45 protein-coding genes (1 of these 45 only partly in view) are annotated in these 57671 nt (G+C 38.8%); 21 read left to right on the top strand and 24 right to left on the bottom strand.

Annotated elements, in window-relative coordinates:
• From MWU78_RS13215 to MWU78_RS13205, 3 genes are all read right to left on the bottom strand, one after another.
• Nucleotides 1-449: the 5' portion of a Gfo/Idh/MocA family oxidoreductase gene (locus MWU78_RS13215; RefSeq protein ID WP_246998471.1), read on the bottom strand. 928 nt of this gene lie to the left of the window's left edge; 449 of the gene's 1377 nt are visible here — the first part of the coding sequence; the start codon lies at nucleotides 447-449; its stop codon lies beyond the left edge, outside the window.
• A gap of 245 nt (nucleotides 450-694) precedes the next feature.
• Nucleotides 695-2665, bottom strand: a complete 1971-nt coding sequence (locus MWU78_RS13210) for an amylo-alpha-1,6-glucosidase (RefSeq protein ID WP_246998470.1) — start codon at nucleotides 2663-2665, stop codon at nucleotides 695-697.
• 7 nt (nucleotides 2666-2672) lie between these two features.
• Nucleotides 2673-5309 carry a glucosidase gene (locus MWU78_RS13205; protein WP_246998469.1) on the bottom strand — a complete coding sequence of 879 codons (2637 nt, stop codon included), beginning with the start codon at nucleotides 5307-5309 and terminating at the stop codon, nucleotides 2673-2675.
• A gap of 198 nt (nucleotides 5310-5507) precedes the next feature.
• Here MWU78_RS13205 and MWU78_RS13200 point away from each other — a divergent pair, with 198 nt between their 5' ends.
• Nucleotides 5508-6017, top strand: a complete 510-nt coding sequence (locus MWU78_RS13200) for a hypothetical protein (protein ID WP_246998468.1) — start codon at nucleotides 5508-5510, stop codon at nucleotides 6015-6017.
• A gap of 242 nt (nucleotides 6018-6259) precedes the next feature.
• A complete protein-coding gene (locus MWU78_RS13195) occupies nucleotides 6260-7576 on the top strand; it encodes a Gfo/Idh/MocA family oxidoreductase (RefSeq protein ID WP_246998467.1) in 1317 nt (438 codons plus the stop codon).
• 248 nt (nucleotides 7577-7824) lie between these two features.
• On the opposite strand, the gene MWU78_RS13190 is transcribed toward MWU78_RS13195, so the two are convergent.
• From MWU78_RS13190 to MWU78_RS13180, 3 genes are all read right to left on the bottom strand, one after another.
• Entirely contained in the window at nucleotides 7825-9534 is a 1710-nt protein-coding gene (locus MWU78_RS13190) for a RagB/SusD family nutrient uptake outer membrane protein (RefSeq protein ID WP_246998466.1), read from the bottom strand.
• A gap of 11 nt (nucleotides 9535-9545) precedes the next feature.
• Entirely contained in the window at nucleotides 9546-12560 is a 3015-nt protein-coding gene (locus MWU78_RS13185) for a TonB-dependent receptor (RefSeq protein ID WP_246998464.1), read from the bottom strand.
• A 211-nt stretch (nucleotides 12561-12771) separates the two neighbouring features.
• Nucleotides 12772-14136 carry a Gfo/Idh/MocA family oxidoreductase gene (locus tag MWU78_RS13180; protein WP_246998462.1) on the bottom strand — a complete coding sequence of 455 codons (1365 nt, stop codon included), beginning with the start codon at nucleotides 14134-14136 and terminating at the stop codon, nucleotides 12772-12774.
• A 226-nt stretch (nucleotides 14137-14362) separates the two neighbouring features.
• On the opposite strand from MWU78_RS13180, the gene MWU78_RS13175 reads away from it, so the two are divergent.
• The 7 genes from MWU78_RS13175 to MWU78_RS13145 all read left to right on the top strand — a co-directional run bounded on the left by MWU78_RS13175 (nucleotide 14363) and on the right by MWU78_RS13145 (nucleotide 26183).
• Nucleotides 14363-18451, top strand: coding sequence for an ATP-binding protein (locus MWU78_RS13175; RefSeq protein WP_246998460.1), 4089 nt, complete (start codon nucleotides 14363-14365; stop codon nucleotides 18449-18451).
• 47 nt (nucleotides 18452-18498) lie between these two features.
• Nucleotides 18499-19896: a DUF3472 domain-containing protein gene (locus tag MWU78_RS13170; protein ID WP_246998458.1), complete on the top strand. Its 1398-nt coding sequence runs from the start codon at nucleotides 18499-18501 to the stop codon at nucleotides 19894-19896.
• A gap of 149 nt (nucleotides 19897-20045) precedes the next feature.
• Nucleotides 20046-21602, top strand: a complete 1557-nt coding sequence (locus tag MWU78_RS13165; protein WP_246998456.1) for an arylsulfatase — start codon at nucleotides 20046-20048, stop codon at nucleotides 21600-21602.
• Between the two features lie 82 nt (nucleotides 21603-21684).
• Nucleotides 21685-22644 (top strand): M20/M25/M40 family metallo-hydrolase, encoded by a 960-nt coding sequence (locus MWU78_RS13160; RefSeq protein ID WP_246998454.1) that lies wholly within the window; start codon nucleotides 21685-21687, stop codon nucleotides 22642-22644.
• A 45-nt stretch (nucleotides 22645-22689) separates the two neighbouring features.
• Nucleotides 22690-23829: a formylglycine-generating enzyme family protein gene (locus MWU78_RS13155; RefSeq protein WP_246998452.1), complete on the top strand. Its 1140-nt coding sequence runs from the start codon at nucleotides 22690-22692 to the stop codon at nucleotides 23827-23829.
• Nucleotides 23830-24000: 171 nt separating this feature from the next.
• Nucleotides 24001-25131 carry a galactokinase gene (galK, locus tag MWU78_RS13150; protein WP_246998449.1) on the top strand — a complete coding sequence of 377 codons (1131 nt, stop codon included), beginning with the start codon at nucleotides 24001-24003 and terminating at the stop codon, nucleotides 25129-25131.
• A 5-nt stretch (nucleotides 25132-25136) separates the two neighbouring features.
• Nucleotides 25137-26183, top strand: coding sequence for a UDP-glucose--hexose-1-phosphate uridylyltransferase (locus MWU78_RS13145; RefSeq protein ID WP_246998447.1), 1047 nt, complete (start codon nucleotides 25137-25139; stop codon nucleotides 26181-26183).
• Between the two features lie 58 nt (nucleotides 26184-26241).
• Here MWU78_RS13145 and MWU78_RS13140 read toward each other — a convergent pair whose 3' ends face one another.
• The 3 genes from MWU78_RS13140 to MWU78_RS13130 all read right to left on the bottom strand — a co-directional run bounded on the left by MWU78_RS13140 (nucleotide 26242) and on the right by MWU78_RS13130 (nucleotide 27897).
• Nucleotides 26242-26457: a hypothetical protein gene (locus tag MWU78_RS13140; RefSeq protein ID WP_246998445.1), complete on the bottom strand. Its 216-nt coding sequence runs from the start codon at nucleotides 26455-26457 to the stop codon at nucleotides 26242-26244.
• A gap of 192 nt (nucleotides 26458-26649) precedes the next feature.
• Entirely contained in the window at nucleotides 26650-26937 is a 288-nt protein-coding gene (locus MWU78_RS13135) for a chaperone modulator CbpM (protein WP_246998443.1), read from the bottom strand.
• Between the two features lie 66 nt (nucleotides 26938-27003).
• The gene (locus MWU78_RS13130; RefSeq protein ID WP_246998441.1) at nucleotides 27004-27897 is read right to left on the bottom strand and encodes a J domain-containing protein; all 894 of its coding nucleotides are present in this window, start codon (nucleotides 27895-27897) and stop codon (nucleotides 27004-27006) included.
• 336 nt (nucleotides 27898-28233) lie between these two features.
• Between MWU78_RS13130 and MWU78_RS13125 the strand changes: the two genes are divergently transcribed.
• Both MWU78_RS13125 and trxB read left to right on the top strand, forming a co-directional pair.
• Nucleotides 28234-29082: a universal stress protein gene (locus MWU78_RS13125; RefSeq protein ID WP_246998439.1), complete on the top strand. Its 849-nt coding sequence runs from the start codon at nucleotides 28234-28236 to the stop codon at nucleotides 29080-29082.
• Nucleotides 29083-29277: 195 nt separating this feature from the next.
• Nucleotides 29278-30240 (top strand): thioredoxin-disulfide reductase, encoded by a 963-nt coding sequence (gene trxB, locus MWU78_RS13120; RefSeq protein ID WP_246998437.1) that lies wholly within the window; start codon nucleotides 29278-29280, stop codon nucleotides 30238-30240.
• A gap of 176 nt (nucleotides 30241-30416) precedes the next feature.
• On the opposite strand, the gene MWU78_RS13115 is transcribed toward trxB, so the two are convergent.
• On the bottom strand, nucleotides 30417-30863 hold the full coding sequence (locus MWU78_RS13115) for a hypothetical protein (protein ID WP_246998435.1): 447 nt from the start codon (nucleotides 30861-30863) through the stop codon (nucleotides 30417-30419).
• A 234-nt stretch (nucleotides 30864-31097) separates the two neighbouring features.
• Here MWU78_RS13115 and MWU78_RS13110 point away from each other — a divergent pair, with 234 nt between their 5' ends.
• Nucleotides 31098-34220, top strand: coding sequence for a SusC/RagA family TonB-linked outer membrane protein (locus tag MWU78_RS13110; RefSeq protein WP_246998433.1), 3123 nt, complete (start codon nucleotides 31098-31100; stop codon nucleotides 34218-34220).
• An 11-nt stretch (nucleotides 34221-34231) separates the two neighbouring features.
• Nucleotides 34232-35713, top strand: a complete 1482-nt coding sequence (locus MWU78_RS13105; RefSeq protein WP_246998432.1) for a SusD/RagB family nutrient-binding outer membrane lipoprotein — start codon at nucleotides 34232-34234, stop codon at nucleotides 35711-35713.
• 57 nt (nucleotides 35714-35770) lie between these two features.
• On the opposite strand, the gene MWU78_RS13100 is transcribed toward MWU78_RS13105, so the two are convergent.
• From MWU78_RS13100 to MWU78_RS13075, 6 genes are all read right to left on the bottom strand, one after another.
• Nucleotides 35771-36832 carry an aminotransferase class I/II-fold pyridoxal phosphate-dependent enzyme gene (locus MWU78_RS13100; RefSeq protein ID WP_246998430.1) on the bottom strand — a complete coding sequence of 354 codons (1062 nt, stop codon included), beginning with the start codon at nucleotides 36830-36832 and terminating at the stop codon, nucleotides 35771-35773.
• Nucleotides 36832-37842 (bottom strand): dipeptide epimerase, encoded by a 1011-nt coding sequence (locus MWU78_RS13095; protein ID WP_246998428.1) that lies wholly within the window; start codon nucleotides 37840-37842, stop codon nucleotides 36832-36834. Before MWU78_RS13095 ends, MWU78_RS13100 begins: the two co-directional genes overlap by 1 nt.
• 123 nt (nucleotides 37843-37965) lie before the next feature.
• Nucleotides 37966-38691 (bottom strand): head GIN domain-containing protein, encoded by a 726-nt coding sequence (locus tag MWU78_RS13090; protein WP_246998426.1) that lies wholly within the window; start codon nucleotides 38689-38691, stop codon nucleotides 37966-37968.
• 128 nt (nucleotides 38692-38819) lie between these two features.
• Nucleotides 38820-40574 (bottom strand): PspC domain-containing protein, encoded by a 1755-nt coding sequence (locus MWU78_RS13085; RefSeq protein WP_246998425.1) that lies wholly within the window; start codon nucleotides 40572-40574, stop codon nucleotides 38820-38822.
• 3 nt (nucleotides 40575-40577) lie between these two features.
• Nucleotides 40578-40913: a PadR family transcriptional regulator gene (locus MWU78_RS13080; protein ID WP_187584608.1), complete on the bottom strand. Its 336-nt coding sequence runs from the start codon at nucleotides 40911-40913 to the stop codon at nucleotides 40578-40580.
• Nucleotides 40914-41037: 124 nt separating this feature from the next.
• The gene (locus tag MWU78_RS13075; RefSeq protein WP_246998423.1) at nucleotides 41038-41520 is read right to left on the bottom strand and encodes a DUF4870 domain-containing protein; all 483 of its coding nucleotides are present in this window, start codon (nucleotides 41518-41520) and stop codon (nucleotides 41038-41040) included.
• A gap of 265 nt (nucleotides 41521-41785) precedes the next feature.
• Between MWU78_RS13075 and MWU78_RS13070 the strand changes: the two genes are divergently transcribed.
• The 5 genes from MWU78_RS13070 (at nucleotide 41786) to MWU78_RS13050 (ending at nucleotide 45368) form a co-directional block, all read left to right on the top strand.
• Entirely contained in the window at nucleotides 41786-42241 is a 456-nt protein-coding gene (locus tag MWU78_RS13070) for a DUF4442 domain-containing protein (RefSeq protein WP_246998421.1), read from the top strand.
• Between the two features lie 169 nt (nucleotides 42242-42410).
• A complete protein-coding gene (locus MWU78_RS13065) occupies nucleotides 42411-43208 on the top strand; it encodes a TIGR00266 family protein (RefSeq protein WP_246998419.1) in 798 nt (265 codons plus the stop codon).
• Between the two features lie 46 nt (nucleotides 43209-43254).
• On the top strand, nucleotides 43255-43908 hold the full coding sequence (locus MWU78_RS13060; protein WP_246998417.1) for a DUF2461 domain-containing protein: 654 nt from the start codon (nucleotides 43255-43257) through the stop codon (nucleotides 43906-43908).
• Nucleotides 43909-44252: 344 nt separating this feature from the next.
• Nucleotides 44253-44840, top strand: coding sequence for a GDP-mannose pyrophosphatase NudK (gene nudK, locus MWU78_RS13055; protein WP_246998415.1), 588 nt, complete (start codon nucleotides 44253-44255; stop codon nucleotides 44838-44840).
• 18 nt (nucleotides 44841-44858) lie between these two features.
• A complete protein-coding gene (locus MWU78_RS13050; RefSeq protein ID WP_246998413.1) occupies nucleotides 44859-45368 on the top strand; it encodes a peptide-methionine (S)-S-oxide reductase in 510 nt (169 codons plus the stop codon).
• Here MWU78_RS13050 and MWU78_RS13045 read toward each other — a convergent pair.
• Nucleotides 45362-46600, bottom strand: a complete 1239-nt coding sequence (locus MWU78_RS13045; protein ID WP_281503843.1) for a D-alanyl-D-alanine carboxypeptidase — start codon at nucleotides 46598-46600, stop codon at nucleotides 45362-45364. The two genes, MWU78_RS13050 and MWU78_RS13045, sit on opposite strands and share 7 nt — an antisense overlap.
• Before the next feature lie 177 nt (nucleotides 46601-46777).
• Between MWU78_RS13045 and MWU78_RS13040 the strand changes: the two genes are divergently transcribed.
• Nucleotides 46778-46975: a hypothetical protein gene (locus tag MWU78_RS13040; RefSeq protein ID WP_103442351.1), complete on the top strand. Its 198-nt coding sequence runs from the start codon at nucleotides 46778-46780 to the stop codon at nucleotides 46973-46975.
• Nucleotides 46976-47118: 143 nt separating this feature from the next.
• Entirely contained in the window at nucleotides 47119-47514 is a 396-nt protein-coding gene (locus tag MWU78_RS13035) for a hypothetical protein (protein ID WP_246998409.1), read from the top strand.
• On the opposite strand, the gene MWU78_RS13030 is transcribed toward MWU78_RS13035, so the two are convergent.
• The 4 genes from MWU78_RS13030 to MWU78_RS13015 form a co-directional block, all read right to left on the bottom strand.
• Nucleotides 47515-48453, bottom strand: coding sequence for a LysR substrate-binding domain-containing protein (locus MWU78_RS13030; RefSeq protein ID WP_246998407.1), 939 nt, complete (start codon nucleotides 48451-48453; stop codon nucleotides 47515-47517). It abuts the gene before it with no gap.
• Between the two features lie 138 nt (nucleotides 48454-48591).
• Complete coding sequence (locus MWU78_RS13025; protein ID WP_246998405.1) at nucleotides 48592-50052, bottom strand: TolC family protein; 1461 nt, start codon at nucleotides 50050-50052, stop codon at nucleotides 48592-48594.
• 66 nt (nucleotides 50053-50118) lie between these two features.
• Nucleotides 50119-51489, bottom strand: a complete 1371-nt coding sequence (locus MWU78_RS13020; protein WP_246998403.1) for an ABC transporter permease — start codon at nucleotides 51487-51489, stop codon at nucleotides 50119-50121.
• Between the two features lie 4 nt (nucleotides 51490-51493).
• Nucleotides 51494-52738, bottom strand: coding sequence for an RND transporter (locus MWU78_RS13015; protein WP_246998401.1), 1245 nt, complete (start codon nucleotides 52736-52738; stop codon nucleotides 51494-51496).
• 301 nt (nucleotides 52739-53039) lie between these two features.
• Here MWU78_RS13015 and MWU78_RS13010 point away from each other — a divergent pair, with 301 nt between their 5' ends.
• Nucleotides 53040-53519, top strand: a complete 480-nt coding sequence (locus MWU78_RS13010) for a Dps family protein (protein ID WP_246998399.1) — start codon at nucleotides 53040-53042, stop codon at nucleotides 53517-53519.
• Nucleotides 53520-53662: 143 nt separating this feature from the next.
• On the opposite strand, the gene MWU78_RS13005 is transcribed toward MWU78_RS13010, so the two are convergent.
• The 3 genes from MWU78_RS13005 to MWU78_RS12995 all read right to left on the bottom strand — a co-directional run bounded on the left by MWU78_RS13005 (nucleotide 53663) and on the right by MWU78_RS12995 (nucleotide 57537).
• Complete coding sequence (locus tag MWU78_RS13005) at nucleotides 53663-54574, bottom strand: metallophosphoesterase (protein ID WP_246998397.1); 912 nt, start codon at nucleotides 54572-54574, stop codon at nucleotides 53663-53665.
• 61 nt (nucleotides 54575-54635) lie between these two features.
• On the bottom strand, nucleotides 54636-55058 hold the full coding sequence (locus MWU78_RS13000) for a DoxX family protein (protein WP_246998395.1): 423 nt from the start codon (nucleotides 55056-55058) through the stop codon (nucleotides 54636-54638).
• A gap of 301 nt (nucleotides 55059-55359) precedes the next feature.
• Complete coding sequence (locus MWU78_RS12995; protein ID WP_246998394.1) at nucleotides 55360-57537, bottom strand: amino acid permease; 2178 nt, start codon at nucleotides 57535-57537, stop codon at nucleotides 55360-55362.
• Between the last annotated feature and the right edge of the window lie 134 nt (nucleotides 57538-57671).

The following is a 57671-nucleotide window of genomic DNA, read 5'->3' as shown; positions in this document are numbered from 1 at the left end:
GCTTCGCCCTCAAGGACATCCACACTTATTGGTTTTTGCACATAAACATGGGCGCCCGATTTTAAAGCCTCTATGGCCTGTAGTGCATGCCAATGATCAGGGGTGCCAATAAGCACAATATCCAGATCCTTTTCAGCCAACATTTTTCTATAATCCCTATAGGTTCTGGGAGCTTTTCCTGAAGGTTGCCTAAGTTGTATCAGGTTTGCTGCCTCCTTAAGCAAACGCTCGTCCACATCGCAAATGGAGACAACGTTTACCTTGGTCACTTGCATAAGCCTAAAAAGGTCACTTTTTCCATACCAGCCAGTACCGATCAGTCCAACACGTAGCGGCTTATCCCGATAAAGAAGTTCCATACCATAGGATCCAAAGGAGGAAAGTGCCAAGGACGCCGCAGCGCCCTTTATAAAGTGTCTTCTATTGATGTTAAAAATCTTGGTTTCCATTGTAATTGGATTAATTTGATCGGTTGTTAATTGGTTCTCAAAAAATACAAAATATCTTTACTCATAGGTGAGATTTTACAAAATATCTCAAAATCGCCCATTTTACCCAACTAACGCCAAGCACTATGTTGGCTTTTTATTTTAGCTCAACCATATTACGAGGGGTGGCATGCCATTTAAGATTTAACTTGATTTTAAAGGCTAACAGGGTGGGGAGCAAATGAATTTATTCCTTGATTTAAGGTTTACCCCAATTTAACCGATACTTCACTTTCACTTTTATTTTCAATTTTGTCCAAGCCATAATCTACATATAGTTTAATAATGGCGGCAACGGACCAGGCCTGATGGATGCATCCTTTTCCTTCCTTGGGATCATCCCCGTTAAAGACTTCGGAAATGCAATGAATGCCATTGTAGAAATAGAAATGCTCTTTTAATGGTTCCAATTCAGACAGGACCTTTTTTTTATTCTCCAAGGTAGTTCCGTATATGTTGAAAAAGGACTGAAAATATTCATATAGTAAAAACGGCCATACGGTTCCCTGATGATAAGCATGGTCACGAGACCATTGATTTCCTTCATAATTCGGCTTATAATCCGGATTGTCCTGATCTAAAGTGCGAAGTCCAAATGGGGTATAAAGTCTATGTTTCACAGCTTCGAAAATGGACTTTTGTTGGTCAATATTAAAAACGGTGAAGGGTAGGCTAAGGCAATAAATTTGATTGGGACGGAAGGTGTTGTCCTGCGAAATCCCAGGTACGATTACATCGTATAAGGTTCCTTGCGGATTAGTGAAATATTTAGTAAAATTGGTTTCAAACCTAGTTACTAAACTCAAATAGCAGGCATCAATTTCCACTTTAAGAACACTACAGAAATTTTCGTAAATTTTAAGGGCATTGTACCAAAGGGCATTGATCTCTACCGGACAGCCAATTCTTGGGGTAATTACCTTTCCACCTACGATGGCGTCCATCCATGTAAGCTGAACATTGGGCTCCCCACCATAAATAAATCCTTCTTCGGTAATGTGAATATTGTAACGTGCCCCGGAAATATGTTGGTCCAATATATCCTTCAATATTGAAATATGACTTTTTAAAAATTGAAGATCCTTGAATTTTTGATGGTAATCATAGCTCGCTACAAAAAGCCATAAGGTTGCGTCAATAGTATTATAGTGAACAGGGTCTTTGGCGTTATCTGGAAAGCGATCCGGTATCATGCCTTGATCAACACTTTTGAAAAAGGTATTCAATATAGAATTTGATAGCGCTTGGTTACCAGTAGCTATGGTCAATCCGCGCATTGCGATCATAGTATCCCTTCCCCAATCCGTAAACCAGTGATAGCCTGCAATAATAGACATACTATTGGTAGATTTTCTTTGCACCAAAAATTGCTCTCCTGATGCCATAAGGTCTTTGAAAAACCCAGTTTGAAGCTTCTTATTGCGGGATTTTTGTTTTTCGTTGCCAAGGGCTGGAAGATTTTTTAGACCATTTTTTATGATGTCATCTTCAACTGTGAAGTACAAGGTAAGATCTTCCCCCGGTTGCAACTCATGCACAAGATATCCAATTCGGTAATAGTCGCAAAGAGACCCTAAGCCTCGGGATTTACCCTTTGGAAGAATAATATTTTTAAACCAAGAACGGTCTTCAAAAAACTGTCCCGATGTCCAGCCAGTAAAAACGGGCTGACTTCCGTATTTTGGGAATGTTTTTAAATGTCCCTCATTGAATTCTGTAAAAAAATTATAACTTGAAGCTTCGTGAAAGGTAGTATGAAAGTCATTGTAAGCGTAGAGAGGATGTAACTCCAAAACCAATGGTGCTATGCCATTGTTTGTATAGGTCACCACCGTGGTATTGGACCCAGGAATCATTTTTATATTTTTATACAAATCCCAATTATTTCCAGCAAACTGCCATGAAGGAGTAGGGTTTACATCAAAACTCTTTAAATAGTGCCCGCTCTCGGGAAAAACCACTTTTGGATATTGATTGGAGGATAGATTATGATATTGGCCATCTAAAAGGACCCGTTCTTCTATTTTGGCAACTACCACCATTCTATCGGTAGGTGGTTCAAGGGCAGCCACTAAAAGGCCGTGGTACTGCCTAGTATTGGCACCGTTGACAGCACCAGAGGCATAACCGCCCAATCCGTTCGTAACCAACCATTCCTTATTAAAAAAATCTTCCAAATTACAATTATATTTCTTCCATTAAATTTGCCACCAAAGCGGTCCATCCGGTTTGATGTGACGCCCCAACACCTCTACCACTATCTCCATGAAAATACTCATAGAACAGGATAAGGTCCTTAAAATGGGGGTCTTGGTATTTCTCTTTGTGCAAAAGGTGAATAGGCCTATTGCCGTCCGCATCCTTTTCGAAAAGTTTTATCAATCTCTTGCCAATTTCATCAGTAATATCCTTTAAATTCATTGTTTTGCCGTTTCCGGTTGGGTAGGTGAATATTAACTTGTTCCCAAAATAACTGTGATATTCCCTTAAGGAATTAATAAATAAATAGTTCATCGGCATCCAAATAGGCCCTCGCCAGTTAGAGTTTCCTCCAAAAAGCCCGGTACTGGATTCTGCAGGTTCATAATTTATCCCATAAGTGGTACCATCTATGGCGATGGTATAAGGATTTTCATGTACCTTGGATAAGGACCTGATGCCATATTCGGAAAGAAATTCCTTTTCATCCAAAATGCTTCCGATCAGTTTCTCCAAGCGATCCTTTGGTACCAAGGACAATAATACATCCTGGTCATGCGAATATTCCTCCATCACCTGATATTTAGCGTTCTCTATCCGGTGTCTACGGAACCATTCCATACTTCTTCTAAATCTTGGAAGTTTGTCCAGATATTCCTTTTTAATGTTCAATACAGCTGTAAGCGATAACAATCCGGAAATGGAACGCACTTTAATGGGCATGGATTCCCCATTAGGGAATATCAATTTGTCATAGAAAAAACCTTGGCTTTCATCCCATGATCCGTTATACTCCTGACTTATATTATTCAAAGCTTCTGCGATAAAGACAAAATGGCCAAAATACTTCATGGTCATATCCTCAAAAGATACGTCTTCCAATGCTATTTCAAGGGCCATCTCCAACATATTTAGGCAGTATAAGGCCATCCATGACGTTCCATCTACCTGCTCCAAGACCCCGCCTCCTGGTATATCCTTACTACGATCAAAGACACCAATATTATCCAGGCCTAGAAATCCTCCTTCAAAAACATTGTTTTCAAGACTATCTTCCCTGTTTACCCACCAGGTAAAATTTAGGGCCAATTTGTTAAACATTCGTTTTAAAAAGATAAGATCTCCTTTGCCGGTCCTCTTTTTTTCCATTTGAAAAACCTGTAGGGAGGCCCAGGCTTGGACAGGTGGATTAACATCGCTAAAATTCCACTCATATGCCGGAATCTGTCCGTTCGGTGCCATATACCATTCTTTGGTAAATAGCAACAGTTGGTCCTTGGCGAAACTGGAATCAACCAAAGCTAGGCTAACACAATGGAATGCGGTGTCCCAGGCTGCGAACCAAGGATATTCCCAATTGTCCGGCATAGCAAGGATATCATGGTTCCTTAATGTCTTCCATTCTTTGTTTCTTCCGTTAAAACGCTCTTTTGGGGGCGGCATTTCTTTATGGTCTCCGTTCAGCCACCTTTCAACTTCATAATTGTAATATTGCTTGGACCATAAAAGACCGGCAATAGCCTGTTTCTGTATTTCTTTGGCTTCTTTGGATACCGATTTAAAAGTAGCATCCAGAAATTCTTGGGATTCTTGGATTCTTTTAGTAAAAGCAGTTTCGTAACCCTGATCGAACGGGGCTTCCAATGAGGAGGCGGTCAACCTCAATTTAATTGTTTTTGTTTCCCCGCCCTTAAGGTTCATCTCGTACAAGGGTGCGAATTTGGTGCCCTGATTATTTTTGGAAATTATGGAATAATCATCGTTCACCACAGAATTGTGAAAGAGATCTTTTTTATAGGGGTGATCATTGGGCTGTGCATAGACCTTCTCCATATTGGTCTCGTTCTCGGTAAACAACAGTCGGGTCGACTCTTCAAAATAAAGGTTATAGTTGCCTACATAAATATGGTCTATAGAGACAAAGGTTTGGCCTTTATGGGTTTGTTTTTTAATAAGTGGTTTTTTTGGCATCCCTACAAAACTCCATAAGTTCCTGGTCCAAAGCGTGGGTAGAACATGAATGGGAGCTGGTTTGGAACTCCTATTGCTAATAGATATTCTTATGAGAATGTCTTCGTTGTCCGCCTTGGCGTATTCCGTAACCACATCAAAATATTCATTGTTGTCTAGAATACCAGTATCCAAGAGCTCGTACTCCAATTCGTTTTTTCCACGTCTCCTGTTTTCTTCTACCAATTCAATATAGGGAAATTCGTTCTGCGGATATTTGTACAGATGTTTCATGTAGGAATGGGTAGGAGTATTCTCCAAATAGTAATACAATTCCTTAACATCTTCCCCGTGATTCCCTTGAGGCCCTGTTAAGCCAAAAAGTCGCTCCTTCAGAATAGGATCCTTACCGTTCCATAGGGCTATTCCAAAGCAAAGATTACAATATCGGTCGGATATACCAGCAATCCCATCTTCTCCCCATCTATAGGCTCTGCTTCGTGCATCTTCATGGGAAAAGTAGTTCCAGGCATCTCCATCCGGACTGTAATCTTCCCTAACCGTCCCCCATTGCCGCTCACTTAAATAGGGCCCCCATTTATGCCAATCCTTTACTTTGGATCGGGAATCGTCCAATCGCTTTTGTTCCTTTGTTATTTTATTTTTAGTCATTTAGTTATTGCCGTATAAAAAGTTTAGGGCTGCCCAACAATATATGATTCTGTATGATGGCACCCTTATCTGACAATTAAAGATAATATATGTTTAACACATTTTTAACCTGACAGCGGTTTAATTAACAACTTTGATGGCATTTTTTTTGTGGCTTATTACCAATAAATAAAGGAAGTTTAATTAAAAATTTTTAAGATGAAAAAATTTGTGTTTGCACTTTTGTTGGGCTTTATGGTGGCTGGATGCCAGGCACAGAACGACCAAAGTAAGGCCAAAGATGATTTGATTGAAAAAAATACGGATAGTCTTTCCGTTCATAAACCGAAAATAAGTTGGAAGGTTGATGAAAAATATGATGAGGAGGGGAACGTTATAGGGTATGATTCGATATATTCCTACTCCTATGACAATCTTGGCAACTTGCGCAAGGAGATGAATCTGGATAGTATTATGAATTCAATGAAGTTTTTTTTCCAAGGCAATTTATCATCCTTTTTTGAAGACCATGATTTAGGTCGGTTTTTTGAAAAGGATTCCCTGATGATCGGGAACCAATTTTTTGATGATTTTTTTGAAAGGCAGCGAGCCAATAATTTTTCGGATATGCGACAATTATTCCAACAAATGGACTCCCTTCAGAATATGATGATGGAGAAACATCGGAAATTTATGCCGGATGAAACCGAAAGTAAATCAAAATTATAGGATGCCATCGTTTTGAGGGATAGAATGTAAGGCGGCTTTTTTTTGAGGTAAATCAATTTTTTAAAAGCTATTTTGGTAAAAAAAGGAATATTTAACATAATCGATGCCATTCTGTAAAACTGTACATTGTACGTTTCCAAATTAATCTCTATCTTGACCACCCGTACTTGTCCTCAAATTTTTGGAACAAGTCATATCACATTTAATTTTAAACTCTAAAAACTAAACTAATTAAGAAAGTCATGACCAATACTAAAAATAGTAGAAGAGATTTTGTTAAGAGCAGTGCCTTGGTATCAGGGGCATTGATTTTGCCTACCATGCAGATGAATGCCATGGTAAATGTAGCCAACGATAAGAAATTGAAGATTGCCCTAATTGGTTGTGGTGGTCGTGGTACAGGTGCGGCACAACAGGCCTTGCATGCAGATCCCAACGTGGAATTGGTGGCTATGGCCGATGCTTTTGAAGATCGGTTGCAGGGTAGCTTAATGAACTTGCAAAAGGAATTTGCTGGGACTAAAAAGGTCAACGTAGACAAGAAAAATCAGTTTGTTGGTTTTGATGGGGCTGAAAAAGCAATAGATATGGCAGACGTGGTTATCTTGGCCACTCCTCCGGGATTTAGACCACAGCATTTTGAATATGCGGTAAATGCAGGAAAGCATGTATTCATGGAAAAGCCAGTTGCTACAGATATCCCTGGAGTAAGGAAGGTATTGGCTGCAGCACAAGTAGCTAAGGATAAAAAATTAAATGTTGTTGTAGGTCTTCAAAGACATTATCAGGACAACTATTTGGCTGGGTTGCGACAAATAAAGGATAACAAAATCGGAAAAATAGTATCTGGCCAGGTATACTGGAACAGTGGGGGAGTATGGGTTAGAGAAAGACAACCTGGACAATCGGAATTGGAATACCAGATGCGCAATTGGTACTATTTTAACTGGTTGTGTGGCGACCATATTTTGGAACAGCATATCCATAACATTGATGTGGCCAACTGGTTTATTGGAGAATATCCTATTTCAGCTCAAGGGTTTGGTGGGAGACAAGTAAGAACAGGAAAGGACCATGGTGAAATTTTTGATCATCATTTTGTAGAATACACCTACCCAAGTGGTGCAGTAATCGCCAGTCAATGTCGTCATATGCCGGAGACCATGAGTAGAGTAGCAGAAACTTTTCAAGGTACCAAAGGGACTATTGAAACTTACGGGGATAATACCTTTATCAAGAATTACGATGGAGGGGAAATATTTACACATCGTGGTAAAGATGATCCAAACCCATACCAGGTGGAGCATATTAAACTTTTCGAATCTATCAGAAACAAGGGAGTTATTACAGATGCCGAGAATGGTGCTATGAGTACTATGAGCGCCATTGTTGGTAGAATGGCTACCTATTCCGGCCAAGTAATTAAATGGGAAGAGGCAATGACTTCCAATATTGATCTTGCACCGGATAACTTAACTTGGGATTCGCCGGCACCAGTTCAGCCCAATGCGGATGGTACCTATAATATACCAACTCCAGGGAAGACCGTAGTGATTTAAGAAGAAACTACTTTTAACAAAAAAATCCCAAGCATTCCACATGTTTGGGATTTTTTTGTTTAAGTATAATTAGTAGTATTGATAATGTACGTGTCCCGACTGTTTTGTAATTAGGGTGGGGAACACTTTGTACTTGGGGAATAATGAAAAATGGTTTGTTTTGGAAGGTTTTAATTTCCAAAGCAAACCATTTTTTTGAGGTCTATATACTATAGGCTTTCACCTATTTCTCTGATTTACACCGTCAATTATTGTGTCGGATTCTGTGTTAGTGTACCAGGATACGAATTAATGGCATCTTGTGGAATGTAGTACACTACACGGAAGTCAGTAGCAGATATATCTTCAAATTGATTGTGAGGTCCTGGATACTGGCGTGTAAGTTCTTTTCCATTGCGGAATACGTCATAACTTCGCTCTGCCTGATAAGCAAGTTCCAGTTGTCGCTCTTTATCAATTCGTTCACTTGCATTGGAAGCATCCAATGAGCTGTATCCTCCGCCTACAATGGCACGCTCTCTGATGGTGTTTAGATCAATGATTGCGGCATCATAATTTTTCAGTTTTGCATACGCCTCGGCACGGTTTAGGTAAATTTCACCTAATCGGCTGATGAGCGGGGAGTGTAAATGGGTATCCTCTCCTTCTTTTGAAGCTTTTGTTATGTAAAATTGAGGATAGACACGGTTTAGTGTAATGAAGTTATCTATTACACCGGTATAGGTTTTTCCATCATTATATAGAATGGAATAGATCTCCTGATCGGTGTCTACAGGAATAAGGGTATAGGTGTCGTCCCCGTCTTTAGCGGTTATAATGCCACCGTTGCGGGTGGTTTCTGCCTGTACATAGTTTAAAACATCGCCATCTTCCTTAATAAAACGGAATACTTCGGTATATTCACCGGTGTTGGCATCTGTGGAGTAGGTAGGTTCGATAAATGCAGCACGTGCATCTACCATATTATAACTATCCGTACGCCAGTCATTGCGACCGGTTTCGTCCAACAAATCGATATACTTGGCACTGGCATACATTTCTCCCCAGCCCATACCACCAATGTTGGCATACATGCCCCCAACACCATAATAGTGATCATAGCCTGAATATTCAGAAGCCACACGTTTTATGGCAAATATGGTCTCCGCATTGTTCTCTGGTACAAAAGTATTGTACTTCATAAATTGCTCTCTAGGCAACAAGGAGTACTTTCCTGAGTTGATAACCTTATCCGCATAGTCTACGGCAAGTTGTGCATATTCTGGATTCGGTGTTGTATAGGTACCACTCATATAAAGATAAATACGGGACAGCATGGCCTGAGCAGCTTCTTTGGAAGCGAAAATTGGACCCTTGTCCACGGAGAGCAATTCTTCTGCCTTCTTTAAGTCACTGATGGCTTGCTCGTAAGTTTCTTTGACCGTGGCACGATCAGGAAGCTCCAGATTAATGATGTCTTCTGGAGTACCGTTAACGATAGGTACACCCGGGTTTGTTTGAGGGTTTTGGTAATAAGGACGGCCGTAAGCCCGACATAGGTAGAAATACAACATACCTCTAACATAGTAGGATTCTCCTATCTTACTATCAATTTCTGCATTCTGTCCTTCATCGATCATCCCAATAATGTTGGAAGCTTGTGCAATTGCCTTATAGCCCGAATCCCAAAACTGGGTCAAACGATAGTTATTGGGTGTACGTGCATACGAGATAAATTCGTAGAAGGCATCCGTAGATGATCCACGGATCATCATATTGTCTCCTGCATACTCACCGCAACGGTGCATGGGATCGGACCAGGTCTTTAACTGGGCATACATCCCAGTGAGCAATGATTCTAGGGAAGCATCCGGGTCATTGACAATAGTCTCCGAGTCCATGCTCCCATATGGGTAGCGGTCAATATCACAAGCAGAAAGTGCTGTAATGGCTAATAGGGTTATAAATATTTTTTTCATGTTTTTTCTATTTAGAATTTCAAGTTAAGTCCAAGCATAAATTTACGGGTAGCTGGGTACACACCAGGTCCTGTTGATCCTAGAATGGCTCCGTTATCTTCATTAATAGGAATTTCAGGGTCTACACCGGAATAATCAGTGATAACGAACAGGTTTTCCCCGGTTAAGGAAATACGTAAATTATCGATATTGTACTGGCTTAGGTCAAGATTGTAACCCAACGTAAGCGAACGCATCTTTAAAAAATCACTTTTTTCTAGAAAACGCGTAGAAGTAGAATTTCCCTTATCTTGGTTGTTGTACCTTGCAATTGGGTGTGTGGCAATATCTCCTGGTTGCTCCCAACGGTTCCACTCTGGTCTTAATTTCATTTGGTTACGGTCCGTATAAGTTCCGTCCGCATCGTACTCTTGTCGGGAATAGTTGTAGATTTTACCTCCGATGGAGTATCCGAATACTGCTCCAAGGTCAAATTGCTTGTAGGATATCGCCGTTGAAAAACCTCCAAAGACATCAGGAGACACCTTTCCGGTCTTTTCAAATGTAGCTTCCGAGTAGTTTGAAGTGGTGGTTCTGGACAATTCGTTTCCGTCGTCGTCCCTTTCCACTATGTACCACAAAGGTAATCCATTATCAGGATTTACGCCGGCCCATTCCTTAAGGTAATAGGTGTCTACCGGACGGCCAGGCTCCAACATACGTTGAGCTGATCCTGCAATTCCAAGACCATCGCTTATGATGATCGGTCTTACCACATAATCTCCGCTGGCATCCTTTGTCTTGTAAAGCTTTGTCAACTTGTTAACATTATGCCCTAAGTTCACATCTAGGCTCCAGGTAAGGGTCTCATTGCGGATAATGTCGCCACCAATGGCAAGCTCAATTCCTGTGTTCTCCATTTCACCTATGTTCTGCCAGATACTAGTAACACCTGTTAAACCGGTAACCGGAACCTGGTACAATATATTATCCGTATTTTTTTCGTAATAATCAAAGGTAATCCTAGCGCGGTTATTAAGAAGTCTGGCATCTAGCCCTACACCACTAGTATATGTTTTTTCCCAAGTAAGATCTTTGTTTCCTATTTGACTAATCAAGGCACCTGGATTTTCATTGTACCCTGCACTTGTAGAAACTGCATAAAGATCGTATTGCGGATAAAGAGCGCTAGGACGGTTTCCTACGGAACCATATGCTAGACGAAGTTTAAGTGCATCTACCCATTCGGCTTTAAACCAATCTTCCCGGTCTATATTCCATCCTCCACTTACGGAGAAGAAATTACCATACTTGGCATTATCACCAAAATTGGATGCACCATCTCTACGGAAGGAGACCTGGGCCATATATTTATTATCGAACGAATAATTTACATTAGAAAGAACAGACTGTACCGCCCACTCATTAATGGCTCCTTTTGTACGTTCCGGTTTGGCAACAACATCCAAAACTTCAAAACCAGGAATAAATCCGGTACCGTATACATCTAAAGTTTCACTGCGGTAATCGTTGTATTCATAGGCCAACAAACCGTTTAGGTCGTGCTTGTCCCAATTTTTGTTGAATCTTAAAATCTGGTTGGTATACTGGCGTGTATACTCAGATCGGTAGTCCGTTATACGCCCGCCTACGCTCTCACCTCCGTTGGAACGAGGGTCGGTATATCCGTTTGCTTTGTAACTATTGTATCGGATGTTGTTGACAGAAGAAAAGGTCAACCAGTCGGTCAATTCGATGTCGAAATCGAGATTTCCCATAAATTCATAGTTCTTATTGGAAGAATGATTCCACTGAAGGTCGTATAGGTAATTCGTGCTGGCACTATTTACCCAATCGCTACTACGGTGGCCCACTAGGTTGCCTTCTCCGTCGTATGGGCTATCCCAAGGTAGGTTAGAGTACATTGCGGTTGTAGAATACTGTCTGTCTTCTACGTCCCGTAGTGAGCCTACTAATGCAGGCTTAACGGTTAACCATTCAAAGGGCTTATATTCAGTTTTGAAACGAAAATTGTAACGGGTGTAATCATACCCTTTTATAGCACCTTCTTCATTATATACTCCTACGGACATAAAGGACCGCAGTGTTTCGCTACCCCCTTGAATAGAAACATTATAATTACGGGTAAACCCACTCTTGGTTGCAACATCCCACCAGTCAAAATTGCTATTGCGTAAATCGGGGTTCCAACGTGGAAACGATATTTGATCGGCATTGGCATAGGCGGCATAAGTGTCGTACAACTCAGCTCCATTCATCATTTCGGTATTACCGTTATTGAGCTGGTTGAAACCTATTTTAGAAGAAAACTCTACAGTGGTTTTTCCAATTTTAGCCCTCTTTGTCGTTACCACAATAACGCCATTAGCCCCTTGAGATCCGTAAATGGATGTTGATGCGGCATCTTTTAGGATGGTCATGGATTCGATATCGTCCGGGTTTAAATCACCGGCGCCTGATCCAACTATAACCCCGTCAATAACCCAAAGTGGGCTGGTAGTTCCACTTAGTGTAGCCTGTCCGCGAATAACAACACCACCTCTTGAACCGGGCTTTCCTGATCCAGGTGCCACAAAAACCCCAGGAGCTTTTCCATTTAACATGTTTTCAACCGAAGGTGTAGTAATGTCCCTCAGTTCATCTCCTTTAACGGTCTGTAAAGCGCCTGTTAAACTCTCCCTTTTCTGGGTGCTGTACCCTACAACCACAACTTCATTCAATTGTGCGGCATCTTCTTGTAGGTTCACATCTATAGTTGTTTGATTGCCTACTGTAACTTCTTGAGTTAAGAAACCAAGATAGCTAAATACCAAGACGCTTCCGTTGGCAGCATTAATGGAATAATTACCATCAAAATCTGTTGCAACGCCATTAGAGGTGTTTTTCTCGACAATATTTACTCCTGGAATCGGTACACCGGTATTTCCGTCGGTAACAATACCCGTAATATTTAGTTCCTGTGCTTGAACCGTGTAGGAGAAGGTTAGTGCAAGTAGGAACAATCCTTTCGTAAGTAGTTTTTTCATTGATCTAGTTTAAATTAATAATCGGATGTAGTTAAAATTTGAAAAATTAAAGTTGTGTTAAAATTGTTTGAATGTTTCTGCTCATAAATGTTTTGTTCTGTTTTTGAGGTATTGCTGGTTGATTTACCCATTCCATTTGCATGAAATGGGTTTTGAAAAACTACTAAACCAAACAACTCAAAAAATTATTAAAAGCCTTAAAAGGAAAAAATTAATAGGTATCCTTAATCCAGTTATAAGGTTTTCTCTTGATCCAATTTCCTCTCGTAAAATCAGGGAAATCCTGTGGCTCCCCATTATTTTCTATAGATAGTTCCGAAAGCGGTGTTACTGCACTCCAGGCTGCTGCATCATAAGCGTCCATTGGAGGAGCAATGTTTTCCTTGGCCGATTCTACAAAGGCATTCATCACAAAGAAGTCTATCCCTCCATGTCCAGCTTCTGTGGCACTGTCACCAAATTTTTTCCATAGGGGATGGTCGTATTTTTCCAACCAGGTATCCATATTTTCCCAACCATGTCCTTCTGTAGTTCCTTCAATATGGATTCTTTGTGTGTGGTAGTCAAAGTCCGTAAGGCCTTGTGCGCCCTGAACTTTAAATCCTAAGGAATAGGGATGTGGGTTATTTACATTATGGGTAACTATGATGGTTTCCCCATTTGAAGTTTCAATGGTGGAGGTAATGATATCTCCCTGCTTAAATTTTAATTTAGCATTCGGATGGTCTTCCCCGCCAGTTTCCACAATATATTTGTGCAAGCCAACACCTTTGGTTGCATGTGAGGTAAGGGTAAGCATTCTATTTCCCCGGTTTACGTCGGCCATAACTGCAATTGGCCCCAAGCCATGGGTAGGATACACATCGGCGTTTCTCAGCAACGAATGTTGTGTACGCCATGCGGATTCTGAAATTCCCTTCTCCCCAAATTCTGCACCTTTTCCATAAGCAGTTTTTCCGTCATTGAATTTTACCCCTCTTAAATCATGCTGATATCCACATCTAAAATGCAACAATTCCCCAAAAACATTCTGTTTTACCATATTTAATACGGCAAGCACATCACGTCTATAGTTTACATTTTCCAATAGCATTAGATGCGAACCAGTTTCTTCATGAGTGTTGACCAAGTCCCAACATTCCTCTAAAGTATTGGCAGCTGATACTTCCAGTCCTGTGTACTTTCCTGCCTTCATTGAGTCTACGGCCATCTTGGTATGCCAGAGCCAAGGAGTGGCTATGACCACAGCATCGATTTCTGCCAAAGCCAACAGGTTTTTGTAATCCTGATCGTTCTTTCCGAAAGCGATGGCCTTCTTTTGACCTGCTTTTACGATATGGTCCTGTGCAATATCAATACGATTTTGGTCAATGTCGCAAATAGCTTTTACGACCACATCACTTCTTTGTAGTAGGTTGTTCAAGTGATTTGTTCCCCTGAGTCCAACGCCTATTACGCCAACCCTCAACTTTTGGATCTTTTTGGAATTAATACTTCCTATAGTAAGGTTTGGCATCATGGCAAGGCCAGCCCCACTGATAGCTGTTTTCTTTATGAAATTTCTTCTTTGGTTCATAATTCACTAAATAATGATACTTGTTATTAATGTTCCGCAAATATTAAGATTGTGTTAATTAATTTGGTGTTTATTTTTGGCGTTCTAGGGGTAAATTTTCGGATTATTTCGATATTTGAAGTTTTTTTACACCTTTTTGCAAAAAACACCTCCTTTACGTTGACACTAATTATGGGTACTTTTGTTTCAGACAGAATAAGGAAGGATTAATAGAATTTAAAGCGCCTTGAGCAAGAAATTAAATAAGAATAAAATATACGCCCTATTTGTACTGGGGCTGTTTTGTGGGGCCTATTTATCCGGACAGAATTCTGCCAATTTTATCCACCTTCCAAGTAAACTGGGCAATCATAATATTAAGGTTAGCCACGCTGTGCAGGATAGCCTAGGTTTTGTTTGGTTGGCCCACGCAGAAGGAATATCCAAATACGATGGTTACAATTTTGATTTCACGCCCAAAAGTTCGATTTTTCTGGAGGATACAACCACGGATGAAGTAAGACAAATATTTAGGGATGCGAAAGGAGTAATTTGGGCCTTGTCCATGAACGGGCAAATCTCCTATTTGGAAAAGAATGGAACGTTTTTGTCCATAGACAATTCCGTAAAGGGTTTCCAGAAAAAGCACAAGGTCAATATCGTAAATGAGGATAACGGTATTATTTGGTTGGCTACGGATAATGGTTCCATATATGCCTATGACCACGGTAAGGGAATTGTAGATAGTATAACCACTGTTCCTGTGAATGCTTCAGGAATTAAAGAAGTTAATTCCTTGGTCTTTAGAAAATCCGATCAACTTATAGTAAGTACCTTGAAGGGACCTATTTATATTTATTATTTGGGAACCAAACGTCTGGAGAAATTGGAGGTGCCCTATGACTATACCTTGGCCGATAACAATCTACTACTGCTAGATAAAAAAAATAGACTATGGATCGGTTCCTCTTATGTGGGGCATGGAATAATGGTTTATGATTTTGACAAAGAATCCTTTGTTCAAGACGAGATCATAAATCAACGGTGGCGTAGTCAGTTAAATGAATTGTTTACGGCAATGTACTGCGATGTAAATGGTTTTATTTGGTTGGGAACGGATGGGAATGGCCTGTATAGGCTGGATACTGAGTCTGGGGAATTAAAGATATATAAACACAATCATCTTAATGGGTTTTCCCTGAGTACCAATACTGTCATAGGAATTAATGAAGACCTAAAGAATAATTTATGGGTACTTACCAATTATGGAGATATAAACATACTTCGCAATAAGAATAATCAGATAAATTATCACTCCGGTGCAGTTCAAGGAAGCCCTGCTAGGGTTTTGTCTTCCTATAGGGCACAGGATGGAACACTTTGGATAGGGACTGACGGAGACGGAATTACCAAGGTTGTGGCAAACGGAAAGGAAGAGCAATTTTTTAACAATTCGGCCCAGACCAAAGGTTTTTATATCCACTCTATTAATGAGGATAATAGTGGCAATATATGGATTGGGACCTATAAAAACGGACTGTGGGTTTATAATGCCCAAAGAAATTCGTTCTCCAAGCTGCCTTTGAGCAATTCCAAAAATAACATGGTATTGGACGTTCGTTTTATTTTTAAGGACTCCAAACGTAGATTATGGGTAACGACCGACATGGGAATTTATTTATTTACGGATAGAAACAAATTGTTGGCACGCTTCGAAAATGGTACATCCGGATTGGTCGGGTCCATTTCCCAGTCTGTTGTGGAAGACTCCTCCGGGACGGTCTGGCTTGCGTACAATGGAGGGGGATTATTTAGGTTCAACGAAGATGGGAGTGATATTGCCAAATCCAATTTTACCCGGTTTAATCATGTCACCGACAACCTCATTACCAATAGGAATTATTATATCTGGTCCATGGCCGCTAGCAATGCAGATGCAATATGGTTGGTGTTGGTAAGTGGCGAGTTAATTAGATTTAATGTTGAGGATCAAAAAGTTGAAAAAATAAAGATAAACGGGACTTATGATAACACCAATTTTAAGTCTGTAATATTGGAAAACCAGGATAATTTATGGTTGGGTTCAACTAATGGAATCTGGCATTTAAATGTGAGGGATTCCATATCGAGGGTATTTCAAAAAATAGATGGACTTCAAGATAATTCCTTTATGCAGCGAAGCGCCCATTTGGGTTGGGATGGCAATATTTATTTTGGTGGTTTAAATGGCGTAAGCTACTTTAAGCCTAATCAAATTAAAAAAGAAGAAACAGTAGCTAAATTATTTATTGAAGATATCGATATCCTAAATCAACCCGCCATAAACGTCATTCCCGAACAAGTTGAAGAGGGGGTGGAGAAGTTGGAGGTGTTGAAATTGGATCATAACCAATCGTCATTTTCCTTTCGCTTTTTGGCGATAGACAATGTGCTGTTTTCCAACTATAACTATGCTTACAGACTTAAAGGATTCAATGATAATTGGATTGATTCCGAAAAGGAACGTTTGGCAACTTATACGAACATACCTCCCGGGAATTACGTTTTTCAAGTGAAGGCCAGTACAGGGAATGGGGAATGGGACATAAAAGAAAAATCGGTTGCTATTAGTATTCTACGTCCATTTTGGAGATCAAGTATAGCCCAGATAATCTATTTATTTTTGTTTATAGGATTGCTCTATGGGATGGTCATCTGGTTCAGACTTAGGAACAGGGTAATTGCAGATGAACTGGAACACAAACATGAAAAGGAGCTGTATGCCTTAAAAATGGATTTCTTTGCCAAGATGTCCCATGAAATACAAACACCTTTGACGTTAATTTTAATACCCTTGGAAAACATGTTGCAACGTGCTGTTACAAGTGGTAATGTACTGCTGCAACAACGACTTAAGTTAATATCGAACAATGCCAACAGGTTATCAAGAATTGTCTTTGAACTCACCTCTTTACGGGACAAGGAATTGGAGAAACTTGTATTAAGGGTGACAGAACACAATTTAGTTGCCGATCTAACGGAAATAACCAGTTCCTTTGAGGAGCAAGCTGTATTCAAGGGCATTATTTATAAATGTAGTTATCCCAGTGATGAATTGAAAATGTGGTACGATAAGGATAAAATGGAACATATTTTCTTTAATCTTCTATCCAATGCCTTCAAATTTACACCTAAAGGGGGATCTATTACATTGGATGTTATTGTGGAGGATTGGGAAAGAAACGTAAAAATATCCGTTACCGATTCAGGACCGGGTATCCCAAATGAAGAGCTAGAAAATATTTTCCAATTGTTCTATCAGGCAGATACAGGGAAGCAAAAAATAGGGACGGGCATAGGGCTGGCCCTAACCAAGGAATTGGTGGATTTACACCATGGCAAAATCGATGTAAAGTCGGACCCGGTTAAGGGAACCTGTTTTAGTGTTAGCTTTCCTATTGACAAAAATAGGGCTGATAATTTACAAAATGAGGTAACCCTGGAAGAGGCGATTAGGGAAGTTGAGGAGATTGAATATGAATTGAAGGAGGAAATTATAGGTACAGCTACAGCTAAATTGGCGAAGACCATTTTAGTGGTCGAGGACAATTATGAACTACAAATATCATTGAAAGATATATTTGCCGACTACTATAATGTTCTATTGGCGGAAAATGGGGAAGAGGGCTATGCCCTGGCCTTGGAACATAACCCCGATTTAATAATAAGTGATGTTATGATGCCGAAATTGGACGGTATAGAAATGAGCAAAATGCTTCAAAGAAACGAGCTTACCACTCATATCCCCATTATTTTACTTACCGCCAAAAAAACATCGAAAAACAAAATAGTGGGGTTACGCACAGGCGCCCTAGAATATATTAGTAAACCATTTAATATAAACGAGCTCGTCTTAAAGGTAAATAATATAATCACCCGTAGCGATCGGATTATTTTGAAATACAAGAACGATTTAATAACTACACCAAAGAACGGGTCAAGCAGGTCTCAAGATGAAGTTTTTCTAGAAAAGTTGGTTGGTCTGGTTGAGAATCAGATGAGTAACCCTGATTTTAAGCTGGAGGATTTGTCGAGCAAATTAAACATGAGTTATTCCGCGATTTACAGAAAATTTCAAGCCTTGACGGGCAAGAAAATTGTCGATTTTGTAAGGACAATGCGATTAAAAAAAGCGGCTATTTTGATCTCCGATTGTAATTATTCCGTGTCCGAGGCAGCATTTTTGGTAGGCTTCAACGACCCTAAGTATTTTTCAAAATGTTTTAAAAAGGAGTTTGGTAAAAATCCTGGAAAGTTAAAGGGTAAGGCAGATGGTATTGGATTATCGGATTTATAGTTAATGGATTTAGGGGTATAAAAAGTATAATGACCATAATATTTATAATGAGAGAAAAAAAGAATAATGGGGCTAAGGTTTCAAATAGATCAACCAAGATTGCTGCATCAAGCTTTATCGGATATAAAAACAGTATTGGAATTACCTTACTACTATACGTTTTTTCTTGTACTACCTTGTCCAAACAAGATGTTCATGAAGAAAATAATAAGGGAAAATTAAATTTCACCGAATCAATAAATCCTGCTGGTAATAGTTGGACAGTGAATTATGTTGAGGATAATCAAGAGCTTATTTCCGATAAGGGGATACGCAATTGGAATGATGGGAATACTATTATTAGAACCTATTTTAAGACAGACCAAATCGGTTCATTGAATGTTGGACTTAAGCTTAAAGTGTCCACCAATAGCTCTAAACTCAAGGTTTCCTTGGACGGAACCACCAAGGAGATCCAAGTTTCCAACCAGGATTTTGAAACAGTGGAGGTAGGCATGTTTAAGCTTACCACACCTGGTTATCACTATGTGGAACTACAAGGCATGGAAAAATCGGCAAATAATTTTGCGGATGTCAATGAGGTGCTTATAGGGGGTCAGGCTGCCAATGGTAAGCTTACTTATGTAAAGGAAGATTTTTATTGGGGCAGAAGGGGGCCATCTGTGCATTTAAGCTATACCACTCCCGAAAACACGGACATTCTGTGGTTTTATAATGAAATAACGGTACTCGAAAATGAAGACGTCATAGGGTCCTATTATATGGCCAATGGCTTTGGTGAAGGTTATTTTGGAATGCAAGTAAATTCAGAAACAGAAAGAAGAATCTTGTTTTCGGTTTGGAGTCCATTTGAAACCCAAGACCCTAAAAGTATCCCGGATGATTATAAGATAATTATGTTAGGAAAGGGAGAAGGAGTAACTACGGGCGAATTTGGGAATGAAGGTTCAGGTGGACAAAGTTATAAAGTGTTCAATTGGAAGGCCGGAAACACTTATAAATTTTTATTGAAAGGGGAGCCATCAGTAAATAATTCTACTGATTATACCGCATATTTCTATGATGTGGAATCTGAAAAATGGAATTTAATAGCCAGTTTTAGAAGACCGCATACGTCTACCTATTTAAAAAAACCACATTCCTTTTTAGAGAACTTTAGGACAGAAGTGGGCCATATTTCCAGAATGGGGGAATATACTAACCAATGGATAATGGACACCAAAGGGCAGTGGCACGAACTTACCAAGGCTAAATTCACGGCAGACGCAACTGCTAGGAAGGGGTCAAGGGTAGATTATGCCGGTGGGGCCATTGGAAACAAATTTTTTATGAAGAATTGCGGCTTTTTTAATGAAAAAACTAATATGGATACTTTCCATGAAAGGACTGCCAACGGAGTACCTCCTGTGATAGATTTTTCATTACTGGAGAAACCAATACAATAGATATTTGATAATTTGGAAATGTGTTAATTTGAAATATTTCTATAGTGACCGGTTAAAAATATCTAAGAAGTTGGTTGTCCAGAGTAGAATTGATTAGATAGAAGCAAGAAGCAAGAAGCAAGAAGCAAGAAACCAGAAATAAACCAAGAATGAAAAAAATAAGCTATTTATTCCTAATTCCATTTGCCTTATTAAGCTGTAAGAATGAAGGTGAAAAAGATGTTGTTATAATTCCAGCATCAAGACCAAATATCATCTACATTTTAGCCGATGATCTGGGGTACGCGGAATTGGGTGCCTATGGACAGGAAAAAATAGAGACCCCAAATATTGATGCCTTGGCCAAAGAGGGTATGTTGTTTACCCAACATTATACCAGTGCCCCGGTGTGTGCTCCTGCACGTTATATGTTGCTTACAGGGACACATTCTGGTCATGCCTATATTCGCGGCAATGAAGAATGGGGAGAACGTGGTGAGGTATGGAACTACAAAGCAATGGCCAAGGATTCGGTTTTGGAAGGACAACGACCTATGCCCGATAGCACCATTACCATTGCTAAAAAGTTGAAAGGAGCGGGATATAACACGGCCATATTTGGTAAATGGGGACTTGGAGCACCCCATACACAATCCATTCCTACAAAAATGGGCTTCGATTATTTTTTTGGATATAATTGCCAGCGACAGGCGCACACCTATTATCCCTTGCATTTGTACAAAAATGAAAATAGGGTACACTTAGATAACGATACCATTGCACCTAATACTAAATTGGCCAAAGGGGCAGAGATAAACGACCCGGAGAGTTATGCTCCCTTTACCTTGAACGATTATGCGCCCGATCTTATGTTCGAGGAGCTAAAAGGGTTTGTAGATAGGAACAAGGAAAATCCATTTTTTATTTATTGGGCTACGCCAATTCCACATGCGGCAATCCAAGCTCCCCAAAAATGGGTGGACTATTACAAGAATAAATTTGGGAATGAAGAACCCTATTTGGGCGAAAGGGGCTATTTCCCGCATCAAAATCCCCATGCCGGTTACGCTGCCATGGTTTCTTATTTGGATGAAAATGTAGGTAAACTAGTAGCGAAGTTAAAGGAAGACGGGCTATACGAGAACACCTTGATCATTTTTACTTCGGATAATGGCCCCACTTTTAATGGAGGTTCGGACTCACCATGGTTTGATAGTGCCAAACCTTTTAGGAGCGAGCAGGGTCGAGCTAAGGGATTTGTTTACGAAGGTGGAATTCGGGTGCCCATGATAGCTTCATGGCCCGGGCAAATAAAGCCTGGAACTACCACCGATCTTATTTCTGTACACTATGATGTTATGGCTACGCTGGCTGATGTGGCAGGTTATGAAAAACCAAGCTATACGGATGGACTTAGTTTTCTACCTACCTTGCTTTCTAAGGAGGATCAACAGGAGCACGATTTCCTATATTGGGAGTTTCCAGAATATGGTGGGCAATTAGCTATTAGAATGGGCGATTGGAAAGTGGTGAAATCCCATCTGAAGGATAATAAAAATGAGCCAAAACTGGAACTGTTTAATCTTAAGACTGATTTAAAAGAAACTACCAATGTTGCGGATCAATATCCCGAAATACTGGAAAGGGCTGCCAAAATATTGGAAAGTCAGCATACGGAACCCACTATAGAAAAGTTTAGGCTTCCGGTCCTTAGTGAGGGCCTTTAATAGCTTATTACTAAATTTCGCTGGTGAGATAATTATTTGTTTTTATCATTTTAAACCATTTTAGGTGCCTTAATTATATTGGATGAGATTATATTTTAATTTATTTAGCTGCTTTTTGCTTATAAACCTCTTATCTGCTCAAGAGGAAATAACGGTACAGGAACTTCAAGAACATATTAGCTATTTAACTTCCGATAAGAATTCGGGTCGATATCCGGGAGGAAAGGCCAATAAAAGGATTGTAAACTATATTAAAAGGGATTTTAAGAAATCCAATATTCCTTCCTATTTGAAATCCTATAAACAACCTTTTATGGCCCAATTAAGGGTTAAGAAAGGGCTGATGCCCAAAGAGGAAGTTAAAACTTGGAATGTTTTAGGTGTTATTGAGGGAAATGACCCCATTTTAAAAAACGAATATATCGTACTTGGTGCCCATTACGACCATTTAGGTCTGGGTGGTGGCCCCTCCTCAAAATCCGAAAGGATTGGAATCCATCATGGTGCAGATGACAATGCAAGTGGTACTTCGGCACTATTGGAAATAGGGGAGATGCTAATGGCCCACAAAACCGAGTTAAAAAGAAGTGTTTTGTTGGTGGCTTTTGGGGCCGAGGAACAAGGGCTTTTAGGCAGTAAATATTTTGTGGACAATCCTGTTGTTCCATTATCACAGATTAAATTAATGATCAATATGGATATGGTTGGCAGGTTAAACGAATCCAAACAGGTTTATATGGGAGGAGCGGGAACCTTTCCTGGGGGAGTGGAACTGATGAAAGAATTGGGACAGCCTTTGGGGCTAACACCTATAGTCCATGCTGGATCCGTGGGAGGATCAGATCATGTCTCTTTCTATAAAAAGAATATTTCAGTTCTAGGGATACATACAGGAGGTCATCCACAATATCACACCCCGGAAGATACCGTAGATCTTATTAATTTCGAAGGTCAGAAGCTAGTCTGCGACTATATCTTCAATGCGATTATGAAAGTGGCTTCAACAACTTATGAAATGAAATTTATTCCACAAGGGGAATAGAATGATTTTCGTTCTTTACATTTGTAGAATCATAAATGAATTAGAATGCAATATTATAAGTTATTAAGTGCCTTTCTTTTGGCGGGATTGTTGATTCAGTGTAAGGAGGAAAAAAAGTCATCCGGCGAAAAAGAAGTTAATTCCCCCATATCGGAGGTCGTGGAATCCAAAATTGATACTACCCCCATTTTGGTAGAAAAACCGGAAAATATAAAGACTCCGGAAGGAATGGTGTGGATTCCTGGTGGGGAGTTTACACAGGGTGCCGTACCCCAAGATAAAATGGCCATGGATCACGAAAAGCCGGCCCACAAGGTAAAGGTCGATGGGTTTTTTATGGATATTACAGAGGTAACCAATGCACAATTCGCAAAATTCGTAAAGGAAACGGGATATATTACTATTGCCGAGCGGGCCATAGATTGGGAGGAAATGAAAACCCAAGTTCCTGAAGGAACCCCTAAACCTCACGATTCCATTTTACAACCTGGCTCATTGACGTTTAAGAAGACCAAGAATTCGGTTCCCAACCTTTATGACTTTTCCCAATGGTGGAACTGGACCATTGGAGCTAACTGGAAGCAACCTAATGGCCCAGGAAGTTCTATTAAGGGCAAAGATAACGACCCCGTAGTGCAGGTGGCCTATGAAGATGCCTTGGCATATTGCCAATGGGCAGGTAGAAGATTGCCCACAGAGGCAGAATGGGAAAGAGCGGCAAGGGGCAATAAGCCGGAAAGTATCTATTTTTGGGGAGATGACGATGCTGTTTTGTCGCAAATGGCTAATACATGGGAAGGGGAATTTCCTGTGAATAATAGTAAAGCGGACGGCTTTGAACAACGCGCAAGGGTAAAATCGTACCCTCCAAACGATTTTGGATTGTATGATATGGCCGGTAATGTTTGGGAATGGACCAGTGATTGGTATAATACCAATTATTATAATGAAGTAAGTGCAATGAACGGTGCTGTTGTTAATCCTCAAGGGGCAACCAATCCTTATAATCCAAATATGCCCTATGCAAGGGAGAAAGTAATGAGAGGTGGTTCTTTTCTTTGCAATGCCTCTTATTGCGCCAGTTATAGGTTATCCTCTAGAATGGCTTCCAGTTTGGATTCCTCATTGGAACATCTAGGGTTTAGGACGGTAGCAACGGTATCTATGCTTAAAGAGGATAATTAGTACTTATTCTACCTTTTATTATATGATCCTCCAGGTTTTGTCCTGGGGGATTTTTTTTGGCGTATTTTTTCCAGTTTTGCCATGAAAGGTATAGGCTTTATTAGATAAATGTAAATTTTACGTTTATAAGGAATTTTTGCTATATTTGTGGTCTTAATAACATTATATTTTATGTCTTTTTCAGAAAAATTTATCCCAGAGCTTGTTATTGAATCCCCAGGAAGGATCAATTTGATAGGGGAGCATACGGACTATAACCTTGGCTATGTATTGCCTACGGCCATTGAAAAAAAAATAACCTTTAAATTCAAAAAGAACAATTCCAAAGCGGAGTGCAATCTTTATAGTTTGGGATACAATACTGGTTTTACCCTGTCCTTGGATAAAATAGCGAAAAGTAATGTGGAATGGGAGAATTATATTCTTGGTGTTTTAAACGAGATATTATTAAGGACAGATAGATTAAGGGGTTTTGACTGTACCATTGAAAGTAAATTACCGATGGGTTCCGGTCTAAGTTCTTCTGCGGCATTGGAATGTGGACTTGCATATGGTCTTAATGAACTGTTTGATCTTGGTCTTTCCAAAATGGACATTGTGCTGCTTTCGCAAAAAGCGGAACATACCTTTGTTGGAACCCAATGTGGTATTATGGATCAATTTGCCTCCGTAATGAGCGAAAAAGGGCATGTGATTTTGCTGGATTGCCAGTCTTTGGAACATCAACAAATTCCGATCCAAATAGATCCATATAAAATGATAATGTTGAATACAAAAGTGTCGCATAACTTGGCTTCCAGTGAGTATAATACAAGGAAGCGGGAATGTGAGGAAGGAGTAGCTATCATCAAGGGAAAATATCCGGAAGTAATGTCATTAAGGGATGTTACGGCTACCATGATTCAGGAATTTCAGGAGACAATGGACGCAACACTTTTTAAAAGATGTAGTTTTATTGTAAGTGAAAATGATAGGGTGTTGAAAACGGCAAAAGCTTTAAAGGCCAATGATTTAAACCTCTTTGGCACCTTACTTTACGAGGCACACGAAGGAATAAGCAAATTATATGAAGTGAGCTGTCCGGAGTCTGATTTTTTGGTTGATTTTTCCAAGCAATACGATGCCGTCTTGGGAGCTAGACAAACAGGGGGTGGATTTGGAGGCTGTACCTTAAATATAGTACATGAGGACAAGGTAGATGATTTTGTGGAAGCGGCCACCAAGGCATACAAAGCAGCTTTCAATATAGAATTGGATGCATTTGAAGTAAAACCAAGTGAAGGAACCTACATACAAAATTAATCGTAATGGCAAATAATTTTAATAACAATCCACATAGAAGGTTAAATATCCTAACGGGAGAATGGATTTTGGTCTCTCCGCATAGAACCAAAAGGCCCTGGCAGGGAAAGACTGAAAAAAGTGCTAATACTGATCTGCCTATTTACGACCCTTCCTGTTACCTCTGTCCGACCAATGAAAGGATGGGAGGGGAGTTTAATCCCAGTTACGATAAGCCTTATTCTTTTGTCAACGATTTTTCGGCCCTACTACGGGATGTTAAGGAAGAGACATACGAAAATGGTCTGCTTTATGCTGAAGCTGAATCCGGTATTTGCAAGGTCGTTTGTTTTTCCCCAAACCATGCTCTTACATTACCATTAATGTCCGTATATGATATTACAGCAGTAATTTCACTTTGGCAAAAAGAATATATAGAATTGGGGAGTATTGAAGCCATAAATTACGTTCAGATTTTCGAAAATAAGGGTGGTATAATGGGGTGTAGTAACCCCCATCCACACGGGCAAATTTGGGCCCAAAACAAAATACCGCAAGAGGTACAAAAGAAAATCGGCAATCTAAAAGATTATTGGGAAAAGAACAATAGAAGTATTTTGGAGGATTATATTGAACAGGAATTGAAGTTGGATGAACGTATTATTGTTGAAAATGAACATTTTGTCGCGCTGATTCCCTATTGGGCAGTATGGCCGTATGAGACTATGATCCTTCCCAAACGGAAATTGGCACATATTGGTTTGCTTTCAGAAAGCGAAAAGCGTTCCTACGCTGAAATCCTAAAACAACTTACGATTAAATACGATAATATATTCAACACCTCTTTTCCATATTCCGCAGGTATTCATCAGGCGCCAACAGATGGTAAGGACCATCCGGAATGGCATTTTCATATGTCGTTTTATCCGCCTTTACTACGATCGGCGACTATAAAAAAGTTTATGGTAGGATATGAGATGTTTGCTAATCCACAGCGGGATATTACCGCCGAACAAGCAGCGGATACCATGAAATCGTTATCCAATACACATTACAGTCTGTTGGAAGTATAGATTTGCGGATTATACCTTTTAATATAGAACAGCCTCATCGCCTTTAGGATCGATGGACTTAAAGTACGGGAGTATTTTGAAATGAAAAACCTACTCGACCAAGTTCTTTTTTGACCTTGTCCAACACAAAGGGGTTGTTATAGACCAGGGAAATGGTTTTATTAATAATATCAATGTCCAAAATTCTTAATTCCAAAATCCGACTTAAGTTTCTTGTTATTACCGTTTTATTTTCTTCAGAAATCAGTTGTTCTACTTTGATCAATGTTGTCATGGAATCTAGTTTTTGGATTATTGAAATCAAAATTAGACTTCCAACACTTCACGTAAAATGATTTAAATCAGTTGCGGTAATTTTTTTCAATTCTATGTTTTGAGTTCTAATTGATCGTTATTTTAAATGGAATTTTTAGGCTTTAAAGGGATGCTATTATATTGATTCAGGAATGCATACTTAATGATGGGATTATTCATAGAGGTCCAGTCTGTTTTTGAGATGGGTAATTTCATCCTGCATTTTTTCAATTTTATTGAGAAGTTGGGTAATAACGGCTATACCTTCCAAATTGATGTCGAGGTCGGAATAGAGCCTAATTATTTTTTCAGCTTTTGGCAATTGCTGAATAGGGAGGTAAGGTACATTTTCTTTCACAACAAGCTCAACCAGTCCAAATTCATAAAGCTCCATTACAAAATGGGTTTCAATATTGTGACTTAAACAGAAGTCGGTAATTAAGATATATTCCTTTTCCATGCGATTAAAATTGGGGATAGGGAATGCATAATGCCTAGGCGCGAGTTTCTCTATCGGTATACATTATTATTTTCTTAGCTCCGCCAGTTCCTTAAATAGATTTTTCTCCTTTTGCGTTAAATTGGTTGGCGTAACCAGGTTATAAGTAATATATAGATTCCCGTAAACATCATTTTTTTTATACACTGGGAAGCCTTTTCCTTTTAATTTTATTTTGGTGCCGTTTTGTGTTTCTGGTTTAACATTTAGTTTTACCTGTCCGTCAAAAGTATTCACCATTATTTCACCTCCCAATAGGGCGGTATATAAATCTAGGTCTACAGAAGTATACAGATCGTTACCGTCCCTTTTAAAGGGTGTATCGTTTATGATTCCAAAGGTGATATACAGGTCGCCGTTTGGACCTCCCTGATGACCAGGTCCCCCATGTCCGGTAATCTTTATGGTTTGCCCATTTTCAATCCCTGCGGGGACTGTAATCCTGATGTTTTTACCGTTTATATTGAGGGTCTGCTTGTGGGTCCTAAAAACATCCCTAATATGTAATTTTAATTCCGCATTTAAATCCTGCCCTCGAAAACGCGCCCGTCCCCTTCCGGAAAAATTACTGGAACCACCAAACATAGATTCGAAAAAATCAGAGAAATCATGTTCACCATAACTTTGTGAAGAAGTTCTCCTGCCTCTACTGTAGCCGGAGCCCTGTGATGATCGTGCCTTTTCAAATTCTTCTGCATGTTGCCAATCCTTTCCGTACTTATCATATTTTTTACGTTTTTCAGGGTCGCTCAAAACTTCGTTGGCTTCATTAATTTCCTTAAATTTCTTTTCTGCCTCCTTATCGTTTGGATTAACATCTGGATGGTGTTTTCGGGCCAATTTACGGTACGCCTTTTTTATGTCGCTTTGGCTGGCACTTTTGTCCAAACCCAATATTTTGTAATAGTCTATAAAATTCACCTGTCCGTTATTTATGCTTTACACTTTAGTGTTTGTACTACCGATCATATTAAAAGCATGTGCAATTAAATGCTTTCTTCTCCAATTTTGGAAATTCCAATTGGACTAGTTGCATATGGCAAAATTATTCAAAACGTTCGTTGATTCAACTGATGAAAATCATATCTCGTTCCATATTATTCCTTAAATTTAATAGAAACTTACATAAATGCTCAATTGGACAGTGCCTTGATTAAGATAATCATTGATTCATTCCTAAGCAGATTTTAAGAATGTATGATATATAGGTTAATAACCTATGTCTCAAATCACTTTTTATGAACCAAAAATATACAGATGAAAAACATATTAATACCCACAGATTTTTCGGATAATGCCTACGGGGCAATTTCCTATGCGGTGCGTTTGCTTAAAAGTGAGGATTGCACTTTTTATCTGCTACATACCTATACCCCGGCTATATATCAGTCTGAGTATTTATTACATAGTCCCGGACAATTGGGATTGGGAGATATCTACCGGACCGATTCTGAAAAGAGATTGGAAGAGTTAAAATCGAAAATCGTTACCGATTATAATAACCCCAAACATAATTTTATAACCTATAGTGCTTTCAGTGTATTAATGGAGGCCATTGATGAACTTGTGGAAAGCAAGAAAATAGATCTTATAATTATGGGGACCCAAGGAGCTACGGGTGCAAAGGAAATATTTTTGGGCAGTAGTACCGTTCACACCATTAAAAGGGCTAAATGTCCAGTATTGGCCATCCCTTTTAATTATAATTTTGAAATTCCAAAAAAGATCCTATTTCCGACGGACTACGAAATTGATTATAGTTTAGCTTTACTCAAGGAAGTATTGTTTATTTCCGCCATCCATAGATCTACAATAGATATTATGCATGTCTGTACCAGTTATGAACTTAACGATAAAGAGATAAGGAACAAGAGTAAATTGGCTGATTTACTATCGGGAACTAAACATAAGTTTCATGAACTGCCAGATCAAGGAATCATTGAGGCAATCAATAGTATTCAATTGGAGCAGCATTCCCAACTGTTGGTAATGGTAAAGAATAAGCATAGTTTTCTCGAAAATCTCTTCTTAAAACCGGTTATAAACCAAATTGGTTTCCATACAAGTATACCTTTCTTAGTTTTGCCTTATCAATTATTGGGATAGGTTGGTGGGGAACTACAAAGTAGTCCCATTCAGTAAATAATCCAGTTTTACAACAAAAACCGAACATTAAGGTATACGGTGTAACAGTCCATAGCTTTAGCCACTTCTTTTATAATAACTTTTTATAACTTTTGATGTAAGTTTTTTATTGAAAATCCTACTTTTGCTTTTTAATAAGTAATGAAGATTTTGATTATGGCAGAAAAAGTAGAACGTTTAAAAACGTTGATTATTGGTTCGGGGCCTGCAGGCTATACTGCGGCAATATATGCCTCTAGGGCAGATTTAAAACCAGTTTTGTATACAGGAATGGAACCTGGAGGACAATTGACCACTACAACGGAGGTTGATAACTTTCCCGGTTATCCAGACGGGGTAGACGGACCCACAATGATGATGCAATTACAGAAACAAGCTGAGAGATTCGGTACAGAGGTGCGCATTGGGATGGCAACAGCTGTGGATTTTAGCGATGAAGTTGGTGGCATTCATAAGGTTACCATAGACGATAATAAGATTATTGAAGCGGAAACAGTAATTATTTCCACAGGGGCTACGGCCAAGTATTTAGGTATCCCTAGTGAGCAAAAATTGCGTGGAGGTGGAGTATCTGCATGTGCCGTATGTGATGGATTCTTTTACAAAGGACAGGATGTCGCTATTGTTGGGGCAGGGGATACGGCTGCAGAAGAGGCGTCTTATTTGGCTAATATTTGCAGGAAGGTTACTATGCTGGTAAGAAGAGATGAAATGCGTGCTTCAAAAGCTATGCAACATAGGGTTAACAGCTTGGACAATATTGAAATTCGTTACAATACCGAAGTGGATACCGTTTTGGGCGATCAAGTAGTAGAGGGATTAAGAATGGTCAACAATGTTACCGGAGAAAAAGAGGATATAGCCATTACAGGATTGTTCATTGCCATTGGTCACAAACCGAATACGGATATTTTTAAAGGACAATTGGAAATGGATGAAACAGGGTACATTATTACCCAAGGTAAATCTACCAAAACAAGTAAGCCCGGAGTTTTTGCCAGTGGCGATGTTCAGGATAAAGAGTATAGACAGGCGGTAACAGCCGCTGGAACGGGTTGTATGGCAGCCTTGGATGCGGAAAGATATTTGGCCACCATAGAAACCCATCAAGAAGCTTAGTCTGAAATCAATTATTATAGGGTATTGATCAACACCCACCTTCAAATTAGTTGAGGGGAAACAAAAACAATCTGTATATGGAATTATTATCCACGTACAGATTGTTTTTTATTTGGTACCATAAGTACCGAGTATTTAAGTTCCTTTATTGAAATAGTTGGTTGTAAACTAAAATATTAATTTAGACGCTTATAGTTCTCGGAATTTATTCGGTTCCCATCCGCATCAATAAAGATTTGGCTGTATTTGTCACCTTCCAATTTTAGTTCCATATGCCATTCCATATTTTCATTGGCAACTTTTCGCATAGATGACGACATAAATTCCAATTTTTCTGTCAAGGTACTATCTGTTGCCACATATGAGCCGTACCCAAACCATTCAATGGAGTCTGTAGGAACATATCGCGTCCACATTACCTTTCCATTATAATACATTTTTATTTGGCGGTAACCTTCTGTAGGCGGTATGGTTTTAACCACATCATTACCATCGTAATTATTAAAACTTACTAATTCCCAGGTACCTTCAATGGTATTGGGGTTTTGAATTTTTGTAGATGCAATTTCGGTGGCAGACACCAAGAATAGCATCAAGAAAACTATTCCAAGAATTTTTTTCATGATTATATTATTTATGAGTTTAGATACTAATAAGTTACAACTTTTTTGGATTATTAACATATTAATCAATGGTTATGTTAAAAAAGAATTAAATAAAAGAGGTTTTGCGTCTTAATTCTGTGACAAATACTCTTTTTATTAGGCTATTTTTATAAAACTCACATTTCTATGGTCCAATGTTTGATTTTTATGATTTATTTAAGATTTTAGCGTAGATTAATTAAAAAAACTAATATGATACAAAAACTTTTATTGTTGTGTTTGTTCATGCTCACATGGCATGGCTTTACACAAAATGTTACCGGTAACGTTAAAGATGAAAGTGGGGCACCACTTCCAGGCGTTACCGTTTTAATTGTAGGAACCAATACAGGAACCACGACAGACTTTGATGGTAACTTTATTATTTCTGCCAACCAAGGCGACACAGTACGCTTCTCGTATTTGGGCATGAAATCTCAGGATGTTACTGTTAGGTCAAATGCCGAATTAAGTGTCGTTTTATTGGAAGATGCCAGTGCTTTGGACGAAGTAGTTGTCACTGCCTTTGGTGTTGAGAAAAAGCAAAAATCTCTGGGCTATTCAGTGACCCAGGTTAACACTGAAGACTTAAACCTGGCAGGGCAATCGAACCCTATGGAGAGTTTGCAGGGTAGGGTAGCTGGGGTTCAAATCAACAGAACTTCTGGATCGTCTGGCGGCGGAGTCGATATCTTAATAAGGGGTATAACTTCAGTAAATCCCAGTAGAAGCAATCAACCATTAATTGTTGTTGATGGAATTGCCTTGAACAACGATACCTTTTCCGGTGAAGTTAGACCTAGTGCGGGTTCCAATTCGCCGAATAGTTCCGAACAATTTGCCTTTTCCAATAGGGCAGGTGACATTAACCCTGAGGATATTGAAAGTTTCAACGTACTTAAAGGAGCCGCGGCTACCGCTTTGTATGGTGTAAGGGCTTCTAACGGGGCAATAATTATTACAACAAAAAAAGGAAAACAAGGTAAGGCCAAAATAACATTGACGGCTTCAACAACCTTTAGGGAAATACAAACAACACCTTCCTTGCAAACTACCTATAGGGAAGGATTTAGTGGAGCTCCTAGGACACTTTACGATCCAGACTCCGAAACTGGTTTCAATAGGGTACAAAATACTACCTCTTTCTATAGCTGGGGACCTAAATACTCTGATGATTCTTATACCTTGTCCAACGGCACAGTAGTGGATTTGACAGGGGATCGTTTTTACAGTCCCTACGATATTTTTAGGACCGGATTCAATTCCCAAGTAAACCTAAGTATTAGTGGAGCCAATGAAAAATTGGATTATTTCTTTTCCATGGGAAAAGACAAAGAAGATGGTGTTCTTCCTAACACGGATTACGGCAAGAATAATTTTAGGTTAAAAGCAGGATATAAGATTTCTGATCATTTGACATTGAATTCCTCTATTTCCTATACTAAGTCTGGCGGGCGTAGGGCCAATGGAGGGGATAAATCCGTTATGAGTGCTCTTTCCTATTACTCGGGGACCTTTCCAATAAATGACTATCAGAATGCCGATGGTACAGAAAGGGATTATTCTTTTGGGATAATTGATAACCCTAGGTATTTAATGGAAACAAGTAGTTTAATCGATAACGTGAACAGATGGATAGGTAATGCCACATTAAATTGGAAGCCTAAAGATTGGGTAAATGTTACTTACGCTGCCCAAATAGATAATTATTCGGATCAGCGTAACAGATATGTGGGGCCGGATTTAGACGGAGGGGCACAAGTTGGTGGTTTTGTATTAAATCAAAATATCAATTTTACCGGATTGGAATCGAACCTTTTGGTTGCCTTTACTAAAGCTTGGTCGGACGATTTTACCACAGATCTTACCGTGGGCCATCAGATTTCTGATTCAAAAAGGGATTATGCCCAGGCTAGGGGTGAAGGATTGAACGTACCAGGAATCAATGAAATTGGAAATACTATTAATTATTTTGTGGATAACAGTATTACACAATTGCGCAATGTAGGTGCATTTGGCGAGCTGAAATTAGGATATAGGGATAAATTATTCTTGACCGTGACGGGTAGAAACGACTGGTTGTCCACATTACCCAAAGAAAATCGTTCGTTCTTTTATCCATCTGCAAGTTTGGCATATGATGTCTCCGATGTATTTGGCGATAATGATGTCTTTACTTTTGGTAAACTTAGGGCATCTTGGGCCGAGGTAGGTAAAGGTCCCGGATTTGGTGATGTTGGCCAATATTTTGTTGTTGATGGGGATTTTCCTTTTGGTGGTGCCGGAGGATATAGACGAAGTACTTTATTGGGAGATTTGGCTATAGTTCCGGAACGTAATCAATCTACGGAATTTGGTGCCGACCTTAGGTTTATGAAAGATAGGATTAGATTTGATTATGCCTATTATAAGACTCGAGTAAAGGATCAAATATTTACTGTTGGAACCGCTTATTCTTCAGGACTCTCTGGAATTACAAGGAATGCAGGCGATTATGAGGTTTTCGGACACGAACTATTGGTTAGTGCCGATATCATTAGAAGTAATGACTTTAGGTGGGAGTTGATTTTAAATTGGTCTACCAGCGAAGGAAAAGTATTGGAAATCCCTGAGGATATTGAATCTATAATTTTTGCGGATTCAGGATTTGCTGGAATAACTTCGGAAATCAGAGCTGGAGATAAAATGGGGAATCTTTACGGATATAAATGGAGATATGAAGATGGTCAGCGGTATTTGGATGCCGATGGTTTTCCGGAAATTGTAACTGATGAAAGGGTAAAGGTAGGTAATGCCTTTCCAGACTTTATATCGTCCTTGGGCAGTAATTTCAAATGGAAGGGCATTGGGTTTAATTTCTTGGTGGAATATAAGGAAGGTGGAGATCTGTATGATTCCGGGCTCAGGAATTCTATTAGAAATGGTAATCCCTTGAGTACTTTGGTCAGGGATGAAGAAGTGGTGTTGTCAGGAGTAATGGATAACGGAAGCGGCGGATTCACAACCAATACTACACCAGCTTTAATTGATCAAGATTACTATAGAAATTCTAACGTCTACAATAGGGCTTCCGAAATATTGGTTCAGGATGCTTCCTGGGTTAAACTTCGTAATGTGAGTGTAAGCTATGATTTGGACAGTAAATTCATAAGGGATTTGAATATGGAGAAAGTAAGCCTTTCCGCTAGTGCCGGGAATATACTCCTATGGACTCCGTTTGACGGCTATGACCCTGAAGGGAACCAGTATAGTGCTGGTAGCAATGTTTACGGCTTTACAGGACTTAGTGTACCTGTGAGCCAAAGCTACTCTTTGGGTCTAAATATTTCATTCTAAATATGATAAACATGAAAAACAATATAATAAAAACTGGAATTTTATCACTGTTATTGGTTACGCAGATTTCGTGTAGTGATGATTATTTTGATGTGAATACCCCTTCCAATACAGCAACTTTGGAAGAGTTAAGGATGCAGGATTTAATGGCGCCGGTAATACATAGTACCATGGAGGGTCAACGATCTGCTGAATTGGCATTTGGAAATTATGTGCAGAACTTTGTATCTACAGGTGGGGGAGCTGCCGGACAGACTGAAGCAAGTGGATTATGGAGTCAGGTTTACCTTTATATATTGCCGAATCTTAAAGCAATCAAGGAAAAGGCTGTAGAGACCAATGCTACACATATTGGAGCTATTTCTGATATTGTTATTGCAATAAATCTTGGAATAGCAACTGATACCTGGGATAATATTCCCTATTCGGATGCCACTGATGGCCCCGATAATAATTTCCCTACTTTCGATACGCAAGAATCGATTTATACGGAAATATTCACGCTTCTTAATTCGGCAATCACTGCCCTGGAAGGTCCTGATAACTCTGGCTTCAATTTAGGGAGCTCAGACCTTATCTATGGGGGAGATTCGGATCAATGGTTAAGGGCAGCTTACACTATAAAAGCGAGATATCAATTGCATTTGGTTAAAAAAGGAACCGTAACTGCCAATGAAGTCTTGGCCTCTATTGGTAATGGTTTTACCTCAAATGATGATAATTTTGAAATGTTCTACAATGAGAAAAACATCAACCCTTGGTATTCCATTGAAATACTTGCCAGGTCTACAGGTAACCTTAGCAATGATATAGCCAGTCAGTTGGTAAGTTCTATGAACGGGGATTACTATCCTTTTGAAAGTGTTGCACTTACCATTGATCCAAGATTGCCTCTTTTCGCAGAAAATGGGGATGAAGTTGAATGGAAAGGTTTTGTTAGTGGTGGAGAAGGGAAGTCCCCGGACGGTAGCGATGCCAATACCCGATTTAAGACAGATGGCTATTATACTAGTGTGGATTCTCCTTTAATGTTGATCAGTTATGCCGAAGCCAAATTTATTGAGGCTGAGGCCGCTTTTTTGGCCAACGGTGGTAATACGAACAGTATAGGATCCACCACAGAGGCATATACCGCTTATGTGGAAGGCATACAGGCCAGTATGGATATGTATGATGTTGATGGAACCGATTATTTAGCCGACGGTGCCATTGCGGTTGGGGAAGCAGGTTTAATGTTGCATCATATCATGAAGGAAAAATACATCCATAACTTTTTGAATCCTGAAACTTTTGTGGATTTTAGGAGATATGATTTTTCTAGCGATGTATTTACCGGTCTGCAAATTAGGTTGGATGAGTCAAGTGACGACAGCGAGTATTTTGGACAGTGGTTTAGGAGGGCCATTTATCCCTCAACCGAATTAAGCCGAAATGAGGCTAATGTTTTGGCAAATCAACAATCTCCGGTTACACCAGTATGGTGGGATAACTAGAAATTAATTGTTCTCTATTAAAAGAAACGGCCGTCCTTTTTTGGATGGCCGTTTTTTTTAGAAATATGAGTTTATTAGATTACACAATAAAAGGATATCCTTCTTTGTGTGATGGGCGCTGATTACGATTCTGCTCATAAGAGTGGAATCTTCATCTGGGTATCGAAAACTTGTCACCACTACCTTTTGCTCCTGCAGATATTTGGTGAGTTCCTCATCACTAAAACTGAACGCAGGATGTTCTTGCATAAACTTGAACTTGTCCAGCGCTTTTATATTGGACCTGAATAAATCAATATTATTTTTTAGGATAGTCCTTTTTTCTTTGAAAATCTCACTTCCATCAATAAAGCTTGCCATGGCAGCAGGTGTGGCCGGACTTGCACCTCCAAAAAACTGAGTGTCCACCAATTGTTCCATACGTATTTTAGAACCAAAAACGGTACCTGCCTGTATCCCAAAACCCTTTCCCAATGAGCAACAAACAATCAATTCCTTTGGGTTTAAATCCTTAATATTGCGAAAAACACCACCCCCGTTGTTGCCGACAATTCCAATTCCGTGCGAATCATCTACCACTAGAATGATATTTTCCAATGGTAGCATTTTTAATCCCTCAAAATCGGGATAGTTAGATCCGGAAAAATCAATGGCATCCAAAAACACCACTGGTGTGGTCTCTTGATCGGCTTTCAAATGATCTCTTACGGCTAAATTTAAGGCGGTGAACGTTTTGTAAGGTTTAAGTTTAGATATGCTAGGGTTAGGGGAATAGAGCGCAGAATGGGTATTTGGGGCATAGAATAGCCTATTTGCCTTGGTATCCATAAATTGTCTCACAAGTTGTCCTGCCAAATATCCAGACGACAGACTAATACAGGCCTCGCTTCCTACTAGACGGGATAAATGTTTTTCCGACTCCTTATAAATTGAAATTCGGATATTCGATTTTCTAGATGCCCCGTAATTTGTTCCGTATTTCCTTATATTGGATATAAAGATGTTCTGGAAAGCTTCATCCGTCTGAAGTCCTAGATAGGAGGTGCCACCAAAATACAAGTATTTCTTCTGTTCCAGCTCTATTTCCCTGCCAGGGAAGCGATCGATATAAAATGTCATTATCGCAAGCTTATTCCACTTCCTCCAACGGAAGGAAAGATTACTTTTCCATTGTCCTTTATAATAACCCCATCGGCAATGTCCTCCTTGAGCAACATGGCACCGTCCATATCTACATAATCCAATTGTGGAATTAATTGGGCTATGGCCGATATTCCCACAGTAGATTCCGTCATACAACCTACCATTACCTTAAGTCCCATTTCCTTGGCCTTCTCAATCATACGTCTTGCCGGGGTAAGCCCACCGCATTTGGACAATTTTATGTTTATTCCCGTAAAATGAAGGCCGCATTTTTCCACATCGGCTTCCACTATACAGCTTTCATCCGCTATAATGGGCAGAACACTTTTATGCATAACCTTTTCCATGCCTTCCCAATCATCGGCCTTAAGGGGTTGCTCAATAAACTCCACACCCAATACCTTTAAATATGGGGCATTCAGGATGGTTTCTTCAGCGGTCCATGCACAATTGGCATCAACCCTAAAAATAGCATCCGTATGTTTGCGCAACTCCCTTACAATCTCCACGTCCTTATCGGTGCCAAGTTTAATTTTATATATGGGCCAGGGCATTTCTTTCATTTTATCCACCATTTTTTCAATGGAGTCCAATCCTATGGTATAATTGGTTATCGGATAAGTGCTGTTGTCCGTATTCCATAAGTCATACAGGGGTTTGCCTTGTATTTTTCCAAATAAATCATTGGCAGCTAAATCTAATGCACAAATGGCAAAATTGCTCAGATTCTTTGAAACCAAAAATGCATGGAATGCTTCGGGTTCCTTAAAATTGAATTGCTCAATGTCATTTCTAACATTTTCAATCTCTGCCTGCATGGTTTCAAAGGTTATTTTGTAATAGGGGTTGGAAGTTGCCTCGCCATGGCCCGTTTTACCATCCAGTTCCAAAGAAACGATCATAGAATCTTGAAAATCATGGGATTCCCTGGAAATGCTGAAAGTGTGTTTTAAAGGGAGTACGTATTTTTTAATCTTTATTTTCATACCAAAATTTATAGAACGAATATAAAGAAAGCTAATGTATTGGAAAGTCAAAACCCATTGAAATCTCAATGGGTTTTATCAACATTTGTGCAATACAGTTGTTGCCAAGGCCTTGTTTGTAATTTAGAGTGCACTTACGCTTCCAGAGCTCGATTTTTTATGTTCTACAGTGGCATTTCCTGTATAGCGTATATTTCCGCCGCTACTAGCTTTTGCTATTAAGGATTCGGATGCATTAACTGTAATACCAGCGCCACTACTGGCACTGGCACTACATTTGGCAGAGTTTAAGTTTTCAGCTTTTATTCCTGAGCCACTACTTGCACTGCTGTTGAGTGTTTCTGTTTCTCCGGCCAGCCTAATATGGGCCCCGCTACTGCATTCCGCTATTACATTCAATGCCTTGAGTTCCTCTATTTGAAGATTGGAACCACTACTGGCACTTAAATCGATATTTTGTGCGCTAATGGCATTTTTGGTAGTCAGGGCAGCACCACTGGAAGTTTCCAAAGTGTTAATTACTGGTAAGGTAACGTAAACTTTTTTGGTAGCCCTACCAATATTTTCGATGGCATGAATTCGTAATGTACCATTTTTAATATCGGTTCCTATAAGGTCTATTATATTTTTGTCCGCTTCCACTACAATTTCGAAATCATTGCCTTGGGTAACATAAACATCCAAACCCTCAGAGGCTGAAATAGCGGTAAAATCCGAGTTAACGGCACGATGGTCTTCTTCAACAATTCCATTTCCCTTCTTGCCGTTTCCAATATTAATATCGAAACCGCAGGAAGAAAATAAAATTGCCAAGATAAGGGTGATGGTAATTCTTGCTAGTGTTGTCATGATTGTTGTTTTTTGGCTTGAAATAAACCCTGGGGGAAAGAGGTGTTCAAGGATTGATTAATGATTAAATAAAAATACTAATTAGGTTTCTTTAAACCCACTATATATTACTGAGCTGTTACAAGTGCCTACTGAACTGTATCTTTTTTTATTACCGTTTTTCTACTGTCCTTCGTTTTAAACTGTACGCCCTTTTCGTCGATTTTTAGTTTAAAATTATCCCCGTCTCCTTTTATATCTATATCCACTCCATCCTCATTTATGATTATTTTACCATTATTATCATCATCATAGCTTTCTACAGTAACAGGACAATTTTGGCATACTAGTTTCCCATTTACATTCATTTTCCATAGGTATTTGGTCATTTCACAACCATTCATGTCGCGATCCAAGGGAGCTCTCATTGTCCAACAATGATTATTGTCGCTTTCATATGCCAATACGGTGCCCTCTGGGATATATAGAACTATTCTTACTTCCTGGTCCCTGTATTTATTTTCTTTGGCGGTAGTCAAAAAATCGTCCAATATTAAAGTGTTTCCTTGCAAATCATAATTATAGTTCACTTCGTCCGCAGTCTCAGTGGCACTTTTAAAAGAATTCCCATTGGCATTCTTACGTATCTCGATACGGGCAATGGAATCTTTGGACATTTTAAGGTTTAGACGAACATCTTCCGAAACCAGTACTTCTTCACCATTTTCAGTGTAATCCAGAACTACCCCGTTTATTCCAATTTTATTGCCATTATTTAGATGTGAACCGGACTTCAAAATGATTTTCATGGGTTGGTCCGGCTGCTGGAAGGCCAGTTCCTGCTCTACTGAAACATTACCGGTATAGGCGTGGGCAGCTGCTTGTCTTATGCCAAAAACGGCCAATAAAATAATAGCGATCAACCACAATCCCAAAAGTGTAAATTTTGCAACATTACCAATAGATTTTAAGTTGTTCACCAAAATCTTTAAGCCTAGGTACATGAGAAAGAAAAAGGGAATCCCTATTGCGAAAAAGCCCAGTAGGGATACCAGCCAAACAGGGGTATTGGTTGAGTTCACCATATAATAAAAATCTATGCCTGGTAGGTGTATAATATCCAATATACCAACGGTAAAAAGACCCACGAACAATGCAACAATTCCAGAAGCACCGATTATGATCAGTATAATCCCAATAAATTTGCCAATGATCTTAAAAAAAAACATAATAATATCGGCAATGGCGTTAAAAAAGCTCCTACTACCATCTTTAACCTTGGTTCCCACTTTTTCATAGTCCACGTTTTTTACTTTCTCGGCTACGTCGTCAAAACCTTCCTTTACTTTTTTTTCAATATTACTTATGTTAACCGCTTCACCGCGCATGTCCAACTTCTGGGCAGTAGTAACGGCCTCGGGAATTAATATCCACAGTAGACCATAGATAAATACAAATCCTCCCCAGCTAAAAATGGTCAGTAGGATCCATAACAGTCTAACCCAGAGGGCGTCTATGCCAAAATAATGCCCCAGACCAGCAGATACACCTCCAATATACTTATTGTCTACGTCCCGATATAATTTCCTTACACGTCCCTGGTTTTTGGAAGTTTTTGGTTGATCCTCAAAAATGTCCTCATCAACCATATAATCTTCCGGTTGTCCCATTATGCCTATAATCTCGTCCACTTCCTTTTCTGTAATTACCTGTCTTTCGTTTTCCATTTTTTCATGGAAGAGTTCGGCAATTCTGGCTTCTATATCCGCTATAATCTCGTCACTACCACTGGTATTGGCGAAAGAGCGTTTTATGGCCTCTAAATAGCGTTGAAGTTTGCTATAGGCTACTTCATCTATATGAAAGAATAAATTGGCCAGATTTATATTTATTGTCTTGTTCATTTTTTAGTTGTTTTTTGTTTTGGTTACGAGGTTCGTCGCATTTCTTAATTCATCCCAAGTGGTATCCAATTCTTTTAGAAAAAGTTTACCTGTTTCGGTTAGGGTGTAGTATTTTCTTGGGGGGCCTGATGTAGATTCTTCCCAACGATAATTAAGAAGTCCCGCATTTTTTAGTCGTGTGAGGAGTGGATAAATAGTACCTTCCACTACTAGCATTTTAGCGTCTTTTAAGGTGTCCAGAATTTCGGAGGTATACTTGTCCTTTCCGTTGAGAATGGAAAGTATGCAGTACTCCAAGACTCCCTTGCGCATCTGTGCTTTTGTATTTTCAATATTCATAGTTGCATGATTATAATAATTTAACTGTTCGTTTTTTTGATGATCGCATTTAAGTGTTTCACTTTTGACTGATTAGATGAATAAACTCCGTAATTAGTGTGATGAGTACTAATTTGATTATGTGTTATTTTATAAATGTTATACTTATTGGGTATTTAAAATCCTGTCCTTCACTGGTACGAATGGTAGCTAGGATGGTATAAACTATATTCACCAAAAAAAGTCCCAACTGTGCAACTACAGCTATTCCCAAAGGCCAGAGTAGTTTGCCCAATTTTATTTGGCTAAAATCAAAATCAAAATTAAATCCATTGAAATTATTGAACTGCGCGAAACCAAAATCTCCCTGATGAATAATTTCTGGAATAATGCCAATAAAGAAAGGCACAGTTAAAATACCCAGTATAATTGAATACAATAGAAGGCTTATCTGAAAATTTAAGGCCTGTTTTCCATTTTGGTCTACGAATCCATGATCTTTCTTGTTCGCTGTCCAAAGTATCAATGGCAGGAGAAAGTTCCCGAAGGGGATAAAGTACTTGGAAAAAGTTGAGGCATGAATTATGGCCGACAAATTTTTTTCGTATTTACTAAGTGTTTCGGTCATGGCGTTTTAATTAGTGTTCTACGGTTTTACTATTTGTTTTCCATTCTAAAATGGAGTAATAATGATTTCCACTTAATATTTAGCCTGAAATATGAATCAGGGTACTGGATTTTGGAAGTCAAATCTACTACACATAATAACTTCCTATGCAAATATATATCTAAAAGAAGGTACTATGCAAAACAAAGTACTAAATTTTAACAGTAAATTAACATTTATTTGTTCGTACATTTTACATACTTTTGAAGTAAATTAAACTATACCTATGGCATCAGATGCGAGTAAAATAAACATGTTCAGTTTTTTTAAGCTACCTGCCGTTTGGTGGACAGGAGTGCGTTTAAGGTATATTGATGATCAAAAAGCCATTGTAACCGTTAGACATAGGTGGATAAATCAAAATCCTTTTAAATCCTTGTTTTGGGCTGTTCAAGGAATGGCGGCGGAACTAACAACAGGAGCCATGGTAATGAATCAGATTAGGAAAAGTGGAAGGAATATTTCGATGTTGGTGGCGAACAATAATGCTAATTTTTCAAAGAAAGCCACTGGTAAAATCACCTTTACCTGTACAGATGGGCATCTTATTTCCGATGCCATAAAGAATACTATTGCTACAGGGGAGGGACAGACCGTGTGGATGAAATCCGTTGGGGTCAATGAAGAGGGTATTGTAGTTTCAACCTTTAATTTTGAATGGACCCTTAAGGTTAAGGGTTAATGTTCCAATTGTTTAATTTGCCAATGAATCAATGTAGTAATGTAAGAATGCACTAATGGATCAATTTACCAATTAGGCCACCTTACCAATATACTATTGGAACATTGTAACAGAACGGTAGTTTTTGGTACTAATAGTTTGAAAAAAATCAAAATAATAAAGTTAGAATATGAATGCACACGAAATAGACTTTGTGATTTATGGTGAGGAAATGCAATATGTAGAAATTGAATTAGATCCCCAGGAGGCAGTTGTGGCGGAAGCAGGGAGTTTTATGATGATGGATTCCGACATTAAAATGGATACCATATTCGGGGATGGATCCAATCAGGACAACAGTGTCCTGGGCAAATTGTTCTCTGCTGGCAAGCGATTGCTGACAGGGGAAAGCCTCTTTATGACGGCATTTTTAAATATAGGTCACGGTAAAAAGCAAGTGAGTTTTGCTTCCCCGTATCCAGGTAAAATTATTCCAATAGACCTTACTGAATTCCAAGGAAAGTTTATTTGTCAGAAAGATGCTTTTTTATGTGCAGCAAAAGGGGTTTCCGTAGGTATTGAATTCTCAAAAAAACTAGGTCGTGGACTTTTTGGGGGAGAAGGATTTATCATGCAAAAATTAGAGGGAGACGGAATGGCTTTTGTACACGCTGGTGGTACCATAGCTAAAAAAATATTGGGCCCTGGCGAAACTCTAAAAGTCGATACCGGCTGTATTATTGGCTTTACAAAGGATGTGGATTATGATATAGAATTTATTGGTGGAATTAAAAATACCATCTTTGGAGGTGAAGGTCTGTTTTATGCCACCTTAAGGGGTCCTGGTACTGTTTATATTCAGTCGTTGCCTTTTAGCCGATTGGCCGGAAGAATCTTGGCATCAATTCCAAGAGGAGGGAAGGATAAGGGAGAAGGAAGTATTTTAGGTGGCTTGGGCGATCTATTGGACGGGGATAACCGATTTTAAAGAATTTAATAATCCATAATATTACCTATCATAACATATCCTAATAATGAATTTTAATTCCCTGTTTAAATTTCTAACCCAGCTCAACCAGAACAATTCCAAGGATTGGATGGATAAAAACCGAAATTGGTATAAAGAAGTTAGGGACGAATATATAGGATGGTTGAATGATTTGGATCTTGCCTTGGCGGCCGTGGATAATGAATACTATGGCACACCGGGTAAAAAAGGAATAAATCGCATCAATAATAATTTAATGTTTCATCCCAATAAACCTACTTACAAGGACCATTTTGGGGCAGGGCTGGATAAGGCGCCCAATACGGGTGACTTTTATGTTGAGATTGGACTTAGTAGTTCTATGCTGGCCGGTGGAATTTGGAGACCAGACCCCAAAACCTTAAAAAGTATTCGTGAGGCCATTGATTATGACGGTGAAGAACTCAAAAAAATTCTGAATAAAAAGACATTTAAAGAAACCTTTGGGGAGCTGGTTCTGGATGAAACCCTAAAGAAAGCACCCAAAGGATTTTCCAATGACCATCCACATATAGATCTATTGCGCAATAAGACCTTTGCCGTAATGCATCCCTTGACCCAAGAAGAAGTTTTACTGCCTGGTTTTAAGGAGAAGGTAATCTCTATTTATATGGAAATGCTGCCCTTTAGAAGGTATTTGAACAAGGCGGTTACTGTGTAAGGGTAGGCTGTTGAAAAATTTATTGTTGAAGGACAATTGTTTACATAGGGAATATCTGTAGATAAAACCGATCATTTTGTAAAGGAGGCAGTGGAGGCGAAACTTTCTTTCCGACTTAAACAGATACGCGCTACAAACCGATGACGTATTAATTATACGTTGCAGCGCTCCCAATGGGCATATGGAGTTCCGTTGAAAAAGACTTTATCTTGTTGATTGGACTATTCCTGTAACAATTGCATTAAAGTCTATATACCCTATTCAAAATGAAATTTATTATCACCGTTATCTGGATATTTAAAATCCCTAGATTTGTATGAAATTAATAAAATAACCTTCCCAAAGTGAAAAGCAATAAAGTAAGAAACGTAAATAGGGAACTTTTATCCAACAACTGGTATAAACTTGAAAAGATAACTTTTGATTATCTAAAAGCGGATGGGAATTGGGAATCTCAATCCCGTGAAGCATATGATAGGGGTAATGGTGCAGCTATCCTATTGTACAACAAAAAGAAAGGAAGTGTTATCCTTACAAGACAGTTTAGAATGCCAACGTACATTAACGGCAACGAGTCGGGCATGATGATAGAAGTCTGTGCCGGTCTGTTGGACGGTGACCATCCGGAGGATTGCATTAAAAAGGAGACGGAGGAGGAAACAGGATATAAATTAGATCATGTGGAAAAGGTATTCGAATCCTACATGTCTCCCGGTTCCGTAACCGAAGTTCTATATTTTTTTATTGGATCTTACGAAGAAAAAATGAAGGTGAGCGATGGTGGCGGAGCAGAATCCGAAACGGAAAATATTGAAGTATTGGAGTTGCCTTTTGATAGAGCATTGGCTATGATAGCTTCGGGAGAAATAAAGGACGCCAAGACCATAATGTTACTGCAATATGCTAAAATTAATGGGTTATTTTCCAATTAGCTTTGCGACCAATCCCTTATGAAAACAAATCAGAAAATTGGTTTTGGAGGTGGATGCCATTGGTGCACCGAAGCGGTTTACCAGTCCTTGAAAGGTGTTGGAGTGGTAGAACAGGGTTTTGTTGCTCCAAAAGGGAAAGAATCTTCCTTTTCTGAGGCTGTTATTGTGTATTACGATTCAAAATCCATCGCCCTCGAAGACTTAATTTTAATACACCTGCATACCCATAAATCGACTTCAGATCACAGCATGCGGAATAAATATCGGTCTGCCATTTATACTTTTGACCCATTGGATACTGAAAAGTCCAAAGCGTCATTACAGAATCTTCAAGAGCGTTTTAAAAAACCTTTGGTAACCAAGGTCTTGCCGTTTGGGGATTTTAAACTTTCGGACAAAGCATTCCAAAATTATTATTTTAACAATCCACAAAAGCCATTTTGTGATACCTATATTGCCCCTAAACTAAGGCTCTTGTCATTAAAATTTGGGAAGCATGTTGATGAAAGTAAGGTCTTGGGTCAATAATTATCCCTGATCATTTCGAAAATGGATTGCATTTGTTGTTTTACCTCCGCGTTGCTCTTGGTAAAATGATTGTTCATAAAACTAAATATCAAGGTTTTCCCCGAACGGGTTATCAGATATCCACTAAGGCAGTAATTATTGCCCAGCGACCCGGTTTTGGCGTAAATATAAGGGCTGTCATTACCGTTGAATTTGCCTTTTAAAGTTCCTGATAGGCCGCTAACAGGGAAAAAGTTAAAAAGGCGTTCACGAGGTATTTCTTGGTACATTTTATTCAGTACATATACCATGGTTTCCGGTGTGAATAAATTGTATCGGGAAAGGCCCGAACCATCCACCCATCGGGGTGGTTGTCTAAGTTCCTGTAAATAGTTGTCCAAAATAAACTTTCTGGCCTTGGCACTGTTTAAGGTATCCGAAAGGGTAGAGGAACTTAAAATCAATAATTGTTCTGCCAGAAAATTATCACTTACCTGCATCATTCTTTTATATACGGAATCTGAAGGAACGCTGTACAATATTTGTTTTTCCGTATCTGGCATTTTTTGTACAATATTCACCTTTTTAAGAAGTACTGTTTCCAGCAGTTTTTTGGTAAGAGTGCTATCTATCATAAAAGGACTCTCCAAAGTATCTCTTCTTTGTGTATCAAAATAAAAGGTATTGTTGTACAGTTCCCTGTTTACGCTATAAGTTATAGGTACTACTTGATTTTGGAAATAGCTTGGTATAACCTGTACACTGTCTTTACTGGAAATAGTTACAACATTGCCATATAAAGGCATGCCACTTCTTTCCGGACTAAAATACAGCTCATAATCCTCCCATGCCCAACCGGGGCCAAACCTACTTTCCTTAAAATTATTCAAGTAGAGGGATATGTTCTCGTATTCCTGGGCAAATTTTATTGCGGTACTGTCTGCGAAATAGGAATGCAACAAAGTTGGATCGCCCGTGCCTTCCATATAGAGGGTGTCATTTTTAACCACATATTTAAGCGCAGGAATCTTATCCGGTAGGGTTTTAAGTGAAGAAAATAATGTAATTATTTTGGTATTACTGGCGGGAGTAAAATATTTCTGACTATTGTGGCTATACACCGTATCATTTCTAACAGGGTCATAGACTAAAACGCCTTGGAAGTAATTAGTAGTTGCCACGGAACTTAGCTGTTTATTAATTTCTTTGGATAACTTATTGTTTTTAAAGGTTTTACATCCCGTAAAAATCATCGAGAAACAAACTAATATTAACGGTTTAAGTATACGTATTTTATCTGAATATGGTATTTGAAATTGTACGGTCATCGACTTTAACATCCTTTTATCTATTATTTAACGGAAAGACAGCAATAATATATATCTTTTAATGGTTATCTTAGTCCTAGCAACCTAAAATTATTTTGAAATATGGCAAGAGCTATGTTAGAGTACACTAAAACCGTACTGCAAAAGGTTAGTTTTGATACAAAGTTATTTTGCAAAGAACTAGAAAAAGCAGTGACAAGACTATTACCATTTGAAATAGAAGAATTAAAACTCTGGTTAAAACAATTCATTTTTGACAAGCCGGAACTACAACAAAGCTTACTTTATTTAAAAGCTTAGATACAAGCCACCCTTATATGGTGGCTTTTTTTATGGCCTGCCAAGCGGGAGCGAGGCAATTATTTTAATAATTGTTTTGTTTCGATAACAACTTTTTTGCTTAATTCAAACGTATATAATTGCGGACCCCCAATTTTATATACATGAAATATTTAACCTACCTGATTGTTCTAATCGTTTTGAGCTGTGGAAAGGACGAAGATACCTTGCCGGTAATTACCAACGAACTTCTCGGGGAATGGCAATTGGAAGCTACTAAAATAAGTCCTGGCGACATTGTTGAAAATTGGACAATGGTAGCCAATGGACCTAAATTCGAATTTAAGGCAAATGGATCCTATACCCATAACGAGAAGGCCTGTGGTGGAATTGTCAATGGAATCTTCAGTACAAATGATCAAGTATTAACATTGAGATATCACTGTGAAAACAATGCTATTGAGACCAATTTCAATATGAATTTTTCGGAAGGAAATCTTATTTTGTCCAACGTGGGCTGTATTGAGGAATGCTCCTATAAATATCGAAAAATAAATTAGCTATTTGTTTAACGGACTAATAATTTTTACGTCCTGGAAAGCAATAGCGCCTCTTACTACACTGGCGATCACATCATATAATGCTTCGGTAATCTGTATTTTGAGCTCACTCTTATGATATATTAGACTTACTTCCCGTGCTGGAGATGGATTTTTAAAAAATTTGAGGTTCTGCCTCTTTTTATCATCGAGTTCTATTGTATTTAGAAAGGGTAGGAGGGTCATGCCCAAACCTTCGTTAGACAGGTTGATCAGTGTTTCAAAACTACCACTCTGCAATTGAAAGTGTTCTTCCTGATAATTTTTGGAAGCATTACACAAATTTATTACCCCATCCCTAAAACAGTGTCCGTCCCTCAAAAGCAGGACATCTGAAATTTCCAGATCTTCCGGAGTCAATTCGAACGATTGCCCCAATCGGTGGTTAGGCGGTACGTAGCCTACGAAAGGTTCATAGTATAGTGGGCGTTCCTTTATATATTCGATTTCCAAAGGTGTGGCCGCAATGGCCGCATCAATATGGCCATCTTGTAGGTTCCGGATTAAATTATCAGTGTTTTGTTCCTTTATAATCAGGTTTACTTTAGGATATTTCTTAATAAAGGTCCTAAGGAACATAGGTAATAGGGTGGGCATAATTGTAGGAATTATTCCTAAGGTGAACTCCCCACCGATAAACCCTTTTTCTTGGTCTACAATATCTTTGATACGGTTGGCCTCGTTGACAATATTCTTAGCTTGTGCCACAATTTTTGCACCCACTTCTGTTATGGTGATGGGTTTTTTACTTCTATCGAAAATCAATATGTCCAATTCATCCTCCAATTTTTGTACTTGCATACTTAGGGTAGGTTGGGTAACGAAGCTTTTTTCGGCTGCCAAGGTGAAATTTTGGTACTCGGCTACGGCTAGTACATATTGCAATTGTGTAATGGTCATGCAGTATTATTTTAAAGGATAAAATTATGAAAACTAAAATCAAATCCTAAACTGTTTGGCCCTTACTTGTAAAATCTTTTTACTATCCTCTAAATGTGGAAGCCCGTTCATAGGTTCGTTCCCTGAAAATATAGGCATTTAATCAAAAATTATATTTTCAGTTTCAATCTTTTTGTCATTGATAAAATCGTACAACGTTAGTTTTCTCAAGGTATAATAATCGGTCCAAAAATTTTCCAAAGAATTTAGGTAATCGATCTCCGCCTTATCTTTTTCTTGTTGTGCCAGATTTAGATCGGTAATGGTAATTTTTCCCAGAACATATCTCTCCTTAGTAATTTGATAACGTTTAATGGCAATCTCTTTGGCCTTTTCCGAGGTGGAAAGAAAATCACGTTTGCTGGACCAATTTAATATATGTAGATAAATTTCCTGTTCAAAGGCCTGCTGTTCTTGTTTAATATTTGTTTCTACCAAACCTAGATCGGCCTCTCCCATTTTTCTTTCGGATTTGGATACCCCCCAATCAAAAATGGGGATTCCTAACCTTACGGAAACCCTTTGTTGTCTGTCATAGTCCTGAAATAAGGCGTCATAATCATCGGCGCGTTTATTTAATCCAAAATTGGCATTAACATTAATTTCCAACCTATTGTTACCTTTTATTTCAGCAAGATTTCTTTCCGCCTCCAATCGTCTCCTTCTAAATTCGATAACAGACTTTCTATTGGTGGTAGCTTCATCTAGGGCCGTCTGCACACTCACCTCAAAATCTACCAGTTTCTCGGGAATGAAGAGTTCTATGTTTTCGGTTTCTAATTCCAAATAACGGGCTAGATTTTGTGAAGTTCTTTTAAGTAGGATAGTGTTTGTTGTAACTTCATTTTTTGAGTTTAAATGTCCGAGTTCCATCTGCAATAGCTCATTTTCGGCAATCTTTCCAATTTCGAACCTCCCTTTGGCAATCTGTAATAAGGTATCCTGTGTGGCCAAATTATTCTTGGAATTTTTTAACCTCATTTGCGCGGTCAATAACCCAAAATACCGCTGACAACTGCTTAAAGAAATATCCTCCATCCGTTCTATAAATTCGCGCTTGGATTCCTCGTATTTTAAAGGTTCTATTTGCCTGTCCCACTTATAGGGATTAAAGAACAAGGAATTTTGATAGTAATTTACGGAAAATGGGGTCAGGGAGTAGTTGCTGTTTTCATCTGCACCAAAGCGGTCAATTCTTTGGATTTGGGAATTAAGGGAAAGGTTACCTCCAGTGAAAGGAACCCGCTGGTCTATGGACAAAGTCCCATCTACTCTGGATTGATTCTGATTTACGAAAATATCCTGGCCCTCATCATTTGTAATTCTTGTAATGGATTTGGAATAATCCGGCAAAGTGGCTGACAATCTAAATTGGGGCAAAAATTGGGCCACATAGGTTCTGTATTTCCAATAACTGGCTTGTGATTGATTAAGTACTGCTTGGTATTCAGGGGAGTTTTTTTTCGCCATTTCAATGGCCTCAGTTAGCGTGAGCTTTTTGGTCTGTCCCAGTACAAAAAGGTTTGAACAAAGGAACATCAACAAAATACATTTTTTCATTTTGGACTGTTTTGATTGATATAGTGGGGGAGGGTAATTGTAATAAATGTTATTCGTAATATTATTTTATTCCCGTCTTATGGCCTCTATTGGATTTTTGTTCACAGCGGATTTAGCAGGTAAAACTCCAAACGCAAGCCCTATGAAAGTGGCTACAAAAAAGGATAAAATTATGGAGTTTAATGAAAGTATTGTCTCTATTCCGGTTGCCAATTCCAACCCGTAGGATGCCACAATTCCCAATATTATCCCTATAATCCCGCCACCTAAGCTTATTAGTACAGACTCCGATAAAAACTGTAGAATAACATCCTGCTTGGTAGCCCCAATGGCCCGCATGATACCGATTTCCTTAGTGCGTTCCAATACTGAGGCCAACATAATGTTCATAATACCGATGCCACCAATAAGGAGGGATATACCGGCAATAACACTAAGCACTATATTGAAAATCTGTTTCGTTTTCTGTTGCTGCTTTAGCAATTGTATAGGAATGGTTATTTCAAAATCCAAAACATCATTATGTTTTCTTTTAAGGAGTTTGCTAAGTACTTCAGCGGTCGATTTTAGTTCGTTGGAATTATTTACCTGAACCGTTAGTTTGTCCAACTGATGATAATTGCCCCTGGGTATTCTCTTTTTGGGTCCATTGTTGGCGCCACCAATTATGATCATTCCTCCTCCACTAAAATCTAAGGGTTCATCGGATATAATCTTTCTATCCTTATAGCGGACCAAAAAAGTCTTAACAGGAATGTAGATATCTTGATTAAGATCTCTGATGCCTAGGTTTTCCTGAGCTTTTTCCGAAATTAGCTTTTCCTCGATTATTCCGATCACTTGAAGCCAAACGTCTTTGACCTTGATTTGTTTGCCTATGGCACTCTCGCCCGGAAATAATTTTTTTTCAACCTTTTCCCCTATAATACATACCGAAGAAGCATTTACAGAATGCTCCTCCGAGAAGTTGATGCCTTTACCTATATGAATGTTAGAGGTTTCAAAAAAGGAATTGGTAACGCCTATTAATTTTACCGAATTTTGCCTTCCCTTATTTATGACATAAGTTTCCAGGATTATTTCGGGACTAATGGCTTTTATGGTTGGAATATTATTTGCTATACTGGCTACATCCAATAGATCCAATCCTTTTGAAAACCGGGTCGTTTCTTTGGCACCCTCATCGTCCTCACTAACGTTCTCATCTTCTTCGTCAGGTATGGGGGTAACCACAATGTTGTTTACACCTACGAGTTCCAATTGTGCCAAAATCTCTTTTTCTGCCCCATTCCCAATAGACAACATGGTAATTACGGCTGCAACACCAAATATGATTCCCAATGCCGTTAAAAAGGTTCTAACCTTATTGATCGTTACCACACGGATGGCTTCCCTAAAATTAGAGACAATCTGTTCTAGAAGTATCTTGTCTATCATGAAGCTAATTTAAAGACAGTATACTCTTTTCTTCCATTCCGTCCGGCTTACTCAGATATACGACTTCATTTTCATTTAAACCATTTTTAATGATTACTACGTCTAGATTGGATTCGCCCATCTCTATTTCCTTTTTATTGATTGACAATCCGGACTTGGCATAAACAAAACTTATGGAATCTTGGGAGAATACGGCTTCCAAGGGCACCATAAGGACATCTTCTTCCTTGTGTATCAGTATCCTGTTGGAGGTCGTCATGCCTGGTCTTACATTTTCATTATTCTCATCAAAATTCACCAATACCTGAAAAAGTTTAATGTCCGATCCTCTTTTTTCTTCCCCTACATTGGCCACGTTGGTTATGGTTCCTTTTACCATTACGTCCGGAAATGCATCGAAACCTATTATAACGGGAAGGTCTTTTTTAATCTTTCTTATGTCTACCTCATTGGCATAGGTCTTGGATTCCATTTTGGTGAGGTCCGGTAGGGTCGCAATAGCAGGATCCCACATACTAATGGACGACCCGACCTTTCTTTTTGAACCATCCCAGTTCTTGGCATAGGTCACCATTCCATTGGCGTCCGAAAGTATGGTGAAGGATTTTTGAAGATTCCTGAGCTCGTCCAGCATTTTACTTATTTTGGAGACTTCAGTTCCAACTTCCACCATTTTGGCCATGGCTTTCTGTTCTTTGATTTTGTAATCCTCGGTTCTTTCTTTTAGATCCCGTTCCAGACGTTCAATACCTATTTCAAGCTTTTTAATAGTGGCGGGAGGTTCATAGATAGATTGTTTAAGCTCCAGCCTATTTTCTTGGAGATCAAATAACAAATCTTTTATAGCTGTCCTTTCCTGTTTCAAGGTGAGGGTAGTGTCCAACTGTTCTTGGGTGTATTTAGACTGGGCGGTTTCCAAGTTTAATTGGGCATCCAATATCTGTTCATTCACCTCTGAGGGATCCAATCTTCCCACATAGTCTCCTTCTTTCACCAAAGAGCCTTCTGGAATTAAATCTTGAATTTTTACATCCCGAAGTTTAAATTTTCGAATGTCATCAGGACCATTAATTTTTTTCAAGCTAGTGGATTGAGCCTCCCCAGAAATAATCACTTCATTAAGAAAATCGCCCTTTACTACCTTGGTGGTAATAGCTACATCTTCATCCGAAGTATTCCCGAACAAGGTGTAGCCTAAAAGAACAAGAACAATGGGGATACCAAATAGGAGTAGTTTTTTTTTATTCATTATTAGGTGGTTTAGTTAAAGGGGGGGGGAATCAAATTTAAGCTAGTGCCTTATTATTAGATAGGATATTTTGTTATTATTTTCTTAATTTATTGTAAAACTGATATTATAAGAATGTTTTTTTAATTTTTTGAATATTTTTTCGTTAAATTATTAGTAATGTCATTAGTGATCATACCACTGACGCACCTTACGTTTTACCTATCATATATTACTATACAATCATAAAATCTATCAATAAATTTAAGCTTCAATGGTAAAAGGAATTTGTAGTTTAGTGGTATAATTAAAAGAATATATTATGAAATTGAACAGCATAGGTTTGGATATTTCCAAATCAAAATCTTTAAGTAAAGATTTAAATCAGTTATTGGCAAATTTCCAACGTTACTATCAAAACCTGAGGGGAATTCATTGGAATATAAAGGGGAAAAGATTTTTTGATCTTCATGTAAAATTTGAGGAATTGTATACCGATGCCAATTTAAAGGTAGATGAAATAGCGGAACGTATTCTAACCTTAGGAGGTGTACCCTTACATACTTTTGAAGATTATATAAGTAGCTCAAAGGTGCCGGTAGGTAAAAACATAACCAAAGATGAAGACGCTATTCGTTTAATCGTAGAATCACTTTCTCAACTTCTTATTATTGAAAGGGGAATTTTGGAAGCTTCGGACGAGGCTTCTGACGAGGGTACCAATGCTATGATGAGCGAGTTTATTACACAGCAGGAAAAAACTGTTTGGATGATGAAAGCATGGTTGGCCGAAGAAATCTAAACATAATCATTGCAGTCTGTTTTAGAGCCAAAATTAATAGGCGCCAAGTAGATTGAGTTTACAGATCATCCCTAGTTTAGATAATACTTTGGTAAAAAGTTACTAAGGAAATCTTAATTAGGGATGCTTCTTTTATAGCTACATCAATTTAAGAAATTCCTATCGAATAAAAAGGGATAATCAAGATTTGTATTTACCGTTATCTTCACTGCAGTGTCCCGTCCATCTATTTGTAAACGGGTAATATTTTGCTCTTGCCACGGCTTGTCCTTGATCCAAAAATGTCCGTCACCCTGAACCATAAGAACAGGTTTCCCAAAAGACTGTGCTGCAGCCCGGAACAGATCTGTAAAGGGTTTAAACTTATCGGGACCAGCTTCCACAATATTGGCATGGCCAAAAACAACCATTGCATCCACCGAACTCTTTTGTTCTTCAAGTAGCGTTTTAACCCACTGGCCATTTTGTGTTAATCTGTTCTGCCATTCTATGGAATCGTGAACCTGACTTCCCACCAGATTAACACCTATAAATAATACTTTGTTCTCCATCCAACTAAAATTTTCTGGACGTTCCGTTTGATAAGTGATGTGAGGTTCAAAAGACCAATTTTCGTTAAAATGCAAGAAATGTTTATTCCAATACTCTAGGCCCTGAACTGGGTTTTCACAGTCATTATATTCATTATCTCCCAAAACTATAAAGGTGGGAACCTTAAATGTTTTTAATATGTCCGCAACATCCAAATAGACTTCTTCATCGCAATCAAGGGCACCTGGCTTAATGTCGCCAACATGGATAACGAATTCAGAAGGATCAATAGCATTGTGCCTAGATATGATTTGGATCAAGCCATCGCGCTGTTCGTTGTTGTAAGGTACGTCCCCAATAGCGGTAAAAGAGATAGGAGTAATTTGTTCCGATGGTGCATCATCCACATTGGAGTCCGAACCGTTGCTCTCCCGACAGGAAAAAAATAATAAAATTGATATTATTAAAATCCAATATTTTACTTCCGTCTTTAATGATGTTATTGATATATAGGTATAAGGCATAATATGGTTTAACCGTAAACAATTAAATATTAAATATAATTTAAATACGGTGTTAAATGCCCTATTTCTGCATTTTTAAATAATAATCCGCGGAGTGTTTTCCTGAACCATAGAATAAAAAGAAAATACAGACCAATAAGGTAATAGTAGCCAATACCAGGTTACTTGTGTTCATAACCCCAAGGAAATTGACCAGTACGGCACCGATCAATATTGGAAGTTGTGCAAAAACTGCCCAACGGGTCAGTAAGCCGATTACCAATAAAAATCCTCCTACAAAATGTGCAGGAGCCACATAATGCATAATCAACATACCTCCTGGCAGATTTTGGAATGGTTTAATGATTTCTGCCATTTGTTGGTGATTGGACATAAAATCTACACCTTTAATAAAAAGAAAAACACCTAATGCAACTCTTAATAAATCCAAGGGATAATAAGTATGTGCATTGGCCCATTTGTTCAAAGATTTAATTGTTGCCATAACTGAGAATTATTTGTTACTTACCCTAAGATACTCATTTTTAACGAAATGTAAAAGATTTAATAGCTGCTATTTAACAAGCATTTAATCTAAAATGGTTGTTTTGCTGGAGGGTGCCAATACCTCAAAAAGGAAAACTTAAACTTCGTGCCAAGTAGAAACCCTTAAATCACGTTACTTCAGTTTGTACTATTAATATCCTTGAATTTTCTACTATTGCTTTATGATATACCTATTGATTATCATTTGCCATCTTAGGAAGGTATGTTGTATTATGGATAGCATATGGGCATTGGATTTCCTAAACCAAAACATTTTCATAATCGGAGTCGGCACAAAAAACGGCCGATATACGGGATTCATTAACAATATTTACCATGTCGTGAATAGTCATTCCTGGCTCGATATTAAATATGTTGACGTCGGTGTTCTTTTGTTTAACCACGTTCTCCAGCAAGTCGCCTTGTTGTATATTTATTGAAGTGTTCTTGGGAAATCTGATCATAGTGTTCAGGTCTTCGATATCGGTTTCGGAGAAAGTCAATTCAGGATTGTTGTTCAGAATATGAACATCAATGTTTCCTTTCCAGTTACGGCAAATTAAAAGCGATATTAAGGCGGAAAGGTTATTATTCTTAACACTAAATGTTGCCTTCCAGTCTACCGGAATATTGGTCATCCACAGGTTGATACTTTTTTCTATAGCCAGACTGGCAGTGGCGTATGGAATGTAAATAATCATCCCAAAATTATTCTTTCTACTATCCAATATTAACTGGTTGTAATATCCCAGATTGGAAGTGGCAGAATCCAAACTGGCAAAGATGATGTTGGGCTTGAAGAAGGCCGCATTGAGCGACTGCATGCTTACATTAACGGTAGTGTTAAAGTCGGTATTATCTATTACGGTATAAGAAACCGATAAATCACTTTCCTTAAACTTTTTTACAGCATTTTTTAGAAAGTTCTCCATGTTTCTTTGTTCCACATCATTCTCATTTCTAAGGGCCAATATCTTTACCGAGCCTTTGGGATAGATTATGGAATGTATAAGTTTAAACGAACTTCTGAGCTCTTTGGGCATTGTTACGGGAATTAAAAGGTCTGGACGCCAGGACCGTACTTCTCTTTCTTGGCGTAAACTGTTTGTTTTTTTTGTAGCCCATTCTGCCAAGGCCGTGAATAGACCACTTCGGGAGTCCCCTGCAGCCGATTTAATATTCATCTTTACAAGGTATAGATAGAAGATTACTATAAATATTAGGGAAGATAGGGCAACTATTGCGTTCAGTACAAACATGATGGCAATGGATCCAAAGGCCCCAATGGCGGGAATAATAATCGGAATTCTTAGGGTTGGCCTATAACTGGGCAAACCCAGGGTCTGCTCTACGAGGGCCACTACATTTACCATGGCATAGGTAATCATAAAAAACATGGTGAGTAATGGGGCAATGGTATTTAGATTCCTCAACGATATGCCAAACAGAACAAGCACGGCAGTGATCAACATAGCATTGACAGGCTCCCCTTTTTTCGATTTTTTTGCCAATTTCTGACTTTTTGGAAGAATATTCTTTTCTCCCAATGCCAATAGTATTCTTGGTGCTCCCACAAACGAGCCCAGAGCCGAGGATAGGGTAGCCCCGAGCAGGCCTGCCAGCACTATGGGGCCGTACAGGGATTTGTCTATGAACACATTATAATTTTTTGCCAATTCGTCCGGAGAGGCTATAACGGCGGCAACAAAAATTAGACTAACATAAATTATGGTCGTAATTATTACCGATGAAATTGTGCCGACAGGTATACTTTTACGCGGATTAGTGAGGTCTCCGGACATGTTGGCTCCTGCCATTACCCCGGTAACTGCCGGAAAAAAAACGGCAAATACGATCCAAAAGGAGGAACCGCTAAAATCGTTTTCAATAGATCCAGGGTAAGTGCCCGTCCATTGAATATTATAATCCAGTTCATTCACAAATAGTGACCCGTATATAGACACCAAGGAGAGCACAATAATTCCCAAAATCACAAATTGAATCTTAAACGCAAAGCTGGTACTTATAAAAGCAATACCCATGACCACTGCGAAAATCAATAGGTCAAGTATGAGGGGATTAACATCCGGAGTGAGGGTTTGCAGACCTTCTCGGAAACCAAAAATATACATGGCAACTGCAATGGATTGGGCAAAGTAAAATGGAATACCTATGGCACCCCCAATTTCTAGACCTAGGGATTGGGATATTAAACTAAAAGCGCCACCACTACCAATCCTTATATTGGTGGTTATGGAAGATAGGCTTAGGGCAGTTGTAAGCGTTATGGCAACCGATAATAGAACTATGCCTAAAGCCCCTAAAACCCCTGCATTACCAACAACCCATGGCTGGCGGATATACATGATGACACCCAGGATGGTTAAGGTGGTAGGTGTAAATACCCCAGCAAATGTACCAAAGGTCTTCTTGATCATATCCTATTTGTTTAAAAGCCCCAGATGGATAAAAATAGGACTTTATTGGTTATAGTATGTTGGAGCATTCAATTTGCACTATTTGGTCATGGATATACAGATTGTCAAGTGCTAAATACAATACCTTGTTTAGC

The sequence above is a fragment of the Arenibacter sp. F26102 genome, from assembly GCF_023015865.1.
Taxonomy (GTDB): Bacteria; Bacteroidota; Bacteroidia; order Flavobacteriales; family Flavobacteriaceae; genus Arenibacter.
This window is presented reverse-complemented; position numbering and strand designations above follow the sequence as displayed.

Bases quoted from the DNA above. Each gene is read 5' to 3' on its own strand.
- MWU78_RS13050 (WP_246998413.1), top strand. From the start codon at position 44,859: ATGAAAACAAATCAGAAAATTGGTTTTGGAGGTGGATGCCATTGGTGC.
- MWU78_RS13190 (WP_246998466.1), bottom strand. From the start codon at position 9,534: ATGAAAAAAATATTTATAACCCTATTAGCCATTACAGCACTTTCTGCT.
- MWU78_RS13060 (WP_246998417.1), top strand. From the start codon at position 43,255: ATGAATTTTAATTCCCTGTTTAAATTTCTAACCCAGCTCAACCAGAAC.
- MWU78_RS13080 (WP_187584608.1), bottom strand. From the start codon at position 40,913: ATGAATATTGAAAATACAAAAGCACAGATGCGCAAGGGAGTCTTGGAG.
- MWU78_RS13155 (WP_246998452.1), top strand. From the start codon at position 22,690: ATGCAATATTATAAGTTATTAAGTGCCTTTCTTTTGGCGGGATTGTTG.
- MWU78_RS13075 (WP_246998423.1), bottom strand. From the start codon at position 41,520: ATGACCGAAACACTTAGTAAATACGAAAAAAATTTGTCGGCCATAATT.
- MWU78_RS13090 (WP_246998426.1), bottom strand. From the start codon at position 38,691: ATGACAACACTAGCAAGAATTACCATCACCCTTATCTTGGCAATTTTA.
- MWU78_RS13105 (WP_246998432.1), top strand. From the start codon at position 34,232: ATGAAAAACAATATAATAAAAACTGGAATTTTATCACTGTTATTGGTT.
- MWU78_RS13000 (WP_246998395.1), bottom strand. From the start codon at position 55,058: ATGGCAACAATTAAATCTTTGAACAAATGGGCCAATGCACATACTTAT.
- MWU78_RS13025 (WP_246998405.1), bottom strand. From the start codon at position 50,052: ATGAAAAAATGTATTTTGTTGATGTTCCTTTGTTCAAACCTTTTTGTA.
- MWU78_RS13015 (WP_246998401.1), bottom strand. From the start codon at position 52,738: ATGAATAAAAAAAAACTACTCCTATTTGGTATCCCCATTGTTCTTGTT.
- MWU78_RS13160 (WP_246998454.1), top strand. From the start codon at position 21,685: ATGAGATTATATTTTAATTTATTTAGCTGCTTTTTGCTTATAAACCTC.
- MWU78_RS13195 (WP_246998467.1), top strand. From the start codon at position 6,260: ATGACCAATACTAAAAATAGTAGAAGAGATTTTGTTAAGAGCAGTGCC.
- MWU78_RS13040 (WP_103442351.1), top strand. From the start codon at position 46,778: ATGGCAAGAGCTATGTTAGAGTACACTAAAACCGTACTGCAAAAGGTT.
- MWU78_RS12995 (WP_246998394.1), bottom strand. From the start codon at position 57,537: ATGATCAAGAAGACCTTTGGTACATTTGCTGGGGTATTTACACCTACC.
- MWU78_RS13145 (WP_246998447.1), top strand. From the start codon at position 25,137: ATGGCAAATAATTTTAATAACAATCCACATAGAAGGTTAAATATCCTA.
- MWU78_RS13095 (WP_246998428.1), bottom strand. From the start codon at position 37,842: ATGAAAATAAAGATTAAAAAATACGTACTCCCTTTAAAACACACTTTC.
- MWU78_RS13070 (WP_246998421.1), top strand. From the start codon at position 41,786: ATGGCATCAGATGCGAGTAAAATAAACATGTTCAGTTTTTTTAAGCTA.
- trxB (WP_246998437.1), top strand. From the start codon at position 29,278: ATGGCAGAAAAAGTAGAACGTTTAAAAACGTTGATTATTGGTTCGGGG.
- MWU78_RS13085 (WP_246998425.1), bottom strand. From the start codon at position 40,574: ATGAACAAGACAATAAATATAAATCTGGCCAATTTATTCTTTCATATA.
- MWU78_RS13205 (WP_246998469.1), bottom strand. From the start codon at position 5,309: ATGACTAAAAATAAAATAACAAAGGAACAAAAGCGATTGGACGATTCC.
- MWU78_RS13005 (WP_246998397.1), bottom strand. From the start codon at position 54,574: ATGCCTTATACCTATATATCAATAACATCATTAAAGACGGAAGTAAAA.
- MWU78_RS13200 (WP_246998468.1), top strand. From the start codon at position 5,508: ATGAAAAAATTTGTGTTTGCACTTTTGTTGGGCTTTATGGTGGCTGGA.
- MWU78_RS13180 (WP_246998462.1), bottom strand. From the start codon at position 14,136: ATGAACCAAAGAAGAAATTTCATAAAGAAAACAGCTATCAGTGGGGCT.
- MWU78_RS13030 (WP_246998407.1), bottom strand. From the start codon at position 48,453: ATGACCATTACACAATTGCAATATGTACTAGCCGTAGCCGAGTACCAA.
- MWU78_RS13110 (WP_246998433.1), top strand. From the start codon at position 31,098: ATGATACAAAAACTTTTATTGTTGTGTTTGTTCATGCTCACATGGCAT.
- MWU78_RS13140 (WP_246998445.1), bottom strand. From the start codon at position 26,457: ATGACAACATTGATCAAAGTAGAACAACTGATTTCTGAAGAAAATAAA.
- MWU78_RS13135 (WP_246998443.1), bottom strand. From the start codon at position 26,937: ATGGAAAAGGAATATATCTTAATTACCGACTTCTGTTTAAGTCACAAT.
- MWU78_RS13010 (WP_246998399.1), top strand. From the start codon at position 53,040: ATGAAATTGAACAGCATAGGTTTGGATATTTCCAAATCAAAATCTTTA.
- MWU78_RS13185 (WP_246998464.1), bottom strand. From the start codon at position 12,560: ATGAAAAAACTACTTACGAAAGGATTGTTCCTACTTGCACTAACCTTC.
- MWU78_RS13100 (WP_246998430.1), bottom strand. From the start codon at position 36,832: ATGACATTTTATATCGATCGCTTCCCTGGCAGGGAAATAGAGCTGGAA.
- galK (WP_246998449.1), top strand. From the start codon at position 24,001: ATGTCTTTTTCAGAAAAATTTATCCCAGAGCTTGTTATTGAATCCCCA.
- MWU78_RS13125 (WP_246998439.1), top strand. From the start codon at position 28,234: ATGAAAAACATATTAATACCCACAGATTTTTCGGATAATGCCTACGGG.
- MWU78_RS13035 (WP_246998409.1), top strand. From the start codon at position 47,119: ATGAAATATTTAACCTACCTGATTGTTCTAATCGTTTTGAGCTGTGGA.
- MWU78_RS13165 (WP_246998456.1), top strand. From the start codon at position 20,046: ATGAAAAAAATAAGCTATTTATTCCTAATTCCATTTGCCTTATTAAGC.
- MWU78_RS13115 (WP_246998435.1), bottom strand. From the start codon at position 30,863: ATGAAAAAAATTCTTGGAATAGTTTTCTTGATGCTATTCTTGGTGTCT.
- MWU78_RS13020 (WP_246998403.1), bottom strand. From the start codon at position 51,489: ATGATAGACAAGATACTTCTAGAACAGATTGTCTCTAATTTTAGGGAA.
- MWU78_RS13065 (WP_246998419.1), top strand. From the start codon at position 42,411: ATGAATGCACACGAAATAGACTTTGTGATTTATGGTGAGGAAATGCAA.
- MWU78_RS13045 (WP_281503843.1), bottom strand. From the start codon at position 46,600: ATGATTTTTACGGGATGTAAAACCTTTAAAAACAATAAGTTATCCAAA.
- MWU78_RS13170 (WP_246998458.1), top strand. From the start codon at position 18,499: ATGAGAGAAAAAAAGAATAATGGGGCTAAGGTTTCAAATAGATCAACC.